Origin of the sequence: Mucilaginibacter sp. UR6-1, assembly GCF_020880975.1 — a bacterium.
In the GTDB taxonomy this organism is placed as follows: domain Bacteria; phylum Bacteroidota; class Bacteroidia; order Sphingobacteriales; family Sphingobacteriaceae; genus Mucilaginibacter.
Map to the genome: position 1 here is coordinate 807,401 of NZ_JAJIWP010000002.1, position 57,671 is coordinate 865,071.

Annotated in this window: 48 protein-coding genes and 1 tRNA gene (2 of these 49 running past the window's edge); 26 read left to right on the forward strand and 23 right to left on the reverse strand. The window is 42.0% G+C overall.

What is annotated here, in order from left to right; all coding sequences use genetic code 11:
- Positions 1-722: the 3' portion of a murein L,D-transpeptidase catalytic domain family protein gene (locus LJ707_RS08905; protein WP_228950457.1), read on the forward strand. Its footprint begins 88 nt before the window's first position; 722 of the gene's 810 nt are visible here — the last part of the coding sequence; the start codon falls outside the window, past its left edge; its stop codon occupies positions 720-722.
- An 82-nt stretch (positions 723-804) separates the two neighbouring features.
- Here LJ707_RS08905 and LJ707_RS08910 read toward each other — a convergent pair whose 3' ends face one another.
- On the reverse strand, positions 805-2,340 hold the full coding sequence (locus tag LJ707_RS08910) for a L,D-transpeptidase family protein (protein ID WP_228950458.1): 1,536 nt from the start codon (positions 2,338-2,340) through the stop codon (positions 805-807).
- Positions 2,341-2,440: 100 nt separating this feature from the next.
- On the opposite strand from LJ707_RS08910, the gene LJ707_RS08915 reads away from it, so the two are divergent.
- The gene (locus LJ707_RS08915; protein ID WP_228950459.1) at positions 2,441-2,959 is read left to right on the forward strand and encodes a DinB family protein; all 519 of its coding nucleotides are present in this window, start codon (positions 2,441-2,443) and stop codon (positions 2,957-2,959) included.
- Here the strand turns inward: LJ707_RS08915 and LJ707_RS08920 are convergent.
- The 7 genes from LJ707_RS08920 to LJ707_RS08950 all read right to left on the reverse strand — a co-directional run bounded on the left by LJ707_RS08920 (position 2,954) and on the right by LJ707_RS08950 (position 10,364).
- On the reverse strand, positions 2,954-3,580 hold the full coding sequence (locus tag LJ707_RS08920) for an HAD family hydrolase (protein WP_228950460.1): 627 nt from the start codon (positions 3,578-3,580) through the stop codon (positions 2,954-2,956). The genes LJ707_RS08915 and LJ707_RS08920 overlap by 6 nt on opposite strands.
- Before the next feature lie 38 nt (positions 3,581-3,618).
- Entirely contained in the window at positions 3,619-4,707 is a 1,089-nt protein-coding gene (gene aroC, locus LJ707_RS08925) for a chorismate synthase (RefSeq protein WP_228950461.1), read from the reverse strand.
- Between the two features lie 89 nt (positions 4,708-4,796).
- A complete protein-coding gene (gene aroA, locus LJ707_RS08930; protein ID WP_228950462.1) occupies positions 4,797-6,104 on the reverse strand; it encodes a 3-phosphoshikimate 1-carboxyvinyltransferase in 1,308 nt (435 codons plus the stop codon).
- Between the two features lie 9 nt (positions 6,105-6,113).
- On the reverse strand, positions 6,114-7,238 hold the full coding sequence (locus tag LJ707_RS08935) for a chorismate mutase (protein WP_228950463.1): 1,125 nt from the start codon (positions 7,236-7,238) through the stop codon (positions 6,114-6,116).
- A gap of 190 nt (positions 7,239-7,428) precedes the next feature.
- Positions 7,429-8,271, reverse strand: a complete 843-nt coding sequence (locus LJ707_RS08940; protein WP_228950464.1) for a prephenate dehydratase — start codon at positions 8,269-8,271, stop codon at positions 7,429-7,431.
- Positions 8,272-8,470: 199 nt separating this feature from the next.
- A complete protein-coding gene (locus LJ707_RS08945; protein ID WP_228950465.1) occupies positions 8,471-9,349 on the reverse strand; it encodes a hypothetical protein in 879 nt (292 codons plus the stop codon).
- Positions 9,350-9,395: 46 nt separating this feature from the next.
- Positions 9,396-10,364, reverse strand: a complete 969-nt coding sequence (locus tag LJ707_RS08950) for a hypothetical protein (protein ID WP_228950466.1) — start codon at positions 10,362-10,364, stop codon at positions 9,396-9,398.
- Between the two features lie 133 nt (positions 10,365-10,497).
- On the opposite strand from LJ707_RS08950, the gene LJ707_RS08955 reads away from it, so the two are divergent.
- Positions 10,498-10,680 (forward strand): hypothetical protein, encoded by a 183-nt coding sequence (locus LJ707_RS08955; protein ID WP_228950467.1) that lies wholly within the window; start codon positions 10,498-10,500, stop codon positions 10,678-10,680.
- Between the two features lie 398 nt (positions 10,681-11,078).
- Here the strand turns inward: LJ707_RS08955 and aroB are convergent, their stop codons facing one another.
- Together aroB and LJ707_RS08965 are read right to left on the reverse strand one after the other, a co-directional pair.
- A complete protein-coding gene (aroB, locus tag LJ707_RS08960) occupies positions 11,079-12,137 on the reverse strand; it encodes a 3-dehydroquinate synthase (RefSeq protein WP_228950468.1) in 1,059 nt (352 codons plus the stop codon).
- 3 nt (positions 12,138-12,140) lie between these two features.
- Complete coding sequence (locus LJ707_RS08965) at positions 12,141-12,347, reverse strand: RNA-binding S4 domain-containing protein (RefSeq protein WP_228950469.1); 207 nt, start codon at positions 12,345-12,347, stop codon at positions 12,141-12,143.
- Between the two features lie 72 nt (positions 12,348-12,419).
- Here LJ707_RS08965 and LJ707_RS08970 point away from each other — a divergent pair, with 72 nt between their 5' ends.
- The 3 genes from LJ707_RS08970 to LJ707_RS08980 all read left to right on the forward strand — a co-directional run bounded on the left by LJ707_RS08970 (position 12,420) and on the right by LJ707_RS08980 (position 15,609).
- Positions 12,420-13,625 (forward strand): proline dehydrogenase family protein, encoded by a 1,206-nt coding sequence (locus tag LJ707_RS08970; protein ID WP_228950470.1) that lies wholly within the window; start codon positions 12,420-12,422, stop codon positions 13,623-13,625.
- Positions 13,626-13,748: 123 nt separating this feature from the next.
- A complete protein-coding gene (locus tag LJ707_RS08975; RefSeq protein WP_228950471.1) occupies positions 13,749-14,312 on the forward strand; it encodes a carboxymuconolactone decarboxylase family protein in 564 nt (187 codons plus the stop codon).
- A gap of 1 nt (position 14,313) precedes the next feature.
- Positions 14,314-15,609, forward strand: coding sequence for a HAMP domain-containing sensor histidine kinase (locus tag LJ707_RS08980; protein WP_228950472.1), 1,296 nt, complete (start codon positions 14,314-14,316; stop codon positions 15,607-15,609).
- Here the strand turns inward: LJ707_RS08980 and LJ707_RS08985 are convergent.
- A complete protein-coding gene (locus LJ707_RS08985; protein WP_228950473.1) occupies positions 15,601-16,233 on the reverse strand; it encodes an HAD family phosphatase in 633 nt (210 codons plus the stop codon). The two genes, LJ707_RS08980 and LJ707_RS08985, sit on opposite strands and share 9 nt — an antisense overlap.
- A gap of 64 nt (positions 16,234-16,297) precedes the next feature.
- Between LJ707_RS08985 and LJ707_RS08990 the strand changes: the two genes are divergently transcribed.
- Positions 16,298-16,371 (forward strand) — tRNA-Ile (locus LJ707_RS08990).
- Here LJ707_RS08990 and LJ707_RS08995 read toward each other — a convergent pair.
- From LJ707_RS08995 to LJ707_RS09010, 4 genes are all read right to left on the reverse strand, one after another.
- Positions 16,331-17,887, reverse strand: coding sequence for a recombinase family protein (locus LJ707_RS08995; RefSeq protein WP_228950775.1), 1,557 nt, complete (start codon positions 17,885-17,887; stop codon positions 16,331-16,333). The genes LJ707_RS08990 and LJ707_RS08995 overlap by 41 nt on opposite strands.
- Positions 17,884-18,066: a hypothetical protein gene (locus LJ707_RS09000; protein WP_228950474.1), complete on the reverse strand. Its 183-nt coding sequence runs from the start codon at positions 18,064-18,066 to the stop codon at positions 17,884-17,886. Before LJ707_RS09000 ends, LJ707_RS08995 begins: the two co-directional genes overlap by 4 nt.
- A gap of 779 nt (positions 18,067-18,845) precedes the next feature.
- Positions 18,846-20,153, reverse strand: a complete 1,308-nt coding sequence (locus tag LJ707_RS09005; RefSeq protein WP_228950475.1) for a hypothetical protein — start codon at positions 20,151-20,153, stop codon at positions 18,846-18,848.
- Positions 20,143-21,066 carry a HEPN domain-containing protein gene (locus LJ707_RS09010; protein WP_228950476.1) on the reverse strand — a complete coding sequence of 308 codons (924 nt, stop codon included), beginning with the start codon at positions 21,064-21,066 and terminating at the stop codon, positions 20,143-20,145. Before LJ707_RS09010 ends, LJ707_RS09005 begins: the two co-directional genes overlap by 11 nt.
- Positions 21,067-21,187: 121 nt before the next feature.
- On the opposite strand from LJ707_RS09010, the gene LJ707_RS09015 reads away from it, so the two are divergent.
- The 3 genes from LJ707_RS09015 to LJ707_RS20410 are packed head-to-tail and all read left to right on the forward strand — an operon-like array spanning position 21,188 to position 22,779.
- Complete coding sequence (locus LJ707_RS09015; protein ID WP_228950477.1) at positions 21,188-21,601, forward strand: helix-turn-helix domain-containing protein; 414 nt, start codon at positions 21,188-21,190, stop codon at positions 21,599-21,601.
- 40 nt (positions 21,602-21,641) lie between these two features.
- On the forward strand, positions 21,642-22,439 hold the full coding sequence (locus LJ707_RS09020) for a Fic family protein (RefSeq protein WP_228950478.1): 798 nt from the start codon (positions 21,642-21,644) through the stop codon (positions 22,437-22,439).
- 4 nt (positions 22,440-22,443) lie between these two features.
- The gene (locus tag LJ707_RS20410; RefSeq protein ID WP_370632385.1) at positions 22,444-22,779 is read left to right on the forward strand and encodes a hypothetical protein; all 336 of its coding nucleotides are present in this window, start codon (positions 22,444-22,446) and stop codon (positions 22,777-22,779) included.
- 181 nt (positions 22,780-22,960) lie between these two features.
- On the opposite strand, the gene LJ707_RS09025 is transcribed toward LJ707_RS20410, so the two are convergent.
- Positions 22,961-24,154: a relaxase/mobilization nuclease domain-containing protein gene (locus LJ707_RS09025; RefSeq protein ID WP_228950479.1), complete on the reverse strand. Its 1,194-nt coding sequence runs from the start codon at positions 24,152-24,154 to the stop codon at positions 22,961-22,963.
- The gene (locus LJ707_RS09030) at positions 24,129-24,485 is read right to left on the reverse strand and encodes a MobC family plasmid mobilization relaxosome protein (protein WP_228950480.1); all 357 of its coding nucleotides are present in this window, start codon (positions 24,483-24,485) and stop codon (positions 24,129-24,131) included. The genes LJ707_RS09025 and LJ707_RS09030 overlap by 26 nt, the downstream gene beginning before the upstream one ends.
- An 873-nt stretch (positions 24,486-25,358) precedes the next feature.
- Between LJ707_RS09030 and LJ707_RS09035 the strand changes: the two genes are divergently transcribed.
- Together LJ707_RS09035 and LJ707_RS20415 are read left to right on the forward strand one after the other, a co-directional pair.
- Positions 25,359-26,516 carry an SIR2 family protein gene (locus LJ707_RS09035; RefSeq protein WP_228950481.1) on the forward strand — a complete coding sequence of 386 codons (1,158 nt, stop codon included), beginning with the start codon at positions 25,359-25,361 and terminating at the stop codon, positions 26,514-26,516.
- Positions 26,517-26,525: 9 nt separating this feature from the next.
- Complete coding sequence (locus LJ707_RS20415) at positions 26,526-28,460, forward strand: tetratricopeptide repeat protein (RefSeq protein WP_228950482.1); 1,935 nt, start codon at positions 26,526-26,528, stop codon at positions 28,458-28,460.
- Positions 28,461-28,495: 35 nt separating this feature from the next.
- On the opposite strand, the gene LJ707_RS09045 is transcribed toward LJ707_RS20415, so the two are convergent.
- Complete coding sequence (locus LJ707_RS09045; protein ID WP_228950483.1) at positions 28,496-29,971, reverse strand: restriction endonuclease; 1,476 nt, start codon at positions 29,969-29,971, stop codon at positions 28,496-28,498.
- A 742-nt stretch (positions 29,972-30,713) separates the two neighbouring features.
- Between LJ707_RS09045 and LJ707_RS09050 the strand changes: the two genes are divergently transcribed.
- The 10 genes from LJ707_RS09050 (at position 30,714) to LJ707_RS09095 (ending at position 49,273) form a co-directional block, all read left to right on the forward strand.
- Complete coding sequence (locus LJ707_RS09050) at positions 30,714-34,850, forward strand: DUF5977 domain-containing protein (protein WP_228950484.1); 4,137 nt, start codon at positions 30,714-30,716, stop codon at positions 34,848-34,850.
- A gap of 64 nt (positions 34,851-34,914) precedes the next feature.
- A complete protein-coding gene (locus LJ707_RS09055) occupies positions 34,915-38,352 on the forward strand; it encodes a DUF6443 domain-containing protein (protein WP_228950485.1) in 3,438 nt (1,145 codons plus the stop codon).
- A gap of 11 nt (positions 38,353-38,363) precedes the next feature.
- Entirely contained in the window at positions 38,364-38,699 is a 336-nt protein-coding gene (locus tag LJ707_RS09060) for a hypothetical protein (protein ID WP_228950486.1), read from the forward strand.
- Between the two features lie 1,059 nt (positions 38,700-39,758).
- The gene (locus LJ707_RS09065) at positions 39,759-40,223 is read left to right on the forward strand and encodes a phage integrase SAM-like domain-containing protein (protein ID WP_228950487.1); all 465 of its coding nucleotides are present in this window, start codon (positions 39,759-39,761) and stop codon (positions 40,221-40,223) included.
- Positions 40,224-40,237: 14 nt separating this feature from the next.
- On the forward strand, positions 40,238-40,558 hold the full coding sequence (locus tag LJ707_RS09070; RefSeq protein ID WP_228950488.1) for a hypothetical protein: 321 nt from the start codon (positions 40,238-40,240) through the stop codon (positions 40,556-40,558).
- Entirely contained in the window at positions 40,555-41,097 is a 543-nt protein-coding gene (locus LJ707_RS09075; protein ID WP_228950489.1) for a hypothetical protein, read from the forward strand. The genes LJ707_RS09070 and LJ707_RS09075 overlap by 4 nt, the downstream gene beginning before the upstream one ends.
- 41 nt (positions 41,098-41,138) lie before the next feature.
- Positions 41,139-41,654, forward strand: a complete 516-nt coding sequence (locus LJ707_RS09080; protein WP_228950490.1) for a hypothetical protein — start codon at positions 41,139-41,141, stop codon at positions 41,652-41,654.
- A gap of 3 nt (positions 41,655-41,657) precedes the next feature.
- The gene (locus LJ707_RS09085) at positions 41,658-41,843 is read left to right on the forward strand and encodes a hypothetical protein (protein ID WP_228950491.1); all 186 of its coding nucleotides are present in this window, start codon (positions 41,658-41,660) and stop codon (positions 41,841-41,843) included.
- Positions 41,844-42,366: 523 nt separating this feature from the next.
- The gene (locus tag LJ707_RS09090; protein WP_228950492.1) at positions 42,367-47,898 is read left to right on the forward strand and encodes a hypothetical protein; all 5,532 of its coding nucleotides are present in this window, start codon (positions 42,367-42,369) and stop codon (positions 47,896-47,898) included.
- Between the two features lies 1 nt (position 47,899).
- Positions 47,900-49,273, forward strand: a complete 1,374-nt coding sequence (locus LJ707_RS09095; RefSeq protein WP_228950493.1) for a hypothetical protein — start codon at positions 47,900-47,902, stop codon at positions 49,271-49,273.
- A 22-nt stretch (positions 49,274-49,295) separates the two neighbouring features.
- Here LJ707_RS09095 and LJ707_RS09100 read toward each other — a convergent pair whose 3' ends face one another.
- The 5 genes from LJ707_RS09100 to LJ707_RS09120 all read right to left on the reverse strand — a co-directional run bounded on the left by LJ707_RS09100 (position 49,296) and on the right by LJ707_RS09120 (position 53,374).
- Positions 49,296-49,520, reverse strand: a complete 225-nt coding sequence (locus LJ707_RS09100) for a hypothetical protein (protein ID WP_228950494.1) — start codon at positions 49,518-49,520, stop codon at positions 49,296-49,298.
- Positions 49,521-49,667: 147 nt separating this feature from the next.
- A complete protein-coding gene (locus LJ707_RS09105) occupies positions 49,668-50,297 on the reverse strand; it encodes a lipopolysaccharide assembly protein LapB (protein ID WP_228950495.1) in 630 nt (209 codons plus the stop codon).
- Positions 50,248-50,808, reverse strand: coding sequence for an alpha/beta hydrolase (locus tag LJ707_RS09110; protein ID WP_228950496.1), 561 nt, complete (start codon positions 50,806-50,808; stop codon positions 50,248-50,250). The genes LJ707_RS09105 and LJ707_RS09110 overlap by 50 nt, the downstream gene beginning before the upstream one ends.
- A gap of 182 nt (positions 50,809-50,990) precedes the next feature.
- Entirely contained in the window at positions 50,991-52,913 is a 1,923-nt protein-coding gene (locus tag LJ707_RS09115) for an outer membrane beta-barrel family protein (RefSeq protein ID WP_228950497.1), read from the reverse strand.
- Between the two features lie 65 nt (positions 52,914-52,978).
- A complete protein-coding gene (locus LJ707_RS09120) occupies positions 52,979-53,374 on the reverse strand; it encodes a carboxypeptidase-like regulatory domain-containing protein (RefSeq protein ID WP_228950498.1) in 396 nt (131 codons plus the stop codon).
- A 172-nt stretch (positions 53,375-53,546) separates the two neighbouring features.
- On the opposite strand from LJ707_RS09120, the gene LJ707_RS09125 reads away from it, so the two are divergent.
- The 4 genes from LJ707_RS09125 to LJ707_RS09140 all read left to right on the forward strand — a co-directional run.
- Positions 53,547-55,148: a peptidase domain-containing ABC transporter gene (locus tag LJ707_RS09125; RefSeq protein WP_228950499.1), complete on the forward strand. Its 1,602-nt coding sequence runs from the start codon at positions 53,547-53,549 to the stop codon at positions 55,146-55,148.
- 50 nt (positions 55,149-55,198) lie between these two features.
- Positions 55,199-56,179, forward strand: coding sequence for an AraC family transcriptional regulator (locus LJ707_RS09130; protein WP_228950500.1), 981 nt, complete (start codon positions 55,199-55,201; stop codon positions 56,177-56,179).
- Between the two features lie 159 nt (positions 56,180-56,338).
- Positions 56,339-57,256 (forward strand): NAD(P)H-binding protein, encoded by a 918-nt coding sequence (locus tag LJ707_RS09135; protein WP_228950501.1) that lies wholly within the window; start codon positions 56,339-56,341, stop codon positions 57,254-57,256.
- A gap of 53 nt (positions 57,257-57,309) precedes the next feature.
- Positions 57,310-57,671, forward strand: partial view of an alkene reductase gene (locus tag LJ707_RS09140; protein ID WP_228950502.1) — the 5' portion only. Its footprint extends 712 nt past the window's final position; 362 of the gene's 1,074 nt are visible here — the first part of the coding sequence; the start codon lies at positions 57,310-57,312; its stop codon lies off the right edge, out of view.

Sequence of the window (57,671 nt, forward strand, 5' to 3'; positions counted from 1 at the left end):
ATAAAACCAATACAGTTAAGGTTACCTCAACTACAAAACATGCTGCTACGCTTAGCGAATTATACGGGCAATATGTTACCGATATTTATAATAACGCGCAGCTACAGCTAACCGGTATGGATGCCCTTGTTTTTCAGAAAGCGATAACAGGTTACATCAATCTTAAAATTGCACACAAACTGCCTGAGAATAGTAATGTAATTACAGTGGTTGATTTTAATAAATCCAGCCGCGATAAACGTATGTGGATCATTGATGTAGCAGCCAAGAAATTATTGTTAAACACATGGGTTTCGCACGGGCAGGGTAGTGGTGATGATATGGCGACAGCATTTTCAAACACTGAACATTCGCATCAAAGTAGTTTAGGCTTTTATGTTACCGATGGTGTTTATATTGGTAAACATGGCCGGTCATTAAAACTTGATGGCATGGATGCCGGTTTCAACAGCAATGCCCGTCAGCGTGCTATTGTTGTACATGCTGCTGATTATGTGAGCCAGGCATCAATTAACCAGTTAGGCCGTTTAGGCCGCAGCCATGGTTGTCCTGCTGTATCGCCCGAAGTGTGCGAAACGGTTATCAACACCATTAAAGGAAAAAATATGTTGTACATAACCGGTAATGATGCCCGTTATGCTTCAAAATATCTTGATGAAAATGTAGCTGAGCAGTTTTTATTCGCTACCGCTTCAACTCAAAATGTAGCTAAAGTTCTTTAACAAGTATCTTCTTTATAAAACAAAACGGTGTATGCTGGTAAAGCATACACCGTTTTGTTTTATAAGCTGTTTTTAGGTTCAATTACACTGTTAATAGCTTTTTCATTTGGCCGTAAAGCACTACGTCAAGTCCGTATACATCAGGCCTGAATTGTATTTTTCCACCTTCATCAGCCCAGCAGGTAACATAAGTTAAATATACCGGCACTTTATTAGGCAATGCTATATCAGTAGGTTCCGGGCTTGGGTTTTCCATTTTCTCAACTATGGTTTTGTATTTATCGCCATTGCCAAACAGCGCTTCAGCCAGTTTTTGCGGTTGTTCAACACGTACACAACCATGACTTACAGCGCGCATATTTTGGTTGAACGCGTTTTTTGCCGGTGTATCATGCAGATAAACACTGCTGCCATTTTTAAACAGAAATTTGATCTTACCCAAAGCATTGCCATCACCGGGGCGTTGTTTAAAAGAATATTCAGTTTTTGACGCACTGCCCCAATCAATCGTTTCAGGATCATCAACCTTTTTGCCATTACGGTATACATCAATCCCCTTGTTATCTAAATAATAAGGGTCCTGCGCGGCCTCAACCATAATTTCTTTCGATGCTATGCTGGTTGGAATGTTCCATACCGGGTTTACCTGTACGGTATAGATCTGGCTATTCAATTGTGGCGTTTCGCGGGAGAACGGACGGTCAACCTTGTCGCTTTCATCGTACTCAACTAAGGTAACATCCTTGTCCATATTGCGCCCTTCGCCTACACAAACCTTCATATTTAAAGCTGATTTGCCGTCCTCCATTACATCTAAGCGATAATCAGGTATATTAACGATCACGTATTTCTTAGCATCCGGCTTGTTTTTCCAACGCAGGCGTTCAAGGTTTACCGCGAAATAACGCTCGCTTTCTTCGGCTGATAGCCCCGGTGCCTGTACCTTATCGGCCAGTGCTTTTTGCAGGGCCTTGTATTGCGGGCTTTTAGGCTGTATGCTATCAAGGTAATTTTTCAATTCCTTAACAGCGAATATCTTTTTATTAGATGCACTGTCAGGCCGTAGCGTTGCAGTGTAATAGCGCTGGTATATTTTGCGTGGACTAATCAAACCGTACTGCATGGCGTTTGAATATCTCATCAATGAATTGGCAGTAAGTAGCTCCAGTTTAGCTAAAGTGCTGTAAGCCTGCTCCACATTTTTAATGGCTTTTTTATCTTCCATTCGTGCAAGCAATGCCTTAATGGTATCAGTACGAAATATTTGCGGATTGATGCCATGCTGTGAGGCATTGCTTAAATAAGTGGTCAGGATTTTTAAGCCATCCTCTTTTAAATTATTAAGTACCAGCGTAGGCTCATATTCATTTTGGCTGTAGTATGATGCGATTACGTCGGGGTAGGTGAGGCTGCTTTTGTTGTCGGCCATGGCTTTTTTAAACGCCTCGGCAAACCCTTCGTTGGTCATGTCCTTAAAAGCTTTGTTACCGGTTGCTTTGGCCATTTCTTTTCCTAAGTCCGACTTGCTTTTTTTACAGCCCGGTATAATGGCTATAAAGGCCAGGGCAACTGCCGCTACAAATAATAAGGCTTTTTTATGGGTTGTTTTAGTTATCATATATAATGGTAAATGTGTTGCACCGTTTAATGCAATAGCCGTACCATAGTATTTACATGAGGCTTACTTTCGTAAGTTGGTTTTTATATAGATTAGTATTATGAATAATAAAAAGCTTCCGGAGGTTTGGCAGCGCGGCCCGGTAGCAGGTGTACCGACATTGTTGCAGCCTGTAGCACATGCACTATTGCAGGCAAATGAGGAGATAATCGACTTAATGAATGGTTTTAAGGATGAGCTGCTTTACGAGCAGCCCGCCGGACTGGCATCGCCAGCATTTCATTTACAGCACCTAACCGGCGTGCTCGACCGGCTTTTTACTTATGCCCATGGCGAAATGTTGAATGATGAGCAGTTAACCTACCTATCGCAGGAAGGCAAGCTGGCTCAAATACCATACACTGCGACTGATTTGGCTTCGGCTTTTAGTACGCAGGTTGATAAAGCCATAGTGCAATTACGTAACACTGATGAAGCGATGTTAGCCGATTTTAGAGGCGTGGGCAGAGCACAAATACCGTCCACGGTTATCGGGCTGCTGGTACACGCCGCCGAGCATACCATGCGGCATACAGGGCAGTTATTGGTTACAGTGAAAATATTACAGGCGAATTTATAATATCAACTCGCCCACATCGCGGTGGTTGGTAATGCGGTAGTCGGCCTCAGCATCGGTATATCTTTTTTCAGGATCGTACAATACCGTTTTAATGCCAACGGCTTTGGCTTCCTTAATTTCTGATTCCGGATCGTCGCCAACTATCAGTACTTCTTCGGCTTTGTAGTTAAACTTCTCCAGTATCTGGGTAAAAATATGGCGTTTGGTTTTTTCGGTACTATCCGGGTCAACCACGTATATCTGCTTAAAATCTCCGGCGATGCCCAGCATCTTTACCTTGCTGTTTTGCAGTTTTACAAAACCCGTAGTTACCAAAAACTTTTCAACAGCAAGCGTTTTAACATAACGATAATCGTCATAAGCTTGCATAGGTTTGTTGTAGGTAATATTCCTCAGTAATTCGGCTGCCTGTTCTTTAAGGTCGTCGCTAAAGCCAAATTGGTCGGCCACCTTTTGAAAGGGGCGGCGGGTAAGTTCGTTTTTCGCCGTTTGGATGTCTGAGGCACTGATGCCTTCAGCCAGGTCATCTATCAGTTTAAACAGCCCGGCAAACACGTCGTCGGCTATGGATTCAACCGGGTAGATGGTGTTATCGAGGTCATATATTAAAGCACGTATCATGTAATGACAACGTGCTTTATATGCTGATGTTTTGATTATTATATTTTAGCAGCCCTGTTGCGCAGCACATGATCGGCCAAAACCAACGCTGCCATGGCTTCAACAATAGGCACGGCGCGTGGCACTACACATGGGTCGTGCCTGCCTTTGCCGCTTATCTCTGATGCTTCGCCGGCGCTGTTTACCGTTTGCTGGTTGTGCATAATGGTAGCCACCGGCTTAAACGCCACCCTGAACTCAACAGGCATACCATTGCTGATACCGCCCTGTATACCGCCCGAAAAGTTGGTAATGGTTTCAACCTTGCCGCCATTATTGCGGAATACGTCGTTATGCTCAGAGCCCCGCATCTCGCTGCCCTCAAAACCGGAACCGAACTCAAAGCCGTGCACAGCGTTAATGCTCAGCATGGCCTTGCCTAAATCAGCATGGAGTTTATCAAATACAGGCTCGCCCAAACCAACAGGCACGTTAGTGGCAAAGCAGGTTACCTTTCCGCCAACCGTGTCGCCCTGCTTGCGTATGCCATCAATAAATTCAATCATCTCTTCGGCAGTTGCCGGGTCAACACAGCGAACAATGTTTTGCTCACGGGCTTCAACAAACTCGGTAGCGTTTTTAATATCAACATTAGGGGCGTTTATTTTGCCTACGCTGCTTACATGCGCGAAAACCTCAATGCCCTGCGTTTTCAAAAATAATTTAGCCAACGCGCCTGCCGCTACACGGGCCGCTGTTTCGCGGGCTGATGAGCGGCCACCACCACGGTGATCGCGGATACCATATTTAGTAAAGTAAGTAAAGTCGGCATGTGACGGGCGGAATACATCCACATTATGCCCGTAATCCTTTGAGCGCTGATCCTCATTCGGGATGATCATGGCGATAGGCGTACCCGTAGTTTTACCCTCGAACGTGCCCGAAAGTATCTGTACGGTATCGCTTTCCTTACGCTGTGTGGTGATCTTTGACTGACCGGGTTTGCGCTTATCCAGCTCGGCCTGGATAAAATCAAGGTCAACCGGTAACTGCGCCGGGCAACCGTCAACTATTACGCCGATAGCTGTACCGTGCGATTCGCCAAATGTGGTAATCCTGAATATTTGCCCGAAGGTATTGCCTGCCATGGTGCCCCCTAACCCCCTAAAGGGGGAATTTTGTATGTTGTTTAATAAATATAGTTAAGTTCATATTCCGCATTTTGAGGATTCCCCCTTTAGGGGGTTAGGGGGCTAAACCCCACCTTCTCCAGATCCTGCCAGAATGCCGGGTATGATTTTTCGACCACCTGGGCATCTTCAATCTCTAACTGCGGAATTACCAATGCCAGCGGCGCGAAGGCCATGGCCATACGGTGATCCTCGTAGGTATTGATGAACATGCTTTCGGGAATGAACTTTTCGCTGCAATCCAATTTGTAAACCAAACCTTTTTCAATCAGCTTAACGCCCATTTTGCCCAGCTCGTTCTGTAGGGCCGCAACACGGTCGGTTTCCTTTATCTTCAGAGTTTCCAGCCCTGTAAAGGTTGCCTCGTGGCCTAATGCCGCGCATACCACAATAACGGTTTGCGCCAGGTCAGGGCATTCCTTCATATCGAATATTTTGCGTTGGATAGGCTTCGGCTCTTTTTTCAGGTGCACGCCGCCATCCTTAAATTGCGAGGTAATGCCGAAGTTAGCCATGATCTCGGTGATCACGCTATCGCCCTGTAAGCTGTATGAGGTAAGGCCGGGTAAAAATAGCTCCGCTTCATCAGCTAAAGCAGATATGGCGTACCAGTAGGATGCCGCGCTCCAGTCAGGCTCCACAGGCAGCGATGTTTCGCTAAACTCCTGGTTAGCTATACTGATCACGTTGCCCTGCCAGGTATGCTGTATGCCTGCCTGTTTAAGCATGGCCAAAGTCATTTCTACATACGGTCGGGAGGTAAGCTCACCCTCTATATGCAATTCAAGTCCTTGAGGCAACTTAGCGGCTATAAGTAACAAAGCGGTAATATACTGACTGCTGATATCACCTTTAATGCCAATTTGGTTGGTTTGCTGCTCAAAACCGCCGCTTATTTGCAGCGGAGGGAAGCCATCCTTTTGCGCATAAGTAATATTAGCACCCAGTTTGCGCAGTGCATCAACCAAAATACCAATCGGGCGCTGTTTCATACGCTCGGTACCTGTAAGCAACACCTCACCCGGTTGCAGCGCAAAGTAAGCCGTTAAAAAGCGCATAGCCGTACCCGCCGGACCAATGTTGACGGTTCGCGATTGGCTTGCAGTAAGCAGTTGGCCGTTTGCAGTTGAGCTTCCCGACTTCCCGACTTCCTGACTTCCTGACTCACTCTCTTTAAGTATTCCTGCCAGCGTAACGGTATCAGCCGCATCCGACAGGTTTTTAACCTTTACACGGCCACCGCTCAGGGCTTCAATAACGAGTGCACGGTTGCACTCGCTTTTTGAGCCGGTAAGTTGTATGGTGCCGTTGGCCGTTTTATCTTTTTTAGTAAGGATGATGTTGTTACTACTCATTATCCCTGATTACGCTTGGGTCAATTTTTCTTCCACTTGCTCCTGGCCTTCATTCAGGATGATGCCCTGACGACGGATAGATTCAGTGTGAACCAGCTCTAACAGTTTCTCGGTAAACTCCGCGTCGAGCTTCAAAGCCTTACCATAATCGGTAGTTTTTTTCAGGATCTCTTCCCAACGGTTTACCTGTAAAATGGTAATGTTGTTGTCTTTTTTGTATTTACCAATTTGTTCGGCAATGTTCATGCGTTCAGCAACTTTCTGGATGATCAGGTCGTCAATCTTATCTATCTTGGCACGCAGTTCAGCCAATTTATCGCTTACGGCTGCACTTTTTACCTCGGCTTTACGTAGGGTAAGGTTGTCAATAATATCTGAAAGGGCAGCAGGGGTAACTTGTTGTTTAGCATCCGTCCAGGCAACTGAAGGGTCAATGTGCGATTCGATCATTACGCCTTGCATATCCAGGTCAAACGCTTTTTGGGCGATGTAGCCGATCAGGTCGCGGTTACCAGTAATGTGGCTTGGATCATTAATGATAGGCAGATCAGGCACCTGGGTTTTCAGGCTGATGGCCAGATCCCACATCGGGTCGTTACGGAAGGTAGTGTTGCCGTATGATGAGAAACCACGGTGAATTGCCGCCAGTTTAGTAATACCCGCGTTGTTGATACGCTCTAAAGCGCCGATCCATAACGACAGATCAGGGTTAACCGGGTTTTTAACCATTACAGGCACGTCAACACCTTGAAGCGCGTCGGCAATTTCCTGTACGGTGAATGGGTTAGCGGTTGAACGTGCACCTACCCAAAGAATGTCAACACCGGCAGCCAGGGCTTCTTCAACGTGCTTGGCGGTAGCCACCTCAACAGCGGTTGGCAGGCCGGTTTCTTCCTTAGCGCGTTTTAACCATTCAAGGCCAATGCTGCCGATACCCTCAAACTCACCTGGACGGGTACGTGGTTTCCAGATACCTGCACGCAGAGCGGTAATTTTTCCGGTTTTAGCCAGCAGTTGCGCGGTGGCTACTAATTGATCCTCAGTTTCGGCACTGCACGGGCCTGCAATTACCAATGGCTCTTTACCTGACGTTATCCAGGTATTTAACGGTTGTATGTTTAAATTCAGTTTCATGATCGTTGTTTGTTTTTTTTAGTCCGGAAGTCGGTAAGACCGAAAGTCCGGAAGTAAATTTTATATTTTGTTAATTAATTGTTGTTTTTAAGTCCGGAAGTCTGGTAAGTCGACAAGTCCGAAATCTCTTATTTGTTTATCCCCTTATCTTCCGGACTTTCGGTCTTACCGACTTCCGGACTACTAAAAGCTATGAAAGCCCCTCCTCGTACCGCTTATATTCGCCCAGTATGTTAAAGTTGTGGGTATACTTTAATATTTGGCGCAGTGCGGTATCATATTGTTGTTGTGCTGTCCATTCCACATCCAGGTAAAAATTGTATTCGTTACGTTTACCCAGTACCGGCATGCTCTGTATCTTGCTCATGTTGATGTTGTTCTCAGCTAAAATGTTCAGCACTTTTGCCAGCGACCCAACCTCATTGCTTACCTGGAAACATAGCGATGCTTTGTTGGCCTCCACCTTAACGGCATTATCATGCGTGGTGAGTATCAAAAAACGGGTAAAGTTCTTTTTGTTCGATTCGATGCGGCGCTCCAGTATCTCCAGGCCGTAAAGTTTAGCAGCCAGCGTATTGGCAATAGCAACGGTATCGGTAAGTTGTTCCTCGCGGATGCGTTTGGCGCAGGCGGCGGTATCATTACTTTCGACGATCTTGATCTGCGGGTAATCCTCAAAAAAATCAACGCATTGGCGAATTGCGATCGGGTGCGACATGGCCGTTTTAACATCCTCAAAAGCCACGCCCGGCAACGCCATCAGGTGCAGTTGTATAGGCAGGTAAACCTCGCCCACCACCGGGAAGTTGTAGTTTAGCAGCAGCGAGTAGTTAGGCAGCAGGCTGCCGGCAATGCTGTTCTCGATAGCCATCACTACGTAATCAGCTTCGCCGTTTTTCAGGGCTTCAAAAGTTTGTTTAAAAGAGTTGCATTCAATGGTTTGAATGTCCTCGCCAAAGTACCTGAAGGCGGCCTCTTCGTGAAAGGAGGCGCGTATGCCCTGTATTGCAACCCGTGGTGTTCCGTTTATCATAACCCTGTTAAAGCAAAAAGTCCCGGCCTTGTGGGCCGGGACTTTTCAGTTTCTTCTGTATGTTAGTTATTGCATATCAGTCCCGGCTCTTACCTGTTAAAGTAAAAGTAAAAACCGTAAAAATATGCGTTGTTAGTAATCATTGTTTTGTTTGATGCCGCTAATGTAAGCGTTTGAAATATTTGTTCCAAATAAAATTTCAAAATGTTTTTAAAAAAGCATCTGTTGATTTCTTATTTAATAGTGGCAAGTAGTCATACTTATATTCAACTTTTGCATTTTTGAGCTTCGAAGCCAATGTTAATGGTTGTATTACTAATGATGATAATTTAATGCTGCGGCCATCTTTAAAGATAATCTCAGAACATAATCTTGCAGGGTGTCTTGAAAAAGGTATCTCTGATACAATAACTTTTTCAATATCTCTTTTATACAACTTGTTTTTTGTGGTAGCGGTATACAAGTAAAAGTGATCTTTACCTTTCGAAATAATTATCTTAATACCTTTAGAATATAAATAGTGGTTAATATCCCTATATAAAACTACCGCCGGAATTATACAGAATATTGCAAATATTGATGCGTAATTGTACATAATTACCAAGCCTGTCCATAAAAAGAACATAGTAAATAAACCGCCAAACAGAATCTTTAACCACCACAAATAAATATTAAATTCATAAGTGAAATCTCGGGTCGAAAAATGTTTTTTACTGTTGAAGCTAAAGTGTTTCCTGTTAAATAACTTTATAGGAAGAGTGTCTTGAAAGAAACTATGGACAGTTAAAGTTACCTCTTCAATGTCCGCCGTATAAAACTCATGTAGCTTTTCTTTACGGTTGATATAGTATAGTGCGAACTTATGGTTAAAATACAATCCGATCTTTAAATACTCGCCTGCTTCATTACATATAGTAACCGATGGCCCTGTAAGTTGAATGTCTGTTAAATGGCGTTCATCCTCCCACGGGAAAGCTTTGATAAGCGATATGGTTTCATCCAGGTCGCGAGCCTTTTCATCAGAAAATTCGCCGGTTTCGTAATTTTTGTGCTGTAGTTTTGAGATAAGTTTAGGCATAAATACCCCTGGATATGTAATTTAAAGGTATATATATATGATATGATTATTCGTTTAGTATTTGGAGTGTTAAGCGATTAAGTTTAATGATACGCTCCTGTGGCTGGGAGCTATCTGCGGCAAAAATATTGTACTTTGCTGTTATAGTATTATTGCTTACTACATAGTTAACAAAGGTAATTGTGCTACTTTCAGGAACATCTTCAAATATTTTTCTTTCCCACCTTATGTACATCGCGCCAATGTCAAGAAGTTCAATTTTTCTTTCGCCGAATTTAATGTAGTTGTTCATGTCAAAAGCAATACAATTAAACCAATTTGGAAACGATAATGCCCCACCATGGCTGGGCGGTGCTACCTCGGTGTAATCTTTCAGCTCGGCGTTATTATAAATCTTTAAGCGTATTCCGTTTTTAACATTTAGCCTCAGATATTCTATTAAGTAAGTGCCATTATACCATTCCATAATGTTGCTAATGAAATAGTTTTGATTTTCAATTACCCTTAAATCAATTTTTGACTCGGTTAAATGGTTAAAATCAACAAGTGTAGCCGTCTCTTTCATATTAAAGTAATTGTCGCCTTGTTTTACAGGTATCTGAGTTTTGTAAAGCATTAAAAGCGATTTGCCATTTAGCTCAACAGCGCGCTGAATTCTGAAAGTATTAAGTGTTTTTATAGCGCCGTTTTCGAGTTTTAAAGTGTCCGGGTAGCCGGGGTATGTTTTTTGATATAAGAATTTGCCATTTTGATATATACCATACCAATACTCATTGCCTTTAATACCACTTAAGTAAATGTACTTGGTTAGGGAAATGTCCCCATAAGAATAGTGCAGGTTAACTCCCTCAACATCTTTTTTATTTATTCCATAATAAGCGGCAATACTGTCTGTAAGTTTTTGTTCGGATGTTAAGGGCGATGATGGTTCTTCGGGCTGCGGGTCGGTGTTTTTGCTTGAGCAGGCAGAGAATACAGTTAGCGCAATTAAAAGCGCAACAAAATGAAGTTTCATTACAGGGTTTAGATTTGTTTTTTGCAGTCCAAAAATAAACAAAATTGCGTTTTAGGCAATAAGTATTTTTCAGAGTAAACTAACTTAACTAAACCAAAAGCCACCCGCAACGTTATTCAATAAACACTACACCATGAATAACGATCCAAAAGATATAAAACAAACTAACGACGATAGCGACCTGCACCGTGATGAGATAGGCGAAAACACCGGTACTGATACCCAACTCAACAAAAGCGTTAAAACTGATGCCATTGAGCAGGAGCAATCAGAAAGCTCAAACAAGGAACAAGGCCCGGCAGGTGAGAATTTGTAGCCGTTGTTTGAACCTGAATTTTTGGAATTTAGAAAATGTTACCGATTAGCTGTAAAAGTTTTGCTAATGCTTCGACAGGCTCAGCATGACAACGTTGGCTTGTCACCTTGAGCTTGTCGAAGGGTGCGTGCGGGTCATAGTCCATTAATGCTTCGACAGGCTCAGCATGACAAGGTTGAAACAATAGTAAAATGATGTCTTGTCACCCTGAGCTGTCGAAGGGTGCGTGCGGGGCATAGTCCGTTAATGCTTCGACAGGCTCAGCATGACAGGATTGGGTAATTTATATAAGATGACTGTCACCCTGAGCTTGTCGAAGGGTACGTGGGGAGGCCTTACCACCATGCTTCGACAAGCTCAGCATGACAGCCCTATACTTTTCAGGCTTTAAATCTTAACTATCCTGCTAAATAATAATCCAACGCTTCAAAAAGTTCCTCTTTGGTGCAAACGTTATCAATATTGAATTGGCCGATGGCTGATAGCAGGGTGCAGTTCACTTTGCCGTCCATGTTCTTTTTGTCTTTCAGCATAATGCTGTAAAGTTCTTCGTAAATATCCCGGCTAAAGCTAAATCTTGGGTATAGTTTGTTGAATGTGGAGGTGATCTCATTCAGATCCTCGGCTTTCAGACCTGTTTTTTTATGGGCCAGATAGCTTTCGCAGATCATGCCTATGGCAATGGCTTCGCCGTGGGTAAGTGAGTCGGGTTTATCGTTCAATGCCCAGGTTTCAACGGCATGGCCAATGGTATGGCCAAAGTTCAGGCTCTTGCGAATGTTCTTTTCGGTCGGATCCTCAATAACCACCTCATTCTTCAACACTACCGAGCGGTGTACCAGCGCGGTTGATGGCTTGGTGAGGTCGCTTTGTTTAAGTTCGTTCCAATAATCAGCATCCAGTATCAGGCCATGTTTCAGCATTTCGGCCAGGCCCGATAGTATTTGTCGTGGCGGCAAGGTTTCCAAAAAATCGGTATCAATAAAAACCGCCTTTGGCTGGGTGAATGTACCGATAATGTTTTTAATGCCATCTACATCAATGCCCGTTTTGCCACCAACCGACGCGTCAACCTGCGAAAGCAGGGTAGTAGGCATGTGCACAAAATCTATCCCCCGTTTATAAGTTGATGCCGCGAAACCGCCCATATCAGTAATCACGCCGCCGCCCAGGTTTACCAGCAGGCTTTTGCGGTCGGCCTCAAAATCAATCAGCATTTTCCACACACCAATGCAAAAGTCAATGTTCTTGCTTTCCTCGCCGGCGCTGATCTCTATCAGGTCGTAATTACCCAGTTTGTTAAGCTTGTCGGTTAGTTTTGGCAGGCAGTGTACGCTGGTATGTTCGTCGGTTAAAACAAAAAACTTGCTGTATTTGCCACGCTCAATAAACGCTATAAGCTCATCAATACTGTTCTCAAAAAAAATCGGGTAATTATCGCTCTGTATGGTTTGCATAATTTAAATGATCCTGATGGTTTGCTTTCTGAACTCAACAACGTCGCCCTTTTTTACTTTAAGGCGTTTGCGGTAATCAACTTGGCCGTTATATTTTACTTCGCCCTCGGTAACAACAATTTGCGCTTCGCCGCCGGTTTGTACCAGGTTAGTGGCTTTAAGTAGCTGAATAAGTGGGATATACTCGCCCTGTAGTTCAAAATCGATCATGTGTGCGGCAAAATTAAACTATTGCACCATAAATGAACGATTTAATTAAGCATTTTATATTTTTGCACTTATATGACCTCGTACTCTACAAACGGCAGTATTAAACCCGCCGAAGGCTTATCTTTTGATAATACTGAAGTGGCTTTCAGGCATTCAACCAATGCTGAGCTAAAACGTGCTTACTGGCTGTTTCGCATTATCAATGTGAATTTTTTGGTTAAGATAGGTCCGCCTATCACCAATTTTGCCGTTAATATAGGCTTGCCCATAAAGGGGCTTATTAAAGCCACCATATTTAAGCAGTTTTGCGGTGGCGAAACCATTGCCGAGTGCGATGCCACCATTAAAAACCTGCACGATGGCGGGGTAGGTACCATCCTTGATTATTCGGTTGAGGGAGAGGATGAAGAAGCTGTTTTTGATGAAACCCGCGACGAGATCATCCGCACCATAAAACGCGCTACCGGCGATCCGGCTATTCCGATCACCGTGTTCAAGGTAACCGGCGTTGGTCGTTTTTCATTGCTGGAAAAGCTGGATGCTGGCGTTACACTAACTGCCGATGAGCAGGCCGAGTGGGCTAAAGTACAGCAGCGCGTGCTTGATATTTGCCAAAAGGCCTATGATGCACAGGTGCCGGTAATGATTGATGCGGAAGAAAGCTGGATACAGCTAACCATTGATGCCCTGGCTATGGACATGATGTGCCGCTTTAACCGCGAAAAAATAATTGTTTACAATACTTACCAGCTTTACCGTCATGATAAGCTTGCATCCATCAAAGCTGATCATGCCATAGCGGTAAAAGAAGGCTTTGTTTTAGGTGCCAAAATAGTACGTGGTGCTTATATGGAAAAAGAGCGTAAGCGTGCCGCGGAGATGGGCTATCAATCGCCCATACAGCCTGATAAGCAATCGGCTGACAGGGATTATGACGAGGCTGTACGCTACGCTGTACAAAATATTGATACCCTGGCTGTAGTTGCCGGTACACATAACGAGAACAGTTGCCGGCTGCTGGCCGAGTTGATGGATCAGCATGGTATTGAGCACAAGCATTCGCATGTTTACTTTTCACAACTGTTGGGCATGAGTGATAACCTGAGCTTTAATTTGGCAAATGCTGGATATAATGTGGTAAAATATGTACCTTACGGGCCAATAAAGGCAGTTTTGCCATATCTCTTCCGTCGTGCGCAGGAGAATACTGCCATTGCCGGACAAATGGGGCGCGAGTTAAGCCTCATTGTGAAAGAAAAAAAACGCAGGGGTATCTGAGACAGACCGTCTGGAATTAAGCAGCGTTTGCCTGCACATCTACCATTTATCTTTTAACTTGAAAAGCAGATCTGTTTTCGTTCTGATAAGGGGTGGTATGTCATATAATTCCCCCAAATAAATATGTCGAAACGTTTTAAATTAGTTGAGTACGAGGATGCCGGTCCGGAAGTGAAGTTGATATACGAGGAAACCATGAAAGAGATGGGGATCCCGTTCGTTTTAAACTGGTTTAAATGCCAGGGTAACAATGCCACCGTGTTACGTGGTAACTGGGAGAAGTTACGTAACACCATGTTGCGCGGCTCGGTACCATTTGTGCTTAAACAACTTATTATTTATAATATATCAAACCTAAAAGGTTGCGACTATTGTGCGCAAACGCATGGCGTTATTGCCGATAGCCTGGGTAAAGCGCTTACCGGTAAGGATGATCTGAAGCTTACCGATAACCTGGAGTGCACCTACATCCCGGCATCATACCGTAAAGCCATTGAGGTAATTACCCGTTGTGCTTTAGCGCCACGCAATACTACCGATGATGATTTTGAGGAGCTGCGTGACGAAGGCTTTAGCCTGGAAGAGGTGCAGGAACTGATGGCACTGGCCGACCTGACCAACATGGTAAACACCATAGCAGATATATCGGGCATACATATTGATAACGAATTGATGGAACCTAAGTAATATGGATTCCACAGCAGGGATACTTCAAAATTCACAACGATTGCGCTACGAGGCGCTGTCAAACTTTGCTACCGACCTGAATAAGGCTACCTCGTTTAAAGATATAGGTACGGCACTTACGGCACATGCAAAATATATTATTGATACCTATATTTTAAGAATTTGCCATAGCCATAAAGAAGATGTGCTATGTTTTGAGGTATTACGCGGCGAGTGTAAGATCATTAAGCCTAAAAATAACAATATACGTAAGTTTGAGGTAGATGTATTAGCCAATGGTCTGCCTGTAAGCTATTCAGGTGATGAGTTAGCGTTGTTACCGCTGGCTAAAACTATTTTTGCCAATAGTAAAGTGCGTTATGTACGCTCGATCCCGGTGCTTTACTTTGAAGATCAATCAGTAGTAATTACCGCGGCAGCAAAATCACCGGTAATACATGTTGACCTTGATTTTAAATTTTTACGCAGTATTGCCGACCTGGCCGCTAATAAGCTGCTGCAATTAGAGCTGTTACAGGAGATAGAACAAAACAACCGTGAGCTAAAAAAGAAAAATCAGCAGATCACCAAACTGAACCGTACGCTGGAGCAAACCGTAGCCGTGCGAACCGCCGAAGTAACGGCTGCAAACCAGGAATTGCTCACACTTTTTTACCGTACCTCTCATGATTTTAGGGCACCTCTGGCTAATATTATGGGTTTGGCCAACCTTGCTAAACTGGTTACAGATGATGAGGACGCGCTCGACCTGTTTGCTAAATGCGAGCAGGTTGTTAAGCGCCTTGATGGAATGCTGTCAAAACTCAACGTATTAAGTAACTATTCGTACGAGAGTTTGGTAGGGGAGGTTAACTTTAATCAGTTGCTCACCACCCTTAAAGCAAAATATCAGGATAAATTGACAAGTATAGGCGGCAGGATGGTGTTTGATGTAAACCTTACTGAAAAGCATACGGCAAACGCGCATAGTTACATCAATATAATTGATAACCTGATCGAAAACTCGATAACCTTTCATAAAGGTAATCTGTTAATACAGGTTTACATTTTTAGTTTTAAAGGCAACCTGGTAATCAAATTCAGTGATAACGGGCAGGGAATATCGCCGCGTATCATCAATAAAATATATGACATGTATTACCGGGGCCACTCCGAATCAACCGGTAGTGGCCTTGGCCTGTACGTAGTGCGCAGGTTGGTAAAATCATTAGGCGGCGAAATTTACGTGCAAAGCAAACTCAAGCAGTATACCTACTTTATCATCAAAGTGCCTTTTCACCAGCAGCAGTTAGTATAAACCGTTGCGCTTAAAATAATCTTGTAAGGTATCGGGCGCCGTCATTAAAAAGATATTGATGCCTAACTTATTCGCCGCTTCAAGGTGTTGCGGGCTGTCATCTATAAAAAGTGTTTCTTCCGCTTTCAGGCCGTTCTCTTGCAATACCTGCTCAAAAATGCCTGGTTCCGGCTTTCGTTTACCGGTAAGATGCGAGTAATAAGTTTTCTCGAACAGGTGATCATTACCTATAAAACCGAATTCCTTTTCCAGATAGTTCATAATGAATTCGTAATGAATAGCGTTAATGTTGCTAAGTAAAAAGGTACGGTATTTATCTTTTAGTTGGAGTAATAAATCATGTGTTCCTTCGGCAACACCTATCAGCATACCGTTCCAGGCCTTATCAATTTGCGCGTCGGTAAGCTTATTGTCGCCGGTAATTTCACGTATGCGATTACGGAATTGTGCGGCGGTGATCTCACCGCGGTCAAATGCGTCAAAAATAGCATCCTGCTTTAAATGACCAAAGAAATCGCCCGAGTTGCTGATACCCAGCTCACTCCAAGCCTGTTGCGCTTTTTCAAAGCTGATGTTGAAAATAACGTTGCCATAATCAAAGATTATATTTTTAATATTTTTCATAATTTGCTTTACTAATTCAGTACAAATATGTAATATTGCGCCTCGAAAATCAACAAAATTTTCAGCGCCTATAGCTCAGTTGGTTAGAGTAGAAGACTCATAATCTTTTGGTCCCTGGTTCGAGCCCAGGTGGGCGCACCCAAGTGGGCAAGGCTGATTTATCAGTACTTGCCCTTCTTTTTTTATCCCGTAACCAACTGGAAATCATATATATAGCCTCCGCAACTTCATTGGTTCTGGCGGTTCGATGTTGCTCTCCGTCAAAATGCATTTTTTCGGGGTACATCGAACCGGCAATAGCTCTTTTGGTTTCATTATCAGCTACTTGATACAAATCATGGATACTGGCGATAGTCTCAACAGCTTTGGGAAGCAGTATGTCAATTCTTAAAGGATTTTCCCCCTGTTCGGTTATTTTCGCCTCCAATTTATTCAGGATCACTTGTGTCTCCTTTTTGATCAATCCGTAATCTTCAGGGTCGATCTTACCGGTCAGCATCAACTCCCTTGCTTTTCGCAGCCTATCATTCTGTTCGTCGATCTCACGCAACACATTCTTACGGTCATCTTTTACCCCGTTTGTTTCCTGTTCCATTATATCGACCAGTACCTTTGTAACCAGCTTGGTCATTTCCGGAGCGAGCGCAAATTTTTTAAGCCCCTTTACAAAAGCCACATTCACATTATCAGCTTTATAGCGGCATCCGCACTGGCTGGAACAATGATAATAGTAGTAATACTGGTTCCTGCCTTTTGATGCACTTCCAGTCAGTAGCCTTGAACAGCGGGAACACAACAGGAAACCACGTAAAGGCAATTCTTCAGGGGACATTATCTTGATACCTGGCTTTCTTTTCCTTCCGTCCAATGCGTCTTGCACATCATTAAAAAGCTTTTCGGTTATCAACGGCTCATGCTGCCCCTTTACCAGGTAACTATCTTCATTCTTATATTTTGGAATAGTGATCATACCATAGTAAACAGGATTGCGTATAGCGATCAAAAAGTTATTCTTTCCACACGTAAGACCTCGTTGCCGGGCGACCTTCCAAATTTGTTCTGTCGAGAATTCGCCTGTGGCCAGCTTTTCAAAACACCATTTCAATATATCGCTTTGAGGAGATTTTAAACCAATGTATTTGCGTCCGTTTTCTGCGGTCTTGTTTACGTAACCCACGGGCGCAGAAGCCATCCAGCGGCCTTCTTTCCTTGCCCGGCGCATCCCATGAAAAACGTTCAGCGCCCTGCGGTCATTTTCTACCTCCGGTGCCGCTAAATAAATAGCCAGCATCATTTTGTTTTCAGGAATACTCAGGTCTAAAGGCTGTTCAATGGCCTGTGGTTCTACACCCAAAGCATTCAAAATGTTCATCATTTGATAGGCATCACCCGCATTTCGGCTGAACCTGTCCCACTTGGTGAAAAGGATCAGATCAATATGCCGTCCCTTAGTCTTTTTCAATTTAACAAGCAGTGCCTGCCATTGCGGACGCTGGAATGTCTTTGCGGAATGGTCTTCGTAAATGACCTTCCGGACGTTGATTTTGTTGATCTCGCAGTATCTGCGTAATACTTCTTCCTGGCTGCGCTGTGAATAGCCTTTATCGGCCTGCTCGTCGGTACTTACCCTAATGTATAGATCGGCTGTTTTCATGTCTTACTGTTCCTTTCCCGTGTCTTAATTGATCTCATCCGCTTAGCTGATGGCTTAATGTTATTATCAGTGCTGTTTTTAACTAACTGATTAACAGTTAATTTACCTAAAAAATATAACAAATCCAAGATTTCTTCGGCTTCTTTTTCATTAATTTCCAAGCCTTCATCGGCTAACATCTTGATGGCTTGTGCGGTCGTGACCGACCTTTTGATGGAAGAATCGCTCCCCATGTCATGGCAGTATTAAGTTCCGTCTGATCGGTATCACCTGGTTCCGGTATATATTAGATGGAGGGTGCCCCGACGATATGAAAGGCAGGGTACATGGCGGTGTTAACCGGCACGTCCAATGCCCTGTAATGGTCGGTAAGCACCAAGGGGGCCGATGCAGGGATAGGCCTTTTAGCCTGGTGGCCGGTACGCTCCGGCTGTGGAGGAACGGGACGGTTGCCAGCTCCCGAACCTTATGCACCATCAGGTCAGGCGCGCCACACGTTGCCATTACGCCGCTTAAACAGCCCGGAAGCAAAAAGGCGGGAAATGGTCAAGGGTGGTGCTCCATTAAAACAAATAAAATCGCACCATTTATAGACCCTTGACGGTTTTCCGGCTTTGCTAACTTTTTGCCAGCGGTGACCTGCAAGATAATATGGAGGTTGGACTATTGTTATAACCGTAGCTTGTAAAATATAACTGTGACTTATAGGAAATGTCACTTTTGAGCTAACCGTTGTTTGACCCATTTTATTAATTTCCCGATTTGCCGGTCAAGCCAATACTCCTGCTGCTGGTAGGTTTGTAACCGGCTATGACAATGAGCACCACAAACAACATTTCGAATATCCCCATATAGGAAATTTATAAATCGGGCAAATATAAATACCCAAAACTTAATGCGTTCTGAAAGACAAAGTAAGGTTAAGCCGTTTTAACTCGGCAGCTTTCCAGCATTTACATTAGTTCGCTGCATTAAGGTATTGCCTACGCTCTCCCTTGAGGTATTGGTAGACGGGATAACTTATCAGCAAATCCCTTAAGAATCTAATCCTAAAAACTTCCATGTGTTCCTTCAGTATGGTGACTCTGTTTCCTTGCCCGTTCATCCAGTTAAACAGGTCGTCGGCTTCTGCCGATGGCATGAGGTAACAGCGGTTGTCCTCATCCATCACAAATAGATTTGTCCTTTTCCTGTATTTTAATTCCATCCCCTTAACGCTTAAATGCACGGTTAGTGCAAAATGGTCGGCATGCTCCCGTAACACAAAATAGAGCTGCGGACGCAGCGGCGAAAAGGTACACGGTGTCAGGTGAGACCGTTTCAGATAATCGACCTTCCCCTTCTTGTAACGGATGCGCGGCGGCGTTGCCTCGTAGCAGTAGGCTTCGGCGATCAGTATGGGCAGCGCCCTTTCCCAAAGCAGCAAAAAGGCTTTCTTCAATGCCCTATCTTCAGAGCGTTCAGGATCATACTGCCAATATCCAAGCGGCTCGCGGAGTTGCCGCATATCCTCGGCAATCGAACGGAGTTCCAGTTGACGGTCGGTGAGCTCAATACCGTTTGCGGTGCCATCAGCCATAAGCTGCTGAAATATTGTCGTGGAGAAATTGTCCTTGCTGGTACGCAAGACCAAGGGCAGCAGCACCGGTAATTCGCAAAGATTGTTATGAAAGTCACCATACAGCAGCCCAAAGCCTAATACATCCCGTTCGCCCTTTAACAGGTTTACGGGCAAGCCTCTGTTTTTTGGCATCAAATACTGATGACCGTCCCATGTTGGCACATTCGGCTTGAACAGCTTGCCGAACTGCGGCCTTGCCTTAATGATAGCCAGCCTGTCATTTAATTCCACATGAAGGAACTTATCCTGTACCTTTTCGTTTGCATCATAGCCCGGCCAGCAATACCGCCGGAGATCCGTGCCGCCTGTCCAAACCAGGTTATACAATGCGATATAGGCATGGGCGCATAATTGCCTGTCCGGCATACCGCAGGTACAAGCTACGTGCAGGTGGTCAGGCTCAATGTGTACATGCACCTGCTGCGGTGCCTGACCTTTCAGAATTGTCGCTATGGTCAATATGCCCCGGCTATAGGCAACAGGAATAGTGCTGTTACCATAATAAAGTTCCCTTGTCCGACCGGCTTCAAAATGCTTGTTCAGCATTTCCCATGTCAGCTTTAACCGTCCCTCGTCCAGTGGTATAATGTAAAAGAACAGTTCCGGCGATATGACCTGCCCCTTGTTTTTCTTTTTAGTCAGCATAAGGCAGAGGGTTATTGATGGCCACAGGATAAGTCATGATTGACGCTTGTTCTGCTGTTGCCCTTTCTGCATTCGCCGTGAGCTTAACAGCAGCCAGCCTTTCAGCAACACCAACAAGTTCCGTTACCCTTGCCAGTAATGCAGCAGCATCTGTTTCATTTGCCTGAAAGTCGTCCTTGTACCTGGCCTCGCCGTAGCTGTTGCGCAGCAAGGCAAAGAGACGTTTATCCTCCGGTGTGCGGCGTGGCATTGCTTCGGAAAGCTCAGCAGAAAACAGCAGGCACAGGTCAAGCAGGCGGCCGATGTTATGAATATCGGTACGGTACGCCAAATAGATCAGGATAAGCACATTGCAGGCCTGTTCGACAGCTTGATGAAGCAGGAATACACCATTAGTGTAATATCCCTGCCGGAGGCTGAATGCAGCAGTTTCCAAAAAGCCCTTTGCCAAGGGGAAGCGTTTGCTGTACTGCCCCTGTGCCTTAACGTAGTTCGCGGCTGCATCCGGCTCAATGGATTGTCCATTCATGTTAAGCCGTAAGCCGCTTTTGGAGTAAAGCAGCGATCCATGCTGTACAACTTTGTTAAAGAACCTGCTGCCCTTACGGATAGCCAGTTTAACGGCATCGATGTCGTGAACAAGGACGGATACAGATAGCCCGGCAAAACTATTGTTTAAAAATTCCTGTACCCGATGTTCGATTGAGGCCTTAGTACCCGTTACCATCAGCAGGTAATACCTTGCTGAGCGCTTTTCACTTGCCCCGGCAAAGCAATTGGTTGTCGAACAGACCTCTTCGATGCTCCCGAAGCAAATGAGGTATAGCGGATCATAATTCTCTATGAGGGAACTAATGACCTTTTCCAGTTCCCGGTGCTGGTCGGGTGATAGAATGACTGATTGATTTTCCATAACGCATAACTTTGAATACTCAAAGTTGGCGGTGAAGCCAGCCGTACCGTACCAAAAGCGCTGGTACTTTACAAAGCGGTGCTTGTTTCGTACCTTTACGCTAAGACTTTACATTTGACCTATGGCAGAGACATTACACATCGGACGCAAGATCGCAAGGATAAGAGAGCTTAAAGGCATCAAGCAGGAAGCATTGGCCATTGACCTTGGCGTATCACAGCAAACCATTTCCAACATTGAGAAAAGTGATAAGATTGAGGAGGAAGTGTTGGAAAAAATCGCTAAAGCTTTAGGCGTACCTGCCGACGCTATAAAGAACTTCAGCGAAGAAGCCGTAATTAATATAATTTCAAGTACGTTACATCACACAAGCGGCTTAGTCAATTACAACCCTACGTTTACCTTTAATCCTATAGACAAATGGTTGGAAGTATTAGAGGAAAACAAAAAGCTTTATAACGAAAAGGTTGAATTGCTCGAACGCCTGTTGCAAGCAGAGAAGGAAAAAAACGAACTGTTAAAAGGAAGATCTTAAAGAAGATAACCCTTATACAAATTCGCAATTATAAAATATTATGGATATTCAGGAACTCATCGAACAATACCAAAGCCTCCACCTGGAGGAGGTGATCGATCATGAGCAGTTCAACCTGATATCCATCGATCATCACTCTACCCGCATTGAAGGTTCCACGCTTACGGAAGTGGAAGCGCAGGTACTCATCAACGAAGGGCGCACGCCCAAAGGCAAACCGCTCGACGATAGCCTGATGGTCAAAGATCATCACGAAGCTTTGCTGTTTACTTTACAGGCTATCAAATCGGGGATGAGCATATCCAAGCGGTTTATTCAGCAGATCAACGGATTGGTGATGAAAAGTACCGGCAAGACCTACAATACGGTCTTCGGAACGATCGACTCTACCACCGGCGCTTTCCGTAAAGGCAACGTGTCAGCAGGTAACACTTATTTCCCTAATTACGATAAGGTAGATGATTTCACTACTAAACTTGTCAGCTATATCAAGGAAGGAATGAGCCGTTCATTATCGGTTAAAGAGCAGCTTGACCTGTCTTTCGATGCGCATTATCACCTGGTCGCTATTCACCCGTTCTACGATGGCAACGGGAGGACATCCCGGCTTTTGATGAACGCTATCCAGGCTTATTATGGATTACCGTTGGCCATCGTTTATAGCGAAAACAAGGCTGCTTATATTGAGGCTATTATCAAGACCAGGGAAACGGAGGACTTAAGTCATTTCCGTGAATTTATGCAGGCGGAATACACAAACCTGCTCAGTAGCGAGATCAGTAAGTACCAGCAAATGCAGAAACCGTCCAAAGGGCGAGGATTTACCTTTCTGTTCTAAAAATATGTACAAGCTATTCGTCGGCGGCTTTCCTCTCGTTCGCGACAAGCAAACGAGGAAATGCAAGGGCTATGCCTTTGTCGAGATGCTGACGGAAAAGGCGGCGGCACATGTAGCCGCCGCCTTGGACGGCACAATAATGGAAGGCAGGGAATCAGTGTCAGGCAGGCTGTCGAAAAGACTGAACCTGTGCGTCCTGTACCGACCCACCGCCCTTACGTTACTGCAAGAGCAACCCCTAATACCGTCAGCCGACCATCCGACGAACCGGTCAAGTCTAAACGCCCACGGCGCACCCAACGATAGATCATCAAATACCCAAAAGACGGCGATATTATGAGCATCGCGAATTTTATGGCTGTCACAATCCAGGGCGGGGCTGATAAGGTAATGAAACCCGGCGTGTGAACGCGTGGTGCAATGGACTTATCTGCCCCGACCTCCCGCACGATATTTACAACGTAGGTAGGAATTGCCCGGCCTTTCAAACTATTCAGGTACCAAATTCGATACCTAAGTTCTTACCGCCCTCTGCCTCGCTTGCGCTCCCTGCCATAAACTTGCTCGTCGTCCACATCGTCGCTTATTTGGATGCGATCAGGATAAGCAGCGTTATCATACTCATGATCAGCGGCAGCCCGAACAGGATGAGCAACATCCGTATTTCCCTGCGATGCTCCATTTTCAAATCGGTCAACTGCTTTTCTATCGCCAATTGCCTTTGTTCTGTCCGCGTCACGGTTTCCAGTATCTTGCCCGTTGCCTGGAACAGGTTCATCATTTCCCTTTCTGCTTCTTGCTGCGATTCTTGTTCCACCTTGCTGTTCTGCGGTATCTCCGTTGATGGCTCCCGTTCTGCGGTTTGCCTCGCTAATTGCCGCGCTGTCTCTAACTTGTTCATAGTTCAATGTTTTTAATAGTTCCGTCCATTTAAATTTGCTGCCTAACGCTTGTCCTTTGGCTTTGAAGTTTCCATAGAAATAGGTAATGCCGCTGACCCTTCCCGTCGATTGCTGGTTAAAAAGGAGAAAAATATTATTAGCCTCGCATTGCTGGACGAAGTCCTGCATGCTCAGATCCCGCTGCTTCAGGATGAGCGACAGCTTTTCCTGAAGCAGCATCTTGTCCGATGGTTCCCCACGGCGGATCGCCATTTCGATCTCGTCCTTTTTCGGCGCACGGCTGAACGTCCTGTTCGTCTGATACACCGATACCTTGCTCTTGTGTTCTATCGCTACATAGCTGCTTTGCTCTACCAATAATAAGTTATATTCCCGTTCCAGCTTCCTGAGCAGTGCCTCGCTGCGCTTGAAGTTGTTGCTGTCTGATACGACCGACCCGTCGAAACTGATCCGGTTGAGCAAAAGGTGGATGTGCGGATGCTCCGCATCGTAATGCCGGAAGATCATGTATTGGTTATTAGTAAACCCCATGCCATCCATATACCGGTGTGCGATAGATAACAGCTTTTCATTGTCGAGTTCGGCTGCCTCCTCAGGTGAAAAGTTCAGGCTGGTATGGTAAACGTACCTGTTCAGGCTTGGCCGCAGCATCCTGACCAATTCCACTTCCCGCTTAATGATCTGCATATCCATAGAGGAGAAGTTAGTAGCAAGGAGTTCAGCCCGTCTCTTCGGGTCAGGACTATCCAACTTCCTTAAGTTATAGCCTAAGGCACCCATATAACTTTTACCTATCTTCTGACTGGCTATCATGGGCTATCATAACGGTTATAAGGTTCAGGTGCCTTTCCAATCGTTGTAATATCCTGAAAAGGTCGGGCGTGATGATCCCGGTGTTGGCCTGCCGGGTAAGCTGATTGAGATTGACACCTATGCGTTTTAGTTCGGTATAGGTCAACAGGTCTATCCTTGAAATGGGAGGTGAGGGATAACGCCCCTTTGTTATCCTTTCCCTGGCTACAACTGATGGCGGTAAGCCGCATAGCGCTGCATAGGAGTTGAGCTTGTCTAACTCCGCAAAGTTCATTTGCACGGTCAGCTTATACGACCTCTTGTCGGCTGACGAAACTTTTGGCCTTGCCATGTTCTGATGCAAAAATTATGGTGAACTAAACCGTCAAGGCAATGACGGTTTCTGATAAGATGCCCTTTGCAGGACACTGCGGTAACGACTACCGCATTTATGATATATACTAAGTTAAAAAATCCAGATGGATTTTCAAAACCCCTCGGTATTTAGGTATGTGTAACGAAGTGAACTTACCCGGGCCGGGTGTCCCAGCAAGCCGTTTTGACCCGGTCAAAACATGGCTTGCTTCGAAGCAAAATTAAACGTATTTTGGATCAAACTAATTAAGGGTTGAACAGCTTTGGCCGCTGGTTAGATTCCAACTGACAGCGCAAGCAGACCAGACTTCTAAAACAGGCTGCATTTATATAGACCTCCATTTTCACTTATTCTTATCTTTTAAAAAAATACTAGGCTAATGAAGCATTTCCTTTATAAAGGCAAGCAAGACCAGCTTTCAGAACTATAATTAAATACGTTTGAAGAGTACGTAAAAGTCGCTAAAAAGACTTTTCACATTTATTGGAAACGCGTAATCTGTCTTTTTTATTTGGGTCGGGATACTCTTTAGGAGCGGTATAAAGCCTGGTCAACTTTCCTGTTCGATAAGCGCAAAGATAAATATGGCAACTACGAGGTAAAGCAGTCTAGCGAAGGGTGGGGCTATGATGTCAAAAAAGCCATAGAAGAACACAAGACAAACTGGATGCTGATCCTAAAAGCAGGAACAATTGGTCACCAACCTGAAAAATGGTAACCGTCCGGTAATAACTGTCGAAGGTAAAGATGTAAAAGTCCGCATCGAAGCTGAGTACATCGAATATTTCGGCAGCTTTTATTTTGATACTATTCGCTAAAAATAATTAGCTTTAAATCCTTATTCCAATTATGAAAGAGATTCCTAAGCCATTAATAGATCAGATCAGAAACAAGAGTGTAGTTCTTTTTTTAGGCAGCGGGTTTGCATATAATTCTTTGCATCCTGATAACAAAAAGGCACCGCTTGGTCCAGAATTAGCAAATTTGATAGCTAAAAAGTTCTTGGGAGACGAATATCTGGGGCAACCCTTGACTTACATATCTGATCTTGCTATATCTTCAGTAAATTTATTTGAAGTTCAGCGATTTCTTTATGACACTTTCGAGCCCTTTTCACCTAATGAAAAGCAAAAGGCTTTTGCTGAATTTGCATGGAAAGCCATATTTACCACTAATTATGACCTTTTAATTGAGAAGGCATACAATAATAATACGAAAGCTGCTCAAGATTTATCATCTGTTTTCCGCAATACACGCGAGCAAGATATTTTTAAAACTTCTAATACAGTTCCATATTATAAGCTTCATGGTTGTATTACCTACATCAACGACGAGAACTTACCACTCATTCTATCAACGGAACAATATATAACACACCAAAAAAACCGGGAAAGATTGTTTTCAAAGTTTCGTGAATTAGGCAAGGATTTCACTTTCCTATTCATTGGGTACAGTAATCAAGACTGGAATATAAGATATATACTCAAAGAACTTGAAAGCCTAAAAGACGGTAGGCCTCGGTCCTATATGGTTTCTCCTAATTTTACATCGGTTGAAGAAAGCTATTGGAATGAACGGAAAATCTCTCCAATTTCAATGGGTTACGAAGAATTCATCGATATGATTTGCCTGGAAATTTCTGACGTCCAAAGAAAGTTGTCCACAACTATTCAAGAACATTCAAAGCCAATATACCAACGATTTGTATTAGATATCAAAGAGAATAACCCTTCTGAAAGTCTGGTAAGATTCATTGATAATGAGGTAGATTTTGTCCATACATCAATTGCATCTACCGATGCCTCACCGCAAGCATTTTATAAAGGCTATTTTGAAAATTGGGACCCGATTATTAAAAATCTGGATGTTGACAGGTACTTAAAGGATCGAATTTTAGAGGACATAATTTTTGATGACAAGTACCAGGATAAAAACACTTCCTATTTGTTTTGCATAAAAGGGTATGCAGGCTCCGGCAAATCTGTGCTGCTAAGGCGTCTGGCTTGAGATAGTGCGGTGACTTTCGATAAATTCTGCATCTACTTAAAAACAAATGTTGCTATCCGAGTTGAGCCTATCATTGAACTCTTTAATTTCACGAAAGAGCGAATTTATTTTTTTATTGATGATGCGATCAGCAATGAATTTGGGATTACTTATTTGTTAAGCAAACTTGATAAGGAGGGCATTCCCGTTACTATTATCACTACAGCGAGTACCAGTCTACTAAATGATGCAGATACTCTAAAATCATATATCGATGATGACTATGTATTAAGCTACCTGTCGGAAAAGGAGATCGAAGAACTCATTAAGAAATTGACAATTCATAAATCGTTAGGCTATCTTGTTAATAAAAGTTTCGAGGATCAAAAACAGGAATTGTCAGAACAAGCAGGTCGGGTTTTACTTGTCGCCCTACATGAAGCAACAGGAGGAAAGAATTTTGAAGAGATTATTTTAAATGAATACAATAATATTGCTGATGAAAAAGCTCGATCACTTTATTTAACGGTGGCAATTCTCCACAGGTTAGGCTCATACGCCAGAGCAGGCTTAATTAGTCGAGTACATGATATTAGCTTTCATGAATTTAAAGCCAAATTCTTCAAGCCTCTTGAATATATTGTATTTGATGAACGAAATTATACTATTGGTGATTTCATTTACAAAACCCGGCATCCAATAATAGCGCAAATGATTTTCAACACGGTTTTGGTTGATCCTCAATCAAGGTATGACGAATATATCAGGATTTTTAACTTTCTTGATATTGATTATAACAGTGACCGCTCAGCCTTCCTGGCGATGACGAAAGCTAAGCAACTAATTCAATTATTCACTGATCCTATAAAACTGAGAAATTTATACGATGCAGCCGAAAAGTGCAGCCCTGATGACGCAAGACTTCTTCAACAACGAGCAATTTTGGAAATGTCTATACCTGGTGGCGATTCAAATAAAGCTGACGAATATCTAAAAAGGGCGCTTGAATTGTTACCAAAAGATCCTTTAATATCCCATTCTCTTGCTGAAAACGCATTAAAAAAGGCGGAACGGGCAACAACAAATATTGAAAGAAACGTATTTATTGAAACAGCTCAAAACCTCAGTAAAGAAATAATAAAAAAATACCCTAACCAAGCTCATAGTTATCATACTATATTGAAAGGTAAACTTATGATGCTAAATGATCAACTGGCTCTGCCGGGTAAACCTTCAATAGAATTAATAATAAAAGATATTGAAAAATCTCTACAAACGGCCAAGCAACATTTTCCCGAGCAAGAGTTTATATTAGATATTGAAGCAAGATTTAAAGAATTAATTGACAATGAACCCCGCGCTCTGGAAATTTTGAAGCAAGCATATGAAATCAATAAGGCAAGCCCGTACATTGCTTTAAGGTATGCAAAAACATTGGAAAATAGAGGCGAGACCCGCGAAGCATCCACAATTTTGGAGCAAACTTTAAAACTGAATCCAAACGAAAAGGATGTTTGTTTCCGATATGCTCACCTCTTAAGTATGGAAAAAGACCCTAACTACAATCAAATCGTTTCGTATTACAGGAGATCGTTTACGCTTGGTGACAGTCGTTACGAGTCTCAATTTTGGTACGGTCGGGCGTTGTATGTAAACAATGAAATTGATAAGGCCATTCCTCAATTTGAAGCTTTATCGCGCGCTAAAATAGATCCCGGTTTTAAAAGAATGCCGAGAGGTGTAATGATTTCAAAAGAAAATGTTAAGCCATTTAAAGGAGCGATTTCGAGGATTGAAGCCAACTTTGCCTATATAACCAGGGAAGCATTCAGTGATGACGTATATCTCTATAGGCACCATGTAAAAATTGACTGGTATAAGTTAAAAGTTGGCAGCCGGGTATCATTTAATATTTTGTTTAACTATTACGGTCCAGTAGCTACAGATATAAAAATTGCGACTTGAAACCTAAATTATTCGGTGTCGCAACTTTATCTAATCTACTCATAGTTGTATACAGGCTTTAACTCATAAATATTCATTATTACTTTTGCTGCTGGGACTTTGCCAAGTTGTAATTTAATTTTTTCTTTTAGCTCAAAGTCTTTGACATTTTCAGTAAAATAGTTGCTGACTGTCATTTGGTAGGCGCAGGTTAGCGATACTTTTGCTTTTTGTTTAACGCCATCTAACGATCCCTCAACCTGAAACGTGTCTTTTGGCGATAGATCGGCATAACGATCATCTATGGCATATAAAGTCATGTCTATGAAATTGCTAAATCGGAAAAAGGTATCATCGTCGAGGGCGATGATTTTATCTTCGTGAAACTGGCCCGGATCTTCTTTTTTAAAATCCTGTGGGAAAATACTGATTCGCTTATAACCCTCCAGGTCGATATCCTCATTGCGCAATTTGATCAGCTGACGGGATTTGGAAAAGGGCGAACCCTTGATAAAATCTACAAAAATGTGAGGCCTTTCGTTCCAATTGTCCCCTTTAGCATCAACAAGTATCATATCTTTATAGCCGATCAAAGCGTAAGATATGTAATAACTTTGCCTGGCATTCGGGAGCGAGTGAAAAAAATCAAGGGCTAATTCCTTCTTTTTATAGCGTTGTTGGTATTCTTCATCATCATCAGTCGGCTGTTCCTGCAAATTACAGAAGCTGGTAAAATCATACTCTTTCTTGATGGTGTCAATATAAGCGTAATATTCAAGCTCCTCGAAAATCAGGCCCAATGGATGCTGTTCAACAGCGGTATATGTGCGCCAGCGCGGATAGGATTCAAAATCAGGATAAGCATCCTCGTAAGGATAATTGTCATCTTTAATATCTCTGACCAGTATAGGATGATGCATATTTGCATTATTTCCTAAAATAGACAGCAATTTATTTTTTACGGTAACGGCAGTCCGGATCTCGGTTGCCCTTGACCGCCTTTTGGTTACAAATGATAATCCGAAAAAAGTAAAAAGTATCCGGTCATTTTTTGGCAAGAAAAGCATATCCTCCAGGGCCGCTTTCCCCCAAAGATAAAACTCCATGACGCCTAGCTTTTGTAGTTCCTCCCGGAAAGCGTCATGCGTTTTCTTGGAGATATTTGCGGATGCCGCCAAAATATAACCGTAAGGTGGTACCTGACCAGCGGTGATATTTTCCTGGATGATCTTTCGCACACGGATAGGCCCCAGATCTTGTTCCCTTTTACATTGAATCATCCAAAGGTTTCCGTTCATGGGATGCACTTCAGTTACTTCATCAGCATCGTCTGTTGCCTCGCGTTCAGCGTAATTCCTTTCATAAGCCCGGATGTCAAAGCCGTCATCTGCTCCTCCTCTTCCCGTAGCCTCTATGCTCTGCCAGTCCTTAAAATCATAAATCAGCTGCCTCACTAAGTCTTCAAAACGCTTAGGATCAAGGTCTTCAAAATGGATTTGTCCGTAAGTTCGGGTAATCGTGGGTTTAGTCAAAGTATTGCTGTTAGTGATCCTAAAGTTACGTAATTGTTGTTAAGGTGCGCAGTTTTTGCACCGGCCTGCTTTGGGACCTATTTAATGAGATGAACTTATTTCCTCTAAAAACGATCCTGCAAGATAGCGGTTGCAGCCGCTTCATTCCAGATCTCCCTTCAGCCGCTTCGCCGCAGTTTAAAAGCACTTGCGTTTTGGGCTTAATATGCTAATGAGTCGCTGAGTCATATTATACTCTACGTTTTAATGTGTATTAATGCTTATGCAAACATTGACAGCTATAGCTTTATAAGTTAGGTGTTGCCAAGTCCAGCGGTGACCCGCCACAATGTGCCTAACCGTTTTAATACATACAATTATAAATTATTCTAACGTTTCCGTTCAACGGTACTATTTCCATTGATTGTTTGTTGACCGCATGCAAGCTAACTGATATTCAAGCTTAAAAGCGCTGATATTTATTTTCTATACTATTTTATCTATATTTGAAAACCCTAAGCGTTTAAACAGATAATATGATACACATCACTGCGCCTTGTCGCTCGACTTTGACCACCTCGGTACTAAGTTTCAGTCAACAATATAAAACTTTGAGATCCACCGTATAACCTGAGCCTCATAAATTTCATTCAACAGTCATTATTTAGTAGCAATCTGCTATTCCTACAAGGCAGATAGTGTATTTACAATCTTTCACAACCGACCTTATATGTCACGATTTCTTTTGCTCCTGCTATTTTGCATGCAATCAATTATTGCCTTTGCTCAAAGCAGTAATAACTACACTTTTCAAAACATGATTCCGGTAAGCACAGTAGCACCTAACGCTGCTGCGCTTGGTAAGTTCGGGAACATACCGGTGAGCTATGCAACAGGTATTCCATCAATAAGCATTCCCTTATATGAAATCAATGCCGGCAAAGTAAGAATCCCTCTATCTTTGGATTATCATAGCGGGGGTGTGAGGGTAGACGAGGTGGCTTCGAGTGTTGGCACCAGTTGGGCATTAAGTGGTTTGCCAACAATTTCAAGAAATATGATCGGTGTGCCTGATGAAGATGGTACCGGCTATTTATACGCGTTGCCGTTAGACTCAATATATAATTTTATGAGTGGAGAATCTTACGGTACGCAAAAGGATCTCGTTTATGCTCAGTTCATTCGTAATATACGCGATAAGGTGACCGATACCGAGCCTGATGTATTCTCATATAATCTTATTGGATCAAGCGGTAAATTTATATATCGTCCGAATGGCAGTATCATGCAGATACCCCAAACTAATAACAAGATCGAAAGAGTAGGTTCCGGGTTCCGGATAACTGATGAGAGTGGAAACAGTTATATTTTTGATAAGACCGAGTCAACTAATATCGTCACGCAATCGGCAGTGAACTGGTCGAATTATACAAGCACCTGGCGTGTTTCAAAAATAATTGATCAGAGTCAATCCGACACGGTATCTTTCTCCTATGAAGCTATTATTGGAAATACTGAACGCTCCTGGAGCTTCACACATTCTATTGGGTCCCGTCCTGAAATGCCTTGTGGCATAAATGATCAGATAATTTCTGAGCCAAGCTCTTCCGTGTCTTCTGTATATCACTCGGAATTGAACCCAAAAGAAATTAGCTGGAATAATGGTAAAGTATTATTTAAAAACGTTACTGATCGTATTGACCGAACAAGTAACGCCAGGCTGGACAGCGTAAAAATTTACAGCCTGTCAGCCCTTGGCTCTCAACTGATAAAACAAGCTAAGCTTCATCAATCCTACTTTTATAGTAACCCTATATCCGGCAGAGCTGCCAACGATTACCGTAACTACAGGCTGAGACTTGATTCAGTTAGGTTTATACCGGTTAGTGGACAAAATCGACCTTACAGGTATAAGATGGTATATAAAACTATAGATATGGCACCTAATGAATCTTACGCGCAAGATCGCTGGGGGTATAATAACGGACAGTTTAATAACCAGTCATTAATGCCGACACAAACGGTTCTTTTTTTCAATTCATATGAAACCTTCGGCAATGCCAATACAAACCCCAACGAGTCTTACATGCAGGCTTGTATGCTGGAATCCATAGAGTACCCTACTATGGGAAAAAGTGTATTTGAATTCGAGCCACATAGCTTTTTAGTTGATTATCAAGAGATGCAACTGCAAAATCATGGTATAAATGCTAATGGTGGCGTTCAAAGTCAGAATTCAATGTTGTTCACCGTAGACTCAACACAATCTGCATTTAGGTATTCGGTTTATATTTCGCCTTATGCAGGAGCAAACGTTGCTGATCGTCCCCGCGTAGAGCTGTATGATCAGACGGCTAATAACACATTGATTTTTAGCGTAACGAATACCAATACGGTGAACAATCCCAGCTTGCCAACTAATGTGACGGACAGAGCTTTGAATCTAATAGTTGGTCACACGTATAAGTTTATAGTAAACATTTACACTTCAACAAGCCCGGGCGTAAACGCAAACGGAGTTATTTCCTGGTTAAGGCCTGTCAGTGGAACTGTGGCAAGGCACGAAGGCGGGTTAAGGATTAAAAGCATCACCAACTATGATAATAATGGCTTGTTCACAAATAAGCAAGCATACACTTATGGTGCGAATGGTATTGGATCTTTGATTACAGCAGCTTCGTTCCTTCAGCAAAATTATGAAGATATTGTGTTTGCCAATACCTTTGAAACTAACTGCGGAAATAATACAGGTTACGGATCAATCATAGTAAATTCAGCCCCTGCCAGGATTTATCATCAAAAAGGTGTATATCCAGCAACGCAGATAAGCGGATCACCGGTTGTTTACAAAGCTGTCACCAAATACGATTATAACGAATCTGGTATTCCTAATGGTAAAGCTGAATTTGAATACGACATCTACGAAGATCAAAATTTGTTTGAAGGCTGGGTCTTCCGGAAAAATATCGGTGTCTGGATGATTTCCGATGCCTGGAAGAATGGGTTTGTTAAGCGTGAAAAAACTTATAGGTTTATAAACGGTGTTTTTACGCCAGTCATTAAAAAAGGATTCGTCTACATTACACATCGGCCAGAAACACATCAAGTATTAAAGATCAAACCAATCTTTGTAAAGATGAGTTCGATGGAGATACTGAATGTGGCCGACACAAAAATTTCCAGCAACCGTTTCTACGCGAATTACATTCCGACGAACACAGGTGCAATGTTATTGTTATCCGAATCTGACACGACGTACGACGATTCGGGCAATGAACAGATTACGATCCGTAACAATACCTATGGTAACGGCCTGCATAATAATCCAACGCAGGTTCAGACGACGAACAGCCAGTCGGAGAACATTGTGCAGGAGTTGAAGTATGCGCATGATTATACGTCAGCGGGCAATGTATACCAAAAGATGTTGAACCGTAACATCGTGTCACCGGTGATCACCTCAAAGGAGACAAACAACGGTATTCAGATCAGTTATTCAAAGATCAATTATAAGGATTGGTATAATGACAGCAAAGTGCTGATGCCGGAGACGGCAGAGATGCAGGTAGGCAGCAATTCAATCGAGACGAAGATCAGCTTCAATAGTTTCGACCGTTACGGCAACATATTGGAGCAAGCTAAGGCACAAGGGCCACCGCAATCCTACCGTTGGGGGTATAAAAGCCAGTACCCGGTAGCGGAGATCAAGAACGCAGCATACAAGGATACCTGGTATGAAGGCTTTGAAGAACCGGGTGGTACCAGCACGCTGAACGATGCCCAGGCCGGTCACTACAGTAAAACGGGTGGCTACACCAAGAGCTTGAGCGGCCTAAAGAACGGCACCTACGTATTATCGTACTGGCGCAAGTCATCAGGCAAATGGTTAGCAGAGGTAAATGATAATATAACGGTGAGTAACGGCACCTACAATATCAGCATCGCCTCAACTACACAGGTAGACGAGGTTCGTTTTTATCCGAAAGATGCGCTGATGAGCACATTTACTTATGATCCGCAGATCGGGATGACCAGCGGCACGGATGCTAAGAACCAGACCAGCTATTATGAATACGACGGTTTCCAGCGCTTACTCAACGTGAAGGATGAGGAAAAGAACGTTATAAAGAATTATGCGTATAATTATGGCCCGGGCTCATTGCCGGTAACCAGCCTTGTCGGCAATCAGGTACAGTCACAGACCTTTAACAAGCAAGGCTGCGGAACAGGATATACAGGTTCGGCAGTCACCTATACGGTTGGTGCAAACAGTTACTATGCAGGGACGCAAGCAGAAGCGAACCAACTGGCCTTGAATGACATTGCCACTAACGGGCAGAGCTACGCTAATACCAATGGCGCTTGCAATGCAATACCTGCGAACCCTTACATTAAATTAGAGATCAAATCAAGCTACTTAGGCAGTGATAACCACTATTATGCGGTATATTCATTCAAGGCTTTCTCGGATGCAGCGATGACCGTACCAATGACAGTAAGCAGTAACTACCCGGTACCCTACAAGCAAACATCGACTACTACTTACTCAAATGGAAGCACACCGACAACATCGGTACTCAATAAAACGACCAGCATACTATCAGGTACCAGTTATCGTGACCTTACAGTGGATGTAAATACTTGCGGGCAGGCAGCCTTGCCATCGATGGTTGCAAATACTGCGACTACAGAGGCTGCTACAGCCACACAGACCCAGCAAACGGATAGCGCACAAGCAACAGGCACGACAACACAAGCCACTGAACAATCAACGCAGGGAGCAACCACGCAGTCCGCAGAAGGGACAGCAACGACAAATACGGTTCCACCGGGTGGAGGTACACCGACAAGTTGCACCAATACGGATATTAGTTTAGCACCAGTTCTTAACCCTGAATAACCTTTGCCTTATCAAGACCATGCAATTATCACGATCAACAAGATATATATTACTAAGCGGAGTAATGCTACTAGTGGCAGCGGCAGTTTACGGCCAGTCGTCCAACCAGAACTACATCCGTGTGCGTACGCCACGGACAAAGATCACGACAGATAGTAAGCTTCAGACCTTATCATCGAATGCCGATTCGGTGATGACCGAAGTGCAATACTATGACGGGCTGGGCAGGCCGTTGCAGACCCTGCAAGTAAAAGGCAACCCAAATAAAACGAAGGATATTGTTCAGCCAGTAGCATATGATGATTATGGCAGAGAGGTCCGGAAATACCTGCCCTTTGCCCACCCTGGAGCGGCTGACGGCAGCTATAAAGGGGACGCTTTGATCCGGCAGCAGGCATTCTATTATCCGTCGGGTTCAGGGCCGCAGCAAGTTAATGGCGTTGTCAGGACAGCCACGCCCTATGCGCAGCTTGTTTATGAAGCCTCTCCGCTCAACAGGGTATTAGAGCAGGGAGCGCCGGGAGAAGTATGGCAGCCCGGTGCGGGACATACCGTAAGGAGCAATATCTATTTCAACAACCAGAGTGCGTTCGGCACATCTGTACTAACAGATAACCCAGGATCAAAACGGGTAGCCTTATATACCGTAAGCAGTGCCGGGGCGCTGACGCGCAGTACGACCAGCCCGAACTATGCCGATAATCAACTGTTGATAACGATAGTAAAGGATGAGAACTGGAAGTCTGGGGACGGTTGCCTGAACACGGTAGAAGAATATAAGGATAAAGATGGTCATGTAATACTCAAGCGTACGTATAACAAAAAAGGCAACCTGCTGGAAATGCTTTCGACACATTACGTTTACGATGATCTAGGCAATCTTCGCTATGTGCTGGTTCCGGGATCAAATCCGGATGCCGCCAGTGGCGTGCCAACACAGACTGTATTAGACGCCTTCTGCTACCAATATAAGTATGACAGCCGCAATCGTTTATCAGAAAAGAAGATCCCGGGCAAGGGCTGGGAGTTTATTGTTTACAACAAGTTGGATCAGGTATGTATGACCCAGGATGCCAACCAGCGCAATAAGGCCCCCCAGGAATGGAGCTACAGCAAATATGACGGCTTAGGCCGGGTCGTGATTACCGGTATCTGGAAGCATACCGGCAGCAATGCGGATGCCAATAGCACCGCTCCGTCAAAAACGCACTATAACTGGCTGCAAGGCGTATACAACACCTCGACAGATCCCTTATGGGAAACACGTGACAACAGCACGGCCACAGGATATACCAATGTAAGCCTGCCCCAGGATGCCCCGGCAGTGTACAATACAATAAGTTACTACGATGATTACACCGCTCCCGGTCTTCCTGCACTGTACGCTCTATTAACTGGCGGCACTTCCAAACCTAAAGGATCATTGACAGCGGCCCGGGTAGCTATCATAAACAGTGACGGAACTGTAAGCAGTAATATGCTTTGGACGGTGAATTATTACGATAGCCAGGGCAGGCTGCTCAACCTGTACAAACAGCATTACAAAGGTGGCAGCGTACCGGATGAAAAGAACTATGACCTGGTAACGTACTATTATAATTTTAACGATCAGCAAACGGTAACGCAGCGCAAACATTACATCAGCAGTTCGACCACACAGCGGATGACTATTTCCACCCGGAATATTTACGACCATATGGGGCGTAAAGTAAAAACCTGGCAGGCGATTGGTAACGCTGGCCAGACATCAAATCCACGTACGCTGCTGGCACAACTGGACTATAATGAGATCGGCCAACTGATGAACAAGAAGCTGCACTCGACAGACAGTGCCACTTTTAAGCAGTCGATAGATTACCGCTATAATGAGCGCGGTTGGCTGTCAAGCATTGGCGATCCTGATAACATAACGGCGGGCAGCATATTCGGTATGAAACTTGATTACCATGAAGGTGCGAATAAGCAGTACAATGGCAATATTGGCGGCATGAGCTGGCAGACCAAGGTTCCGGCTAATCCGGCAGGACTTTACCAGCAGAAACAAAACTACCTGTATACGTATGATAACCTGAACCGGCTGATTACAGCAGCTTACGGTGACGCCACCGGCACAAACTCGAATAAGTTCAACGAAGACCTTACCTATGATATGATGGGTAACATCCTTACCCTGAAGCGCAGGGGAGGCTCCGCAACAATCTATGTCAATGACTTTGCGTACAACTATACCTCAGGCGGCGCAGGTAATAAGTTGTGGAGCGTAACGGATGCAGGAACAAATAATCAGCCCGGCAGTTACACGTATGACGGCAATGGTAACGTGATAACGGATACACGTAACCAGATAACCGGCATAACTTACAATATGTTGAACCTGCCGAGTACGGTAAACAGGACCGGTGGTAACATTAATTACATTTACGATGCGGCAGGGAACAAACTGAGAAAAACCGGTACGGAAACGAGGGAGTACATTGACGGGATAGAATACAGCGGCACAACAGTGGCTTTTATCAGCAATGAAGAAGGACGTGCGGTACCGAACGGTTCGGCGGCATACAGCTATGATTATTACCTGAAAGACCACTTGGGGAACACAAGGGCAGCGATCAAGCAGGATGGCAGCATTGTACAGGTGCAGGATTACTATGCGTTCGGTTTGTCGTTCAACCCGGGTAACACATACACACCAGGCCCTGAGAACCGTTACAAGTACAACGGTAAGGAGCTGCAAAGTGAGACCGGGCAATACGATTATGGTGCGCGGTTTTATGATCCGGTTATTGCACGTTGGGGTGCGACTGATCCCTTAGCGGAAAAGTTGAGAAGATGGTCTCCTTACAACTACGGAGATGATAATCCGATTCGAAATATTGACCCCGATGGAATGCAAAGTGAAGATCACGGTCGGAAAAGAAAAAAAGCAGATTCTCCTAAACCTGTATCAGATTTAAAAAAGGATTTCTCTAACAGGCAATCCGTTTCGCGTGATAATACAAAGGTAAAAATACCTGGGTCGCCGTTAAATCAAGGGATGAACGGTAGAGTAATTGATGCAAAGACAGCAAATAAGGGATGGGCGACACCTCCATATAAAGCTGACACCAAAGTGCGTGAATTTCAAACAGGCAAAAGCGACAAATTTGTCCGCGTATATACAGAAAATAAAACTAACCCTGAAGGTGGATGGATGGCGAAACCGGCTGACGTTAAAGACTTATCTCCTTCAGAAATACAGGATAAATTTTCATTGCCTAATAGGCCAACCCACATGGTAGATGTTCTTCCTCCTGAAGGTACAACAGTCAGAGTTGGTGTCGTAGCAGAAGCATTTGGTCAAAGTGGAGGAGGAATACAATATCAATTAATGAAGGAAATACCTAGCGGATCATTTGTCAATTCTATTGAAATTCCATCTGTAGTTCCTACTCCGGTAATTATTGAACCAGTGATATTACCTGAAACGCCGGTACTAACCCCCGAACCAATAATCCTCCCATAAAAACAAAAAATATGTTCCGTACCCAAGAAAATCGTCTTTATTTTGATCATAAAGACCCTGTTATTTTCCCTTATCAGATAAAGAAAACACTTTTATTAGATAGTGTTATAATAGTTTTGATAGAGGTGCCACCGAAGAAAATATTCCATAATAATGTGTTTGCCTTTAACACTCAGGGAGAATTTCTTTGGCAAATTTCGAAAACAACACTATTTTATACCGGGGAAAGGTGTCCTTACATTGACGTAATTTATACTGATAGATTAATACTTTTCAATTGGTGTGACACAGCTTTAGCTGTTGAATTATATACCGGTGAAATTATTGACAAGTGGAACTCTAAGTGACCATATGCAGAGGATTGATTACCACGTTACCGAAACCATAATTACATTTATGATGCGAAAGGATGCAAGCTAAGAAAACGGGGACAAAGAGGAGGGAATACATCGACGGGATAGAGTACAGCGGCACGACACTGGCCTTTATCAGCAATGAAGAGGGACGGGCGGTACCAATGGTACAGCTGCATACCGCTATGATTATTACCTGAAAGATCACTGGGTAACACCCGGGCCGCGATCAAGCAAGATGGCTCTATCGTGTAGGTGCAGGACTATTATTCGTTCGGCCTGTCTATGAATCCAGGCAATAACACACCGGTGCAGGTTAATGAGAATCGCTATAAGTACAATGGTAAGGAGCTACATGAAACAGGTAAGTGCGATTATGGAGCAAGGTTCTAAGATCGGTGATTTGAAGTGGGGAGTAGTTGATCCGCTATTAGAAGTTTATCAAGGACACACCACGCATTACGGATATGTACTATGAAATCTGATCAAGTTAATATATCCTGACGGACGGTATCCCGATGACCCTGGTGACGGTTTCAACGAAAGCGATCCAGCGGGTAATGGAATGTCATTGATCGAAAATGTTTTTTACGAAACTGGACTTTGATAATGTCTACAGAGGACGTTTTGAGGATAATGGAAGACTACAAGAACAATCAGATAATTGCAGGTATTATTACTATGTTGATTTTTACGAAGATTATAATATTGAATTGTTTGCAAGTGAGATTTCAATATTTTGTTTTTAATGTTTACGGTTAGGCTCCTTATACTGTGCTCGAAGCAAGTTAATCATTAAGACGCCAAGGAAGCCAAACTCCTTAAATCCTCTACAAAGTGGTTCGAGAAATGCCCAGTTGGGCGCACTAATAAAAAGGGCATTTCTGAATAAGAAAATGCCCTTTTTCAGTATATTTGAGCGGTTTTTTTCAATCACGGTACTGACTCCGTAAATCTTCATAAAGTCAGGCTTTACATAATTTTTTGTTGAACTTCACGTAAAAAGCGTCACTAAATCGTCACGGACTTTTTTACGTGCCTAAAAACGGAATTATGGCAACAGTAAATGCTGTGGTTTATGAACAGTTTAAAAGAGCGGACGGAACCTTTAATGTCCAAATCAAGGTATTCCACCAAAAAGTAAGAAGGTTTATAGAAACAAACCATTACGTTTCATTAAAGCAACTTAACAAGAAGTTGCACTTGACCGATAAGCATATTATAAAAACATTACAGTTTACGCTTGATGATTACCGCAAATCGATTGGCGACCTCGGTGCCAAGTTAGATTTTATGACCTGCGATGAATTACGGGAATACCTCATAAATAAGGACGAAGAAGTAGATTTTATCAAATTTTGCAACATTCACACAGAATCGTTAAAAAAGGCAAAGAGGTTAGGTACTGCAAAAAATCATACGGCGGTTAAAAATAGTCTAACCGACTATTTTAAAAGAGATACTATTGCCGTAATTGAAATAACTCGAAAATGTTATATGCTTATGAAAAATGGTTAAGAACAGATCGGGAAATGAAGCGCATTAACCAGCTAAAAAAAGAGGTCACAACAATTGAGAAAGGCATGCGGGATGGTGGCATATATGCACATATGCGTGACCTGAGAACCTTATTTAATGAAGCCCGGAAATTCTATAACAATGAGGATTTAGGCATTATGAAAATTAAGCACTATCCATTTTCAATTTATAAAATAGGTGCAGCCCCAAAAACAAAGAAGCGTAATATAACCCTGGATCAATTGCTTGTAATTAAAAATTGTGAAGTTAAACAGGACAGTCGGGCAGAATTAGCGAAAGAATTGTTTATGCTTAGTTTTACTTGTGTGGTATGAATGCGGTAGATTTCTATAATCTCGACCAATACGACCCGAGTTGGAATCGCATAGAGTATAACAGGTCTAAAACTGAGGATGTACGGGATGACGATGCATTTATTAGTATAAAAGTTGTTCCCGAAGCAAAAGCTTTGTTGAGCAAGTATATGGGTACATTACAGAGTAGGTATAGTACAAATAATGGCTTGGATACAGCTTTAAGCCAAGGTATGAAACAACTTAGAAAACTGACTGGCATTGAAAATATAACATTTTATTGGGCAAGGCATACGTTTGCAAATATTGCGCGTAACAAATGTAAAATAAGTAAAGATGATATAGCTGAAGCTTTAAATCATGTGGATGGAGAACATCGAACAACCGATATTTATATTGAAAAGGATTGGAGCATTGTTGATCATGTTCAAGATGCCGTTATTAAACTTTTTAGAAGTTTGGCAACCCCAAAACAATCATCTGAGAATCTGAAATTAGGTAAGAATGTAATTAGTAACCCTAATGAACGCCGTAAATCAATGCGACTGGTGAGTGCATAACAATTCTTTATTATGAGAACATTTATTTATTTAATTCTGACATGTATAATTGGGACAGGGGCATTTTTATGCGCATTGACCCTTGCGCACAAGCTTCCGGCCTTTGTTATTGGTTTTGGTGTATGGTTTTTGTTTATAAGGCGAATAATAAAATTGTAAATAGATATCAAATGCACGCCGCCTTCCCGTTTCTAACCCGCCCCATGAACAAACAGGAGATCGAATACCACCACTTCGATACCCGCCTGTGCTACCACCAGTACGAGGATTGGGAAAAATTGCTCTACGTCGAAGAACAGGAAGCGCAGGAACTGGATGTCGAACAGGCAGGCAGCGGCACGGATTTTCTACAAAAACTGCGTAGCTTTCGTATCCGCTACCCGCTGCAACAGGCTATTGCCGTACCTGTGCCTGTCGCCAGTGAACAGGAAAATAGCGACAGCTACCTGCTGCAACTGATACTGGAGGCAGACGACTATACCATTTCGCAGATCGGCGAAATGCTCGGCAGGGAGCAGCAGGGCGAAAAACGCCTCGCCATACTCATCCTATTATGAGAAATGTATAGGGAAAAAACGGGAGATCGCAAACGGGCCAGTGCCATTCCGCTCGAATACATCAACCGCAAGGTGTTCCGCTCGCATGAGCGTACACGCAAGAATTTTGTGAGGCGGGTGTTTGCCGTCAATCCCTTATTCGCCTTGCAGGAAATTCAGGAGCGGTATGCGGGATATGACGAACAGTAGCTCACAGCCGATCTTAAAAGAAAACCCACTAGGATCAAACGGAAGAAGCATAAGCCTGTCACCGACCTGCGCCGCTGCCAGTTGCAGAAAATGGCAGCCAGGTTGCATGCAGCCAACCCCACAGAATACCATACCCTTTGTGTGCGAATGGCCATCATGGAGCAGGCGCACCGCCAGCGCCGGCCCATTCCTGTACTCATGAAATTGCAGGGAAAAGCCAAAGTGTATTCGTTTCACTGGCAGACCTGTGAGGGGGGCAAGCCTTCCCTGAAAAAGCCAACTATAAAGGGATGACACACGATCAATTACAAACGGCGTACAACGGGATCGTTTCAGGCAATTACAGTTTTTGAGAATTGCCGGGCGTGCCGGCGAAGCCGGCGCCTTTGCACCCCATGACCGTTTAGCTGATGAAGGCTGTCCCGGACATGGGGTGTTTTATTTAATAATATATTTTGATCGACGTTTGAATATGAGGCGCATTGCCAATAATAATAACATCCTAGCGCTGTAGAAGTTAATTGTGAATATTATTCATCTATTGATTTGCTCGGGTATTGAACAAAAATTATATTTACTGACCAAACCTGTTCGTATCGTGAATATCTTTCGAATTATTATTCCTGTAAAATTTACCCAAAATAACTTTGATCACGTAGTTTCAACTTATTATGCGGAATCATTAAAGGTAGAAACTCTCATAATTTTTGACCTTTCATTACTTGAATGGATCAACACCGAAGAACTCGCATTTCTATTTGCATGGATACGGTTGCTGGTCAATAAAAAGAAAAATGTACAGGTATGGGCACCATACCCTTATAACATTTATGAGCAAAAGCTGTATAAAGATCCGGAAGAATTAAGGAATATAAAGATGCTCCTTCCGGTTGATGACCAAGATCACATTAAAAGGAGGAAAAACAGAAATGTATTCCTACTGGGGATTTGGGGTATGCTAGAAAACATCGGCCTGAAATCGCAAGATTTCAAAAATATTGTCGAGAACTTCAATTATAAAGAGCGTATACTAAGTGAGAAATATAGTCATCTAATTATTCCGTTTACAGTAATCAGTTCTCAAAACACTAAAGAATTTCATCAAAATCCTTTTCATGACGTAATCAATGGAAGTAAAACTTACCGAAGGATCAGTCCATTCGATTTAACGGGTGAAATAATAGATCGACTCGAATTGTTCGATTGTTACAGCCCCTTTGAAAACAAGATCATAAGCAATGTGATTACTAAGGAGTTATTTGCCAATTCCTTGATACACGCAAACTCCAGCGGTAAATTAAATGGTAGTGAAGAATGCTATTTCGCGCTGTCATTAAATAATAAATGGGATAACTTGGCCAGTAACTATTTTCTCGAACAGTTCATTGCTGAAAAAGAGCCGGAAACGCTAGATTTTTATAAAGATAAAACGGCAATACTGAAGAGTATAAAGCCAGTTATAAAAAAGCTAACTGCCGAACAGCAGAAGCAGTATCCAGCTATAAGGGAAGCAGATTTATCCCGTTTTAAGGAGGATTTCTTAAATATTTCCTATCTCGAATTTACATTTCTTGATTTTGGCGATGGAATATATCAGACACTGCGGGAGAAATTTGACAAGTTCTCAGCTACAAATGAACCTTCTGCTCACTTCAAAAGCTTAAGACGGGAAGATCAGATACTGGAATACGCATTTTTCCCAGATTCTTCAAGGAATCAATATCACTCAAGGTTACAGAATCCTGAGCTATTTCCCCGTGGGTTGTATTTCCTGGTGGATATGGTCCGACGTTATAAAGGCCTCTTAATTGTCAGGAGCGGAAGTGGTAAAATAGTTTATGATTTTTCAGATAAGATTATCATACGAAATACGGGTAGGGAAGTAAATGCGGCAAGAAACCCGACGCAGGTATTACAGGACGCAGTAAGGCCGTCCACGGGAGACCCAGTGCATTTTGATGGAACTATGATTACGATTGTACTGCCGGAAAGAAAAAATGTAGATGTCAGCTACGCGCCTGTGAGAATAAACGATAAAAAATTATACAGGGATATCTATCGCTCCCAAATTGATGATCTGCATTTGCCACGTAAGTTTTTCAAGATCACCAATTATAGGTATATCAGCATGTTGCTTTTGTATGAGCAGGTAATCCGTAATATTAAACCGGAAGAACTGGGGATGCCCAAAGGTTTTGATTCTCTGATTTATATCTCATTACTCAATGAACTTCGAGGCAAGGCAACGCCAAATTCACTCATTTTTATTGACTTTGAACTCTATCCCAGAACGGAAAACATCCAGCAGCTATTATTTTACCTTACCAATTCTCCGTTTATCAATGAGCATACTAAGGCTATTATTATCAATCTCGAAGATATTACCCCAAGCCGTTCTGCTAAAAGCTCTCATTATCAGATATTGAAAGATTTTAAGTTGAACTTATACGCGGTAGATAACGAGCCCCATATATTTCGTCCTATACCTGTTATTTCAATTGACCCTTATGAACGAACGGAATTGAAAATAACCAGTATTGAGTGGATCGGTGTCGAACATGAAGATGATGAAATTCTTTTGACAAATTTATTACTGGGAGAACCTGATAATTATCCCCGAACTCACTTCCGGGCAAAAACAGGACATGCCGGAAATATATTCGCCATAAACCAAGAACACCTCTACACGATCTTCAATACTTCCCTGGATTTGCTAATAGAGTTTGAAAAGGCAAGACAGATTGAAATACGTAGATTTATCAATAGTTTAGTTGTTGATGGTTCTAAACCCAAGTTACTTCAAAAACCATTTTTATTCCAGACATCGCAAGGAACGTTTCAGAGCAAATACCTTTCACTATATGAAACGCTGCATAACAAGTATGTTGCTAAGTATCTGGCGAAACGCTTATTGGATCAATATTTATCGATGTCCGCAGGAGATGGTTTACAAAAGTTTACCAAGATTTTGACCGTTACCGTGAGTAGTCAGCTATTGGGCGTCGCGATTCGGGATTTAATTAAGGACGATGCCGCATACAGAGTACTAAAAATAGGGCAGGAAGCGACGATTGATGATGCGCCATCACTCATCATGCTGGCGAGCTATTACTCATTTGAAACCGAAAAGCCTTTTCAAAAGATTAATTCTGGCGATCAAATAGTAATCGTTAACGACGTTATTTCCACAGGCACCTTAATGAAAAAGTTGATCACGAGGATAAAGGGAAAAAATGCCCAGGTTTCTGCGGTACTCTCCGTAGCCGATATTCGAACGGAAGAATTGACAAAACATGAATTATTCACAGGCATCGCCTTTAAAAATATTATAAGTTACGTTAACAACGAAATTGAAATAGATATCTATAAGAAAAAAATGTTGGCTGAAAATGCACTAAGGGATGAGTTACCAAGCCAATTAAAAAATATAACGCCCGAATTGAAAAGAATCAATCCTTTACTGAATACGGTCGTGGAATTGAGCGAGGTTGATTCTGAAAAACACCATGTCCTTTTCGACGATCCAAGGGCGCTAATTCCCGCCGATAGTGAAAAGTTACTGGATTACCAGGTCAGGTATTTTAAAATTGGTCACTTCGTGCAAAACCTTTCTCATAACGGCTATTTAACCGACATGAGAACGATCTTTTCAAATGGACGTCAGTTCGACTTTATTGAGAATATTAAAAATAAGCTGGAACAAACTTATAAAGCTAATTCGCTTTATGATAGCGATGATCTTGTAAAACTACAAGCTATCCTCAACGCCGCGAAAAATATCGGAAACATCGCAGTAAGAGACGACCTCGCTGCTCACGTGAAATCTTTGTTATCCAGTGATAAGCTAGCTTTATCCCCGGAAGAAGTAACGTTTAATTACCGCCCTGATTTTATCTTTTTTCCTGTGTTTAGTGGCGTAGAAAACCTTAACCCTGGATATCTCCATGAGGTATTTGGAACACATGTCGAAAATATTATTGGTTTGCAACGATTCGAAACTGACAAGGGTTGGCGATTCCCTTTTCCGCCGAAGCGATTCAATAACGTGACAAGAGGAAAAAATGTACTGATCTTTGATAGCGGTGCTTTAACTGGCGAGTCTCTTGTTCAAATGATCGATACCATTTCAATCCTTGATATAGCCAAGTTGGATGTCTTATCGGTTATCGGACGGATTGAAGATTTCAACCGGGAGTTTTTTTCAAGGATTAAGGCGCTTAAGGTAAAGCCACTGAGTAAAGGTATCCAAAGTGCTGATCCAGATGATGAAACGGCGGGCTTGGGTCAACGAGGTCGCATGTCTATCGCTAACCTCAATATTTTCTTTGCAATCAATTTTCATATACCGGTTTACTCTTCAAAATCCAATTGTCCATTTTGTGAAGAAATGAATGAGCTTATCAGGTATCAGGAAAATTTTGAGCGGTATAAAATACCCAAAGAAACCAATGCTTATATTTCTTCAAGGATAAGAGAGCTACGAATAGTTGATTTTAGCTTTGATCGTAACATCCTACCGCCGACCTACATACCTAAATTAATCTACCCGGATGGAAGAAGGCTTCATGATATCGTTTCGATATTTTTAATGCGCGATCAGTTGGGAAGAATCGATAGTTATCGGTTTTATAAAGAATACTACACGCCATTCGATGATCAGATTATCTCAAAACTTGATCAATCTGGAAATCACGCGAAAGAAGTTGTTAAGCAGCTTGAGTTGATCATGATTTGTATTTTACATGAACCCAAACTCTATAAAGTTCATCGGGACCTTTTGGTAAATGTGCATGACAGCTGTAAAGAGCTGGTCAACAGTATGGTCGAAGGGGACAAAGATGCTTCAACATTGAATTTTGATTGGAGTATTTACTCTTTAATTCGACTCTACTTTATTTACAACGAAAAGACAGAATATACGGTAGCGATATTCGAAAAATTGTTCGCTTTCGCTGCGCCATCGGAGAGTGCGCTAAGTTACCTGTCCTTTATATTATGGAAGGGCTCAAAAAATATTGCTCATGATCCTTATATCAAACATCAGTGTAACCTAACGCTTTCAGCAATGAGCGATAATTTCGACTCGAGTAAACATGTGAAAGAGGTCTATGATAATAATGAAGTCCGGGCAATCATCAAAAATATTGTAAATACGTTTGAAAATACTGATGTATTGAATGCAAATGACGCGTTCTATAACCTTAGAAAGTTTTTTTATTCCCAAAGCTCAGAGAACAGGCACAGTGAGCTCAAACGTATAATCTTGAGACTTGTGGGTGGCGTTGAAAATAAAAACTTATCCGAATTCGAAATTAATGATTTGCTGGATAAGACTATTGACGTGAAGAAAGAACTTAAAGTCAATTTATTAGATAACCTGACCGCCCTTAAAAATGATGAGAAATTAAAAAATTGCGATGAATTACATTTTAAAAACCTGTTTACTGCCAATTCGATCTACGCCGATCTGACATCGCTTATCGAGCTACAAGAGGAACTACTATTAAACCGGACTTACATCCTTCAAAGTAGCGACACCACCAAATTAAACGAATTTGTAAAAGAGTTGGACAAATTTCAGGTCGAGTATCTGCGTGAGGGTACTCAGTTTGTTAATTATTGCCGAAAATATCAGTGCGATCTACGAACATGTATAAATGCCGCACTAACAGACAGGGTAAATCTGGAAAAAAAGCAAAGACGAAATTTTGTCATCCATACGATAAAAGATGAAAATATTTATGTGAATGGCCACCATGATTTATTGACTCACGCCTTCGAGGAAATATTTCTTAACGCAGCCCATTGCACTCAGAATGATGACACGACGATAACTATGTCTTTAAACGTTTCGGATATTACTGGCATAATAGAACTCGTTATTTTTCAGGATAAAGCATTTATTCAGAATAGCCGGATAAATGGAATAGATAAAATCATCAAGCCCATATTTGAAGCTTTTTGTGGGCTGGATGGAATAGTTCTTGAAAGAGACCATAAAAAGAAATATGTAATTACCATTAAATTTAATGGGCCTGACCTTAAAAACAATTAATATGAAAGAAGAAAGCAACATTCTCACGTTTCTGATCTCTGACCCGAAAGATGGTAGTTTTACAGAGGATATATATACATTTCGGAATTTTATCGGGGAGATGAAACCGATTGTATTACATGAGTTTAATAATTTTTATACTATATATAACGTTGCCGGAAATGACTTCGTGTTCAGGGTGCTGATCCACGCCGGCCTGATGGACAGCGGTGGATTGGCAACAGGAGAGGCAATTATCTCGGAATTTGAAAGTAAAGAGGAGTTTAAAAGCCTGGAGCTGCATATTCTCACACGGAATGTTGATCTATTCGCCGCTGGTCAATTTGTCGTGAAGAAAGAAGGGAGGTCCTATTATAATTGTAAATATCTAAACAGGGATGATAGTTTAGAATCTTTGTCCAACAGCTTGCCAGTTTATCGGAAAGGAAACCTGACCATTACTGACGAATCATCTGGGCAAGAAGCCGAAGTGGTACAAAAGAATGAACCCGTTGCAACTGAACCGGAAGTAACCAATGTGGAACACAATAACTTCGCGATTATCACTGCTCTTTACGATGATGAATCGACCGCATTTATTCAAAATTCTAAAAAGGACAGGGCGTTTACCTCCCCGATGTCTAATGTTATGCAGTTGTCGTTTAAGGATCACGATTCCGAAGGCCTTACAACTGACTATTTACAACCCTACTTGCTTAACCATGCTCAAAAAATGGGAATGGTAGATACTACCTTTAACTCGGTAATGATGTTAGAAAAATATAACCCGAAGTATCTGATCATGGCTGGTGTTTGTGGCGGCAAGCAAGGAAAGGTAGACGAGAGCGGAAAGCCAATCGGTTTGAAATATAGAGATGTCATAATCGCCAATAATATCATGGATATTCAGATGGGAAAACTCGAAAAAGGTGTATTTAAGCCTTATTTGTTTAATGAATCAATGAATGATCAATTATTGAGCTTTTTAGAACAGGAGCGGCTAAATATCAAACGTCGTATGTATTTGTTGGCGGACCAGAACGATGAAGAATTTTTAAAGCATGTCCAGAATGTCGAAATCAGAATTGGCGATTATGGCTGTGGAAGCCAAGTAATCAATACGGACGATTATTTTAAAGATGAGATTTCCACTAGAAATAACAAGGCTATTGCAGTTGAGATGGAAAGTTACGGCATTTACAGGTCTTGCAGATTACATAATAATTTTAGTAAGAAAGGCCAAACTTTACCTATTGTAGTCAAAGGTGTTATGGATTATACTGATGCGACCAAAGACGATAACTACAAGAAAGATGCAGCCAAGATGAGTTATCTCTGTGTCAGAGCTATGATGCCGTTATTGTTGGATTTTTATGATAAAAACATCCCAATTTAAAAATTAAGATTGTCGAGCCTGATTACCAGGTAAGTGCTTCCGGGACTTTTTGAAATAGTGCCATCCATTGCGTGTGTGTGTTCGATTGAATCAACTTGATCGATTGCCACACCGAGGGATGCTGGTAACTTTTGATGTACCCGGAGATACTGTCCCGAATATCTGTTTGAATTTCTTTGATAGGCTTGGTCAGGTACCCCATGGAATTATTGTTGGGGTATTGAATGGCTATGTTGATTTTATGCACGCTGATGTATCTTTTCGAATTGCAAAAGTCAGGTGCCTGTGTCCATTTACCTTGCGTTAAGGATAGCGAGGCAAGATTTGCATTATGGCATTTAACATAAGGGCGATCTTATTCGGTATTCTGAACCTAAAGGTCGTCTACGTACGATTACCTACTTCTTCGAAAATATTTTAGGCGAGACTCAATTTCCTTAACTAACTCAGGATCTCTTGAAAACTTTAAGGCTAACTTATAATTCTTTATCGCCAGGGAAGCTCTTCCGGTTTTAGATTGCAAATCGCCCATATACATGTGGAGATCAGCATCCTTAGGATAGTAACCCAACCCTTCATTTAAGCATTTTTCAGCTTTTTCAAATTCTTTGTTTTCAATATAAACTTTACCCATGTAGTACTGATAATCTTCAACGCTGGGAAGAATTTCATATCCATACCAAGCCGACAATTGATGATAATGCATCTTTACGACTGTTTCAGGATCTCCCTTTTTATTCCATACACTATCGCTTAAGTTCTGATTTCCGCACCAAAATGCATTGAATAGTTGAGTAAATCCATCAACAATTGAAATTGCCGGTGTCGTGTTATGACTATAACCTTGATTATCTCTAAAATAGTATCGCTTTGAATGCGTAGCGCGCAGCATAGAATCAACTTCTAGAACATTTTTCCTGAACGAGTTTTCTACTCGCCATTGGTTTCCTATAGAAAGATAGATGTGTTTGCTTTTAAGCAAGTCGATATTGTCTCTTATAAGATTTTTTAACAGCCTTGACATAAAAGCCTTCGAAGAAATTAAAATTAGGACTGATGATTAAATAAGCTGAAAATAAATCTGGATATTTAGTTAATCCATATGTGGCTAATGATCCCCCCAATGAATGCCCTATAATCGTTCTAAAAGGCGCAACTCGATAATTCTTGGAGATGTAGGTCATTGTTGACTTGAGGAAATCAATAAAATCATCTGCGCCCCCTATCTCATTTGACTTTTTACCAATTATTGGAGGGTTCAGCTCATATCCGCGATGTAATTGTGGAACAAAGACTAAAATTGACGGCGGCATTGTATTAAAATTCATCATGAAGTTTGATGAAGCAAGAACAAAGGCTTCGAGTTCACTTCTTTGCCCATCAAGTATATAAATTACCGGATAACTTACTCTACTGTTCGTATATTCTTTAGGAATATAAATTCTGACCTTTCTTGATTGATCAACAATCTTAGTTTTGATGTATATATCTTTTGGTGACTCATATTTTGTTACAACCTGCGCGCTTAAGTTCATCGTCAAGATCGATAGGGTTACAAATAGCAATAATATTCGGTAGCATTGGAACTGGTGAAGACTCATTTATTAAATATGGTATTCTAAATTTAGTTTAAATTTAAGAAACGTCATTAGTCTTTACAAGATAGCAATGACAATCAAGGGTTTGCTCAAATTGATGCAAGCATTCAATTATTGGCCTATTTTATAATCGAATTTCTAATATCGCGTTCTGGATTAAATCGAGTAGCACGGGATTTGAAAGACTTTCCAAATGAGTAGCTTACCGATAGCCACAAAATCTGAGATTCAACCTTAAAATACCCAGTCTTTGTAAAATTAGGGTCGATATAACTAAACTTGTTTTTATTTGTATTCAACACATCATTCAATATTATATTGACATACAAAGCATTTTTAAGGAACGATTTCCCAATTGTAAAATCGCCATAATAGTAACTATTGGCTTTTCCTTGTGGCGTTGTTTGAGGTGTTTGGAAATTGAAGGTCAATTGTGAATATGTGTTTTTAAAAAAATTAAAGTTTAAGTTGAAAGCCCCGTTTAAAGTATATATGGATTTAGGATCGACTTGTATTAAATCTGATGAACCGTATGTGATGTTATATCCACTCAGATTTAAAGAAGCGTCCACTTTTGCAGAGATTGTATTTTTATAATACGCAGTCAAGTAATTATAAGAACTATTATTTAAGTTCTGCGGTGTATTAATAAAGATTGTTGACGAATTACCATATGGCGAGGTAATTTTATCAATAATATTCCGGTACAACCTCGTTCCTAAAGAAGTATAAAAGGAATGTTTGTTCTTCTGATAGTTATAAGATAGCTCGAAATTATAAGAAAAGTACGGTGAAAGATAAGGGTTACCTGCCTCATAAGTTGTAACATTGGTTTTATCAATGAACGGATTAAGTTGGTTATATTTGGGCCTTACGATTCTGCGTGTTGCAGATAGGCTATAACTACTAGCTTGACTGTAGGTATAAATTATATTTAAGTTCGGAAAGGCATTCAAATAATTTCTTAAAATCTTCGGTTGGTTAGGTGCATCAAGTTTTGAATGAGTGTGTTCTAACCTTAATCCTATGTTATAACTAAATTTGTTGTTTATTATCCTCAATGAGGAATAAATAGCATTGACGAACTCCGAATATTGTATGGAGTCAAGTCCTATATTACTACCGACATCATTTTTGTTATCTATGTCGGCCATTCCTGATTTAAATCCCAATTGCAGATTCAAAGTCTTTGAAAGCGGATTCCGATAGTCCCCTTTTAGGTAATATACATTAGTTCGAGTATTATTATACTGAAAAATTGAGGAATCTGCGCTTCCTTGATTATCGAAGATAATGTCGTTATTTTCATTACGATTGCCATTGTAATAGTTCGCTTCTAATGTTAGATCCTTACCGGGTTTCTTGTATGGTTTTCTGTAATTTAAATTAATCGACTTGCTATTGATATCCACATTTCTATATTGATTTTGCAATTCGGAACGACTTAAACTACCACCCTCTGAAAAATAATCAGTTCTACCTTCACTTAAGTAGCTGCCGTCGTACTTAGACGCGGTAAACTTCAAGCCAATGTTATTTAATGGATTAATGCTATAATTTAATCCTCCGTCAACCAAATAAGTATTCCAAGGTTGATCATCATATTTAAACTTATAATCGTATCTTTCTAAAGATGAATTCTTTATGTTGTATGACTCTTCCTCTTTGTATCGTTCATTGTAATGATCATATGAAAACTTAAGATATGACGTTAACTCAATAGTATTGAAGTTAAGCGTAGCAGATGCGTTCTGCTTATCATGTGTAGCAATACCTGAATTCAAGGAAACAGTGTAACCCGCATCTTTTTTCTTTTTTGTAATTATATCAATAACCCCGGAACCATTTGCATCGTAATTAGACGGTGGGATTGTAAATACATTTATACTTTCAATGTTTGAAGCCTGTATTTGCTGTAGGTAATTAGTCAAATCCCGTCCTGAAAGGCTAGATGGCTTACCATCAATAAGAACGCTGATTCGATTGTCTCCCAATAGCTTAATTTCGCCTGTCGCAGTAGACACTCCGGGGATTTGATTCAAAATTGATTTAACAGTGTTGCCTGGGAGTTGATTATTTGCAGTAGGTCTGAACTTATAACCGCCGGCTAAGGTTTCAATTGTTTTTTTTGTTCTTTAATTACAACCTCCGTTAGCATAGTGGATGTTCCCAAAGCAATTACCCCAACTTCATTTTTATTTAGACTATTAATAACAACTCCACTAATAATTTTTAACCGATAGCCCACATATGTCACTTCAATGTTGTATTTACCAAACGGAAGAGAAATATTAAACCTTCCTAAGGTATCACTTGCAGCAACCCGCGAATAACTTCGATTTGTAACATTTACGATTCTCACTGTACTGAAGGGCATGGGTAACTTAGTTGTTGAATCTATAACAGTACCGGTAAGGGCTCCTAATGAGTCAACTTTTATTTTTTGCGAGAACGCAATATTTGAAATTAATAGAAAGAGTATTACATAGAAGTATTTAATCATGTTGCTTAATTATTTCATTTTTGATTTTTTCGATCAATGTGACATTTTTTATTATTTGGAATGGCTGACTTACAGAGAAAATTAGATCTCGATTCGATGACAATAGATATGTATTCGGTTTGTCATCCAATTTTTTTATTCTTGAAATTTTGACTATTGCCCCGTTTTTAAGATGATAAAAAGTATTATCGTTCAACTCCAATTTAGACTTAGATTCTATCACGGCTTTCTTTCTCTCGTTTACCGAGAAATCAGTTATCTTGACAGAAATATACATTGGTACATTTCACCAACCGATTCATTCTTTGAAATAAAATCACAGGCACGGGTGCAAAGAAGTTTGTTTCAGCTCTATCATTATTTAAAACCGTATAAACAAGTTCAATTTCTTCTACTTTTAGGGATATTGATAGGCACAGCGATTCAATTCACTATACCCTTTCTTTTTCAAACAATTATTGACACAGGTATTAAGTTTGAAAATACCAACTTCATTACCATTGTTTTATCAGCTCAACTAGCATTAATCGTCAGTAAATTGGTATTCGACTTATGTCGTGATTACTTGTTGCTTAACATCAGTATTCGACTTAACACGCACATTATTTATGATTTTTTAGCCAAAATGCTTACGCTACCATTAACATTTTTCGATACAAAAATGACTGGTGATATATTGCGTAGAATTGAAGATAATAACAGAATTGAAAAGCTTTTAAGTTCGTCAACTTTAAACTTTTTATTCTCTGTATTAACCTTTATCGTTTTTGGTATCGTTTTGGCAATTTACAACTATATCATATTGCTTGTTTATATTGCTTTTACTGCACTATACATAGTTTTTTTGTTTTCATTTTTGAAAAAGCGTGCAGAATATGATATGAGGAAATTTTATGAGTTGTCGCAGAATCAAAACTTGCTCTTGCAAGTGATTCACGGTATATCAGAAATAAAACTCAACAACAGCGAAAATTACAAGAAACAGGAATGGTCGAAAATTCAAAATATGATTTTCAAAACCAAGGTAGCAGCTGCAAGACTAGTGCAATTTCAGGACACAGGGGCGAGTCTAATCAACGAACTAAGAAACATCATAATTATTTTTATCTCAGCAAGGTTAGTAATCTCAAATAATATTACCTTGGGAAGTATGCTCTCTATCCAATATATAATTGGATTTCTTAACCAGGCGATAAATCTTTCGGTCTATTTCGTTAGAGAATTTCAGGATGCAAAAATAAGCCTTGAAAGAATTATTGAAATTCAATCAGTCCCGAGCGAAGATGAAAATAAATCCATCAGGCTTAATAATAATCAAATTCAAGGTGTTCAAATTAAAAATTTGAGTTTTCGCTATGAAGGACCTAATTCTCCGAAGGTTCTAGACGATATCAATGTTACAATAAAAAGAGGCAAAATTATTGCAATCGTAGGCACAAGTGGAAGTGGTAAAACTACTTTGTTAAAACTACTTCTTAATTTTTACCAACCAACCGAAGGTACAATTCTCATTGACGGTAATAACCTAAATGATATCTTTCCTTCTGAATGGCGAAAGAAATGTGGCGTGGTTATGCAGGATGGATTTATCTTCTCCGATACTATTGCAAAAAACATTGCTTTATCTGATGATAAAGTCGACATAGTCAAGCTGAACCATGCTATGTCAGTAGCTAACATCAGTGAATTTGTGTCTGAGCTGCCTTTAAAAGAAACAACAATGATTGGCCAGGACGGGATTGGTCTAAGTCATGGTCAAAAGCAACGCTTGTAATTTCAGGAAATTCACCTGACATTAGTGATCTGATTTAATTATGGTTCGAAATGATTATTGAATTTACGGCGGCACCAGGTTTTGACTTTATTACACGTTTTGAGAAACTGATCAACGCGCCCTTAAGAGATAACTTTCTCCAGATTCCCTCAACAGTCGGAACGGGATATGTACGTAAAGTCGGTTTCGGCGAAGATTTTAAACTCACCATCCACCATTATAATCTGAGGGAAGATCTTATCATCAAACGTAATCCTGCCGAAAAAGCTAATGACATCCGCACCCTGTTTTTTTATAATAACACAGAAGATCTGGAAGTAAGATGCAATAACGAAGCAAACAGATTATTTGCGCCTAAAAAAGAGTCCTTAATAATTTTGTCAACCAATGATCTGCGCACCGAGATTCGTTTCCCTGCCGGTAGTAACATCCATTACATGGTTGTAGGGATCACGGCTAACCGACTGCGCTCCGTCCTGTCTATCGAAAACCCTAACGATACTATTAAAACCATTGTAGCAGAAGATGCCTCTTTTCTTTTTTTCGAAAGCCTGAACCCGGAAATGCAGTTACTGCTCAAGAATATCGTATCTGTAGACATGAATAGCCCGATGAATACTTTCTATGTACAGATCAAAGTTCAGGAGTTAATGTACCTGCTTTTCACCAAACTTTCACTCCGGGAAAATACGCCTATTAAAAACATCAACAGCAACGATGCGGAGAAATTATTGGTGATTCGCAATGAAATATTGATCGACCTGAGCACGCCACCGGTAATCAGTAAATTAGCCGCTATTGCATCGATGAGCGAAACAAAACTAAAGCAGCTTTTTAAGCAGACATTCGGTGACACCATTTATAATTATTTCCAGAAAGCGAGAATGGAAGAAGCCGCCTTTTTATTGAAACAGGCTAAGCATTCTGTCGCAGAGGTAGGCTATGAACTGGGTTATTCCAATCTAAGCCACTTCAGCAAGTTTTTCCAAAAGCAATATGGGGTCACGCCAAAAAAATTCTCCTCCACTTAATTGAGCATTCTTTCCCTGCTGGTCTCTGTCGGATAAGGGTGTTCTTCTGTCTTTTTGGGATATTTTACCCTTGTAATAGCTTCTACTTTTGGTCGTAGCAATAAAAGGACGATAGTGAGGCAATTATAATGCCTGCGATCAGGCCTGAAAATACACAAAATGAAAAGTAAAAAAGTTATTGTCGCCGGTGCAACCGGCATGCTGGGTAGCCAGATCGTGAAAGAGCTGCTGGCTCAGGGAGCTGATGTAACCGCTATGGTCAGGGCCAGCAGCAACAGGGCCATGCTCACCAGGATGGGCGTAAAGAATTTTGTTATCGGTGATATGATGGATGCGCCTTCTTTAAAGCAGGCGATATCGCCTGCACATCAGTTCGATGTAATTGTAGCCAGTGCCGCAGGTTATACCCGCCGAGCGAAGGGCGATGGGCCGGTGACGGACACCGTTGGTTACCAAAACCTTGTGGACGCTTCCAAAGCGGCCGGAATACCGCGATTTGTATTGATCTCGATCCTTGAATCGGACAAGGCCAGATCAGTACCTCACTTTTATAACAAATACCGCATCGAGCAATACCTGAAAGAAAAAGGACAGCCCTATATCGCGCTGAGGCCGGGAGCATTCCTTGATCAGACGCCGGATTTTATTTTGCCGAAGATTACCAAAGGCATTTTACCCACCTTCCTTACCGGGACTTACGGGATCATTTACACGCCGCAACTGGCGAAATACACTGCCCTGGCTGCGGTAAACTTACCGGATTCCGTTTTGAACACGTCCATTGATGTGGGTTGGGACAGGCCGGTGAACGAAAAGATATTGCAAGCTGCCTTTGAGCGAGTTCTTAATAAGAAGATTGCGGTCAAACCGGTCATGCCCCCATTTGTCGTAAACTACGTATTGCCAGTTATCGGCCGTTTCAGTAAAAAGGTCAAAGACATGTACGAAATGATCAGATGGATCGATACGGGTGTGTACATCAGTAAAAATACGCAAAGGCAAAAGGAGCTTTTTGGCGCACTGCCAGGCGTTGAAGAAAGCGTGGCACAATACTGCCGAAACAATGGCCTGATCTAACGAATATAATTTCCATTCAACTGTACATTTAAATACATAACATCATAAAGATCATGAAACTATTAGATAGAGTAACCTTAGGAAAACAAACATTGAAAAATGGCATGGCAATGGCGCCTATGACCCGCAGCCGGGCCGACCGTGAAGGCGTTGTAGGCGACCTGACCGTATTATATTATACACAGCGTGCCAGCGCCGGCTTGTTGCTCACCGAGGCCATAAACATTTCAGCGCAAGCCGTAGGCAGCCCGCTGACTCCCGGCCTGTACAGCCATGAGCAAATAGATGCATGGAAAAGGGTTACTAAAGCCGTTCATGAGAAGGGGGGGGTGATCTATGCCCAGCTTTGGCATACCGGCCGCGTCGGACATTCCGTGGACAGAAAAGGAGAATTGCCGGTAGCACCTTCGGCGAT

Coding starts and splice junctions, on each gene's coding strand:
- LJ707_RS08910 (WP_228950458.1), bottom strand. CDS start 2,340: ATGATAACTAAAACAACCCATAAAAAAGCCTTATTATTTGTAGCGGCA.
- LJ707_RS08915 (WP_228950459.1), top strand. CDS start 2,441: ATGAATAATAAAAAGCTTCCGGAGGTTTGGCAGCGCGGCCCGGTAGCA.
- LJ707_RS08920 (WP_228950460.1), bottom strand. CDS start 3,580: ATGATACGTGCTTTAATATATGACCTCGATAACACCATCTACCCGGTT.
- aroC (WP_228950461.1), bottom strand. CDS start 4,707: ATGGCAGGCAATACCTTCGGGCAAATATTCAGGATTACCACATTTGGC.
- aroA (WP_228950462.1), bottom strand. CDS start 6,104: ATGAGTAGTAACAACATCATCCTTACTAAAAAAGATAAAACGGCCAAC.
- LJ707_RS08935 (WP_228950463.1), bottom strand. CDS start 7,238: ATGAAACTGAATTTAAACATACAACCGTTAAATACCTGGATAACGTCA.
- LJ707_RS08940 (WP_228950464.1), bottom strand. CDS start 8,271: ATGATAAACGGAACACCACGGGTTGCAATACAGGGCATACGCGCCTCC.
- LJ707_RS08945 (WP_228950465.1), bottom strand. CDS start 9,349: ATGCCTAAACTTATCTCAAAACTACAGCACAAAAATTACGAAACCGGC.
- LJ707_RS08950 (WP_228950466.1), bottom strand. CDS start 10,364: ATGAAACTTCATTTTGTTGCGCTTTTAATTGCGCTAACTGTATTCTCT.
- LJ707_RS08955 (WP_228950467.1), top strand. CDS start 10,498: ATGAATAACGATCCAAAAGATATAAAACAAACTAACGACGATAGCGAC.
- aroB (WP_228950468.1), bottom strand. CDS start 12,137: ATGCAAACCATACAGAGCGATAATTACCCGATTTTTTTTGAGAACAGT.
- LJ707_RS08965 (WP_228950469.1), bottom strand. CDS start 12,347: ATGATCGATTTTGAACTACAGGGCGAGTATATCCCACTTATTCAGCTA.
- LJ707_RS08970 (WP_228950470.1), top strand. CDS start 12,420: ATGACCTCGTACTCTACAAACGGCAGTATTAAACCCGCCGAAGGCTTA.
- LJ707_RS08975 (WP_228950471.1), top strand. CDS start 13,749: ATGTCGAAACGTTTTAAATTAGTTGAGTACGAGGATGCCGGTCCGGAA.
- LJ707_RS08980 (WP_228950472.1), top strand. CDS start 14,314: ATGGATTCCACAGCAGGGATACTTCAAAATTCACAACGATTGCGCTAC.
- LJ707_RS08985 (WP_228950473.1), bottom strand. CDS start 16,233: ATGAAAAATATTAAAAATATAATCTTTGATTATGGCAACGTTATTTTC.
- LJ707_RS08995 (WP_228950775.1), bottom strand. CDS start 17,887: ATGAAAACAGCCGATCTATACATTAGGGTAAGTACCGACGAGCAGGCC.
- LJ707_RS09000 (WP_228950474.1), bottom strand. CDS start 18,066: ATGTTAGCCGATGAAGGCTTGGAAATTAATGAAAAAGAAGCCGAAGAA.
- LJ707_RS09005 (WP_228950475.1), bottom strand. CDS start 20,153: ATGCTGACTAAAAAGAAAAACAAGGGGCAGGTCATATCGCCGGAACTG.
- LJ707_RS09010 (WP_228950476.1), bottom strand. CDS start 21,066: ATGGAAAATCAATCAGTCATTCTATCACCCGACCAGCACCGGGAACTG.
- LJ707_RS09015 (WP_228950477.1), top strand. CDS start 21,188: ATGGCAGAGACATTACACATCGGACGCAAGATCGCAAGGATAAGAGAG.
- LJ707_RS09020 (WP_228950478.1), top strand. CDS start 21,642: ATGGATATTCAGGAACTCATCGAACAATACCAAAGCCTCCACCTGGAG.
- LJ707_RS20410 (WP_370632385.1), top strand. CDS start 22,444: ATGTACAAGCTATTCGTCGGCGGCTTTCCTCTCGTTCGCGACAAGCAA.
- LJ707_RS09025 (WP_228950479.1), bottom strand. CDS start 24,154: ATGATAGCCAGTCAGAAGATAGGTAAAAGTTATATGGGTGCCTTAGGC.
- LJ707_RS09030 (WP_228950480.1), bottom strand. CDS start 24,485: ATGGCAAGGCCAAAAGTTTCGTCAGCCGACAAGAGGTCGTATAAGCTG.
- LJ707_RS09035 (WP_228950481.1), top strand. CDS start 25,359: ATGAAAGAGATTCCTAAGCCATTAATAGATCAGATCAGAAACAAGAGT.
- LJ707_RS09050 (WP_228950484.1), top strand. CDS start 30,714: ATGCAATCAATTATTGCCTTTGCTCAAAGCAGTAATAACTACACTTTT.
- LJ707_RS09055 (WP_228950485.1), top strand. CDS start 34,915: ATGCTACTAGTGGCAGCGGCAGTTTACGGCCAGTCGTCCAACCAGAAC.
- LJ707_RS09060 (WP_228950486.1), top strand. CDS start 38,364: ATGTTCCGTACCCAAGAAAATCGTCTTTATTTTGATCATAAAGACCCT.
- LJ707_RS09065 (WP_228950487.1), top strand. CDS start 39,759: ATGGCAACAGTAAATGCTGTGGTTTATGAACAGTTTAAAAGAGCGGAC.
- LJ707_RS09070 (WP_228950488.1), top strand. CDS start 40,238: ATGAAGCGCATTAACCAGCTAAAAAAAGAGGTCACAACAATTGAGAAA.
- LJ707_RS09075 (WP_228950489.1), top strand. CDS start 40,555: ATGAATGCGGTAGATTTCTATAATCTCGACCAATACGACCCGAGTTGG.
- LJ707_RS09080 (WP_228950490.1), top strand. CDS start 41,139: ATGTATAATTGGGACAGGGGCATTTTTATGCGCATTGACCCTTGCGCA.
- LJ707_RS09085 (WP_228950491.1), top strand. CDS start 41,658: ATGTATAGGGAAAAAACGGGAGATCGCAAACGGGCCAGTGCCATTCCG.
- LJ707_RS09095 (WP_228950493.1), top strand. CDS start 47,900: ATGAAAGAAGAAAGCAACATTCTCACGTTTCTGATCTCTGACCCGAAA.
- LJ707_RS09105 (WP_228950495.1), bottom strand. CDS start 50,297: ATGTCAAGGCTGTTAAAAAATCTTATAAGAGACAATATCGACTTGCTT.
- LJ707_RS09110 (WP_228950496.1), bottom strand. CDS start 50,808: ATGAACTTAAGCGCGCAGGTTGTAACAAAATATGAGTCACCAAAAGAT.
- LJ707_RS09120 (WP_228950498.1), bottom strand. CDS start 53,374: ATGATTAAATACTTCTATGTAATACTCTTTCTATTAATTTCAAATATT.
- LJ707_RS09125 (WP_228950499.1), top strand. CDS start 53,547: ATGATAAAAAGTATTATCGTTCAACTCCAATTTAGACTTAGATTCTAT.
- LJ707_RS09130 (WP_228950500.1), top strand. CDS start 55,199: ATGATTATTGAATTTACGGCGGCACCAGGTTTTGACTTTATTACACGT.
- LJ707_RS09135 (WP_228950501.1), top strand. CDS start 56,339: ATGAAAAGTAAAAAAGTTATTGTCGCCGGTGCAACCGGCATGCTGGGT.